Origin of the sequence: Pseudomonas sp. MEJ108, from assembly GCF_030208985.1 — a bacterium.
In the GTDB taxonomy this organism is placed as follows: Bacteria; Pseudomonadota; Gammaproteobacteria; order Pseudomonadales; family Pseudomonadaceae; genus Aquipseudomonas; species Aquipseudomonas fragariae.
On sequence record NZ_JARVSW010000029.1, the window covers coordinates 173,015 to 229,894 of the forward strand.

Here is a 56,880-nt window from a genome sequence, read left to right on the forward strand (position 1 = left end):
GGGCAACTGTCAATTAATTAGTCAGGATTAATGGTTATGCGCCGCACGCCCCGTGCCCGGGACAGGACGCGGAGCGTCCAGAACGGCGTGCCCACGCTGGAGCATGGGCACGATAGTGTTCCTGCGGACACGATCCTGCAGACACCTATCGTTCCTCATGCCCCAGCCCAGACACTTATCGTTCCTCACGCTCCGCGTGGGAATGCCCTTCGTGACGCTCTGCGTCACAAATCTGCGCTGCGCTGCAGTACCGAGGACAGGACGCGGAGCGTCCAGAACGGCGTGCCCACGCTTGAGCATGGGCACGATGGTGTTCCTGCGGACGCGATCCTGCAGACACCTATCGTTCCTCACGCTCCAGCGTGGGAATGCCTTTCGTGACGCTCTGCGTCACCCATTTGCGGATTACGGGTACTTGCGTTTGTCCGGTGCGGGCGGGAAGTACTGATAGAGCCAGGTCTCGCTCAGCGTACGGTCGCCAGTGCGGATGAACATGCGCATTTCGACCGGCTCGACCGAGTCGCTGTCCGGTACCCAGTCGAAGGTGACGCGGTAGCCCTTGATGTCCGGCAGCACGAGGATGTTGAAGTCCTGCACCTTGCCATGGGTGACCGTGACGATGGGTTCGATCCCGGTGCCTTCCGGCAAGCGATCCAGACCGCCGCCGTTGAAGTCCACCGCAAAGCGGCGTGCCCAGGTTGTCGGGTAATGCTCGCCCGGTGCCCAGCCTTCGAGGAAACCGCCCATGCCTGAACGCGTCGCGTGGACCTGTGCCAGCGGCGTGCTCACTGGCGGCAGCGGGCTCCAGAACAGCTTGTAGCCGTAGTTCATCGAATCCCCGGCCTTGACCGGCGTCTTCGGTGTCCAGAACACCACGATGTTGTCCATCGTCTCGCCGGTGGTCGGCAGTTCCAGCAGGCTGACCTCGCCTTCGCCCCACGCGGTGATCGGCTCGACCCACAGGCTTGGACGACGGCTGTACCAGACGACCGTGTCCTGATAGCTGGAGAATTCGTGATCGCTCTGTACCAGCCCGAAGCCTTTCGGATCGGTGTCGGAGAACGCGCTGAATTGCGGTTTGGCCGGGTTATTCAGCGGACGGCAGATCCACTCACCGTTGCCACGCCACATCGACAGGCGATCCGAGTCGTGGATTTGCGGGTGGATGGTGTCGCACATACGGCGTTCGTGAGTGCCGCAACTGAACATGCTGGTCATCGGCGAAATGCCCAACTGCTGGATGTCGGTACGCGCATTGACGTGCGCGTCGATTTCCATGACCACCTGGCCGGCCTGACAGTCGATGTCGAAGCGATAGGCACCGGTTGCACTCGGCGAGTCGAGCAGTGCATAGACCACGAAGCGTGTCGCGTTCTTGTCCGGTGTTTCAAACCAGAACTTGGTGAAGTCCGGAAATTCTTCCTGACGCTTGGCGTAACTGTCGATGGCCAGGCCGCGGGCCGAGAGGCCGTATTGCTTGTTGCTGTCCACCGCGCGGAAGTAGCTGGCGCCGAGGAACGAAACGACGTCATTGATGGCGATTTCAGGCGCCTTGAACAGTTTGAAACCGGCAAAGCCCAGGTCGCCCTTGACCAGGTTCTTGTCGATGCCGCTGTTCTCGTAGTTGAACAGGTCATGGCGGAAATGCACTTCGCGCGCCTGCTTGCTCTGCGGATCGACGCTGTACATGCGCACGGGCGTCTTGAAACCCATGCCGACGTGGAAGAAATGCACGTCGAGCTGGCCGTGGACGTCTTTCCACAGCGAGTGATTCGGGTCGTAGCGGATGGCATTGAATTGCTGCGGCGTCATGTTCGCAAGTACCGGTGGCAGCACCTGCTTGTTGCTCACATACCCTTTGCTCGCAAGCTTCTTGGCATGCGCCTGCAACTCTGCAAAATCGAAGTGTTCGATCTCGCCATCGGCTGCGGCGGCCAGTGCCCGCGCAGCAAAAAGCCCTGAGGCCGATACGCTGCCGTAGGCGGCCAACGCCATGGACGCTTTCAGGAGATTTCTGCGATTCATAAAGGTGAAGCCTCTGAGTAATTCTGTGCGTCCTGCACAAAAAATGGCGCGCCAACGACTCCTTGCCGAACGCAAACTACCCACAACAGATAACAAAGACGAGATACGGTTCGGAAATCGGCCAAAAAAAAACGCCGATCACGGGTAATGAATCCGGCGTATTGACGGCTATAACGCGGATTTTTGCAGCGCTTTAGACTAATCGATTAAGCGCATCGCCGCGTGGCGCAAGGCTTCCAGCCGATCGGGGCAAGAAGCGCCGATCAACTCGGTGCCTTCGGACGACGCTAAAAACTTTTTTGCCAGGCAATATTCAGCAAACATTTTTCGGGCGTGCGGGCTCATCATCTGTACGACTTCAGGTCGAATCGACCGCTGGGCAGCACCGCTATCGCACATTCGTTCAGCTAATAGTCCTGACGAAAGTTTCATTCCGCGTGTTATATCGTAACGCTATGATTCACTGGCATTCAGATGCCAATGCAGGGCTCTCCAGAGGGCGATAAATAAGCGGGTGCCGGGGTAGTGATGCGGGTTGATTTGGATGAGCACGAAGGCCTTGAAGGCCTGCCGCGTTTTCAAATGGCGGTGCAACAGGTTCGGCGTCTGGGACGATTGATGTATGTGACCGGTGGGGCAGGGGCGTTCGGGCTGCTGCTGGCGTTGTCCATCGATCTGTTTTCCCCCGGCTCTTTGTGGATGGCTGTGCTGTGCAACGCCTCGGCGGCGTTGTTTCTGCTCACGGCGGGCTTGCAATCGGCGCGGCATGTCGCGCTGTGGCGGGCTCGCGCGCTTCGTTCGCCGGATGCAGACACCTTCGACGAAAGCCTGTCTGCTGCCGACGAGAGCGGCTGGTACGAGCGCCTGCTTGAACGGCTGAGTGACTCCGGCAAATCGCTGGTCAGGCATGTGGGCAGTTCGACCCTGTGGCTTGCCGCTTGGGCGGTGCTGGCGTTGATCGTCATTCGCGCCTTCTGGAACCTGACGCTGTCCGGCGCCGACCTCTCCACGGCTGGTAGCCTGGCCGGCAGCGTCATGCTGCTGTTGGCGTTCGGCCTGCTGGTCATCGAGCGGCAATTGAGCAGCGAGTCCGACAGTCAGTCGCCGGAGGCCGGAGCGCTGGCGCAACTGGTGCGCATGACGCTGATCGTCCTGCTGATCGGCGCGCTGTGCCTGTTTTTCTCCAGTGCAGAGCGTGTCTGGCCTGCGCGGCTGGCGGTATTGATCGGCCTGCTGCCGCTTGGCGTGGCGCTGGAGTTCCTGCTGCGTGCTGTGCTGTCGGTATTCAGCCCGCGCAACCCACGTGTGGAACCGCGCCTGCTGGCCGCCAGCTTCATCGCTGACCTGTTGCGCTGGCCACCGCGCCCGCTGCTCGCCCTGCAGCACGAGCTACACAACCGTTTCGGCATCGATCTGCGCCAGATCTGGGCCTTTACCTACATGCGTCGCGCCTTTTTGCCGGTGCTGGCGGTGGTCGCAGCGCTGGGCTGGGTGCTGAGCGGCGTGCATGAAATTCCCATGCAGGGGCGGGGCATTTATGAGCGCTTCGGCAAGCCGGTCGACGTATTCGGACCCGGTCTGCATGTGGGTTTGCCGTGGCCGTTCGGGCGCGTGCTGGCGGTTGAAAACGGCGTGGTTCATGAACTGGCGACCAGCGTTTCGGCCGCCGACACTTTCGAGCAGACGCTGGACCCTGCCGAAGGCCCGCCGCCTGGCAGCGCCAACCGTTTGTGGGATGCCAGCCATATCAACGAAAAATCCCAGGTCATTGCCAGCAGTGCAGGCGACAAGCAGAGCTTTCAGATCGTCAACATGGACGTGCGGTTCGTCTACCGCATCGGCCTGACAGATGCCGCAGCCATGGCGTCGACCTATAACAGCGCTGACATTCCGGCCTTGATTCGCAGCACGGCCAGCCGCGTGCTGGTGCACGACTTTGCCTCGCGCACGCTGGATGAGCTGCTCGGCGAACAGCGCAGCGGCCTGGCCGATGACATCGGCAAGGCCGTGCAGGCCGACTTGCAGCGTCTGGACAGCGGCGTCGAATTGCTCGCCACGGTGGTCGAAGCCATCCACCCGCCCGCCGGTGCTGCCAATGCCTATCATGCTGTGCAGGCTGCGCAGATTGGTGCACAGGCGCTGATCTCCCGCGAGCGCGGCGCTGCCAGCGACAAGGCCAATCAGGCGCAGCTCAACGCCAGCGTGGCGCGTGATCAGGCCAGTGCCGCCGCCCGCGAGATTCTGGCCGGCGCACAGGGTGCGGACCTGCGCTTCAGTGCTGAACGTCAGGCCTATGCCAAGGCAGGCCAGGCGTTTTTGCTGGAGCAATACCTGGCCCAACTGACCGAGGGCCTGGGCAATGCGAAATTGCTGATACTTGATCATCGTCTGGGCGGCGACAGTGCGCCGACCATCGACCTGCGTACCTTCACCCCACCGGCAGACCCAACGGCGCCGCGTAAAGCCGTTCAGTAAGGAGTCGTCCCTTGAGTCTGTTCCATCATCATCACGATCACGCCGACCACGATAGCCATGACAGTCACGGCCATGGAGGCCATGGTCATCACCACCACCATCATGGCGCGAGCGGCCCCGCCGCGTTCCCCTGGCGACGGGCAAGCCTGGCTGCGCTGCTGATCGCGTTTGCGATTGCGGCAGCGAGCCTGGTGCAGGTGCGTTCGGGCGAGGCGACTGTCGTCACGCGCTTCGGCAACCCGTCCCGCGTCCTGCTGGAGCCGGGCCTCAACTGGCGCTGGCCGGCACCGTTCGAGGCGACCATCCCGGTGGATCTGCGCCTGCGTACCACCTCCAGCGGTCTGCAGGACGTCGGTACCCGCGATGGCTTGCGCATCATCGTGCAGGCCTATGTGGCGTGGCAGGTGCAGGGCGATGCCGACAACGTGCAGCGTTTTATGCGCGCGGTACAGAACCAGCCAGATGAAGCGGCGCGGCAGATCCGCACCTTTGTCGGCTCGGCGCTGGAAACCACGGCGAGCAGTTTCGACCTCTCCAGCCTGGTGAATACCGACGCCAGCAAGGTGAATATCACCGCCTTCGAAAATCAGCTGCGCCAGCAGATCGATCAGCAACTGCTGGCGACTTACGGGGTGCGTGTCCTGCAGGTTGGCGTTGAACGGCTGACCCTGCCGTCGGTGACGCTCAACGCTACGGTGGACCGCATGCGCGCCGAGCGCGAGACCATCGCCACCGAGCGTACCGCCGTGGGCAAGCGTGAGGCGGCGCAGATTCGTTCCGCCGCCGAGCGCGACGCACGGATTGTCGAAGCCGATGCCACGGTCAAGGCGGCCGATATCGAAGCACAGTCGCGGGTTGAAGCCGCGCAGATCTATGGGCGTGCCTATGCGGGCTCGCCGCAGCTCTACAACCTGCTGCGCTCGCTGGACACGCTGGGCACCATCGTGACGCCGGGCACGCGTCTGATACTGCGTACCGACGCCGCGCCGTTCCGCGTACTGGTGGACGGCCCGCCGACGCTGGATGGCAAGAGCGGAACGCAGCCATGAGCCAGCCGCTCGACGAAGCTGTGGCGCAGCGCCCGCCGGTAAACAGCCCTTGGTTGCAGGCGAGTCGTCTGGCGTTTCTGGGGCTGTATGGCGTGACACTGCTCGCCGCGCTGGCTTGGGCGACGTCCAACATACGCCAGATCGATCCACAGAATCGCGCGGTGGTCGTGCACTTCGGCGCGATCGAACGGGTTCAGAATGCAGGATTGCTGGTCGCCTGGCCGCAGCCATTCGAACAGGTGGTGCTGCTGCCTTCGGCTGATCGGGTGATAGAGCGGCGCGTGGAAACCCTGCTGCGTTCGCCTGCCGCGTTGAAGGCCGATGAAGTCGCGACCCTGTCGGCACCCATGAGCGATGCACTGGCAGGCTCAGGTTTTCTGCTGACTGGCGATGCCGGTGTGGTGCAACTGGACGTCACGGTGTTTTACAAAGTGACTGACCCCACTGCCTTCGTATTGCAGGGCGAGCATGTATTGCCCGCGCTGGACCGGCTGGTCAATCGCAGCGCTGTGGCGCTGACTGCAGCGCGGGATCTGGACACCATTCTGGTTGCCCGTCCCGAGCTGATCGGTGCTGACAGCCAGGCCGCCGAGCGCCGTGAGCGGCTGCGTGGCGACCTGGTGCGCGGCATCAATCAGCGTCTGGCCGAGCTCAAGGCGACCGGCATGGGCATCGGCGTCGAGGTCGCTCGGGTGGATGTGCAGTCGAGCCTGCCGACCTCGGCAGTCAACGCGTTCAATGCCGTGCTGACGGCCAGTCAGCAGGCCGATCAGGCCGTGGCCAACGCGCGCACGGATGCCGAAAAGCTGACCCAGACCGCCAATCAACAGGCCGACCGAACCCTGCAAGTGGCGCACGCACAGGCGTCCGAGCGTCTGGCCAAGGCGCAGGCGGCCACCGCAACGGTCGTCAGCCTGACGCAATCCGCCGAAACCCGCAGCGACCCCGGTCTGCTGCAACGCCTCTACCGTGAACGCGTACCGGCCATTCTGCATCAGGCGGGTTCGGTGACCACGATCGACCCCAAAGACGATTCCCGCCTGATCATTCAGGGAGCACCACAATGAGTGGCGAAGCCGTTCACACCCACGACGCCGAACAGCCGCAAGCGCCTGGCAGTCTGCTGAGCAGCGCCGAGCAGCGCAGTGCCGCCCGGCAACTGACCCTCGCGATGCTGGCCTTGGGCTTGCTGGGATTGGGACTGGTCTGGCGGTTTTTCGCCCCGGAGCAGGAAGGTGTCAGCCAGTTGCTGTTGGGCGCTGCATCACTGTTGGTAGCGATACCGGTGATCAGCGCCGGCTGGCACAGCCTGCGGCATCCGAGCCTGCACGGCATCACCGATCAGTTGATTGCGCTGGCGATGCTCGGTGCCTGGGCCACCGGTGACCTGATGACCGCCGCCTTGCTGCCGATCATCATGATCTTCGGGCATGTGCTGGAAGAGCGCAGCGTGATCGGCTCGCAGGAGGCCATCGAAGCGCTGGGACGCCTGACCCGCAGCCAGGCGCGTTTGCTGGGCGCCGACGGCAGCGTGCGCGAGGTCGACAACGCGACGCTCAAAGCCGGCGATCAGGTGGAAGTGCGGGCGGGCGACCGGGTTCCGGCGGACGGTCGGGTACTGTCCGGGCAAGCCAGTCTGGATACGTCGTCGATCACCGGCGAGTCGGTCCCTCTGGAAGCCATCGTCGGGGTCGAGGTGTTCGGTGGCGCCATCAATCTGGACGGCCTGCTACGCATCGAAGTGACCCGTATCGGCGATCAGTCCACGCTGGGCAAGGTCATCGCGCTGATGCAGAGCGCGGAGCGTTCCAAGCCGCCTATCACGCGTCTGCTGGAGCGTTACGCAGGCAGTTACATGGTGCTGGTCTTGTTGATCGCGGCGCTGACCTGGTTCATCACTCAGGATGCGCAGGCGATGCTGGCGGTGCTGGTCGCGGCCTGTCCCTGTGCGCTGGTGCTTTCGGCCCCGGCCACCGCCATCGCAGGTATTGCGGTCGCGGCGCGGCACGGCATTCTGATCCGCAGTTCGGCGTTTCTTGAAGAACTGGCGGACCTCAACTCACTGGTTGTGGACAAGACCGGTACCCTGACCTACGGCCGCCTGCGCCTGCAGTCCGTGCAGGCCGAGGGCCCACAGCATCCACAATTGCTGGAGCTGGCCGCGAGCCTCGGGTCGGCCAGCAGCCACCCGGTGAGTCGGGCTTTGGCCGGGCTGGTGGACAATGCCCGACTGTTGCCGCTGACCGACACCCGAGAGCGCCAGGGCCTGGGTGTAGTGGCCTCGACCGGGCAGGGCGATGCGGCATTGGGCCGCCCGGAGTTGTTCGCACAGATGGGCATCGTCACGCCTGCCGTCCCGGCACATGACGGCCCGCTGGCCGGGCTGTCGCTGGATGGGGTTTTTCTCGCCTGGCTGCTGCTCGCCGACAGCGTCAAACCCGAAGCGCAGGCGGCACTGTTCGAATTGCGCGGGCTGGGCCTGGGCCGACAATTGCTGTTGACCGGTGACCGGCAGAGCGTGGCCGACAGCCTGGCGCACGATATCGGCATCGCCGACGTTCAGGCGCAGGCGTTGCCCGAGGACAAGCTCAACCGCGTCATGGGCGAGATTGCCAATGGCTTCCGGCCGATGGTAGTGGGCGACGGGGTCAACGATTCGCTGGCCCTGAAGGCGGGCGTGGTCGGCGTGGCGATGGGCGCGGGCGGGGCGGATATCGCGCTGGCGTCTGCCGACATCGTGCTGATCGGCAGCGACCTGCGCCGCCTCGGCACCTGCGTGCGACTCAGCCGTCAGTGTCGTCAGACCCTGCAGGTCAACGTCATCATCGGACTGGGCTGGACGCTGGCCATCGTGGCACTCGCCGCCTTTGGTCTGCTTGGCGCTGCGGGCGCGATGGTCGCAGCTATCCTGCACAATCTAAGCACCCTGTTGGTATTGGGCAACGCCGGACGTTTGCTGCGCTTTCAGGAGCCATTGCTCAAGCTCGAGGACGCGGGCGTGCAGCATCAGGGCTCGCGTTTGCGCTGAGGGTCAGTGCGTCAAATGGCTTGAGCTTTGACAAAATCTGTTACAGATTAAGCGCTATGTTTCATTGCATGATCCAGATTCAGGCTGACTCTCGGCTCGAATCAGAGGGCACAGGGCTGTTCCCCCGCAGTTGATTCATAGCAGTTTTGCCGTCGCCAATGCCTTTTCGGGCCCTTTTGCAGGGTCCTTGCTGGATTACTCTTTTTTGAGTCTCTGGATAAGGGGGTGATTTTGAAATGCTTACACAACTTCCAACGACCTTGCAGAATCTTCATCTGCCGTTGCGGCTCCGGCTCTGGGACGGTCATCAGATGGACCTCGGGCCTTCGCCCAGCGTCACGATAGTCGTCAAGGATCCGCAACTGGTCTCCGACTTCAGCCACCCCAGTCTGGGCCTGCTTGGCAGCGCGTTCGTGGAGGGTAGGCTGGAGCTGGAGGGTTCAATCAGCGAAGTGGTCCGGGTCTGCGATGAACTGACTCACGCGCTGGTGGACGATGACGACAGCGCAGGCAATCCGGTCCGGGTCGAGCATGACAAGGACACTGACGCGGCGTCGATTGCCTACCACTACGATGTTTCCAACGACTTCTACCAGCTCTGGCTCGACAGGGAGATGGTCTACTCCTGCGCGTATTTCAAAACCGGCGACGAATCGCTGGAGCAGGCGCAGCAGGATAAATTCCACCACCTGTGCCGCAAGCTGCGGCTCAAGCGCGGTGAGTACCTGTTGGACGTCGGCTGCGGCTGGGGCGGGCTGGCGCGTTTTGCGGCTCGTGAATACGGCGCGAAGGTCTTTGGCATCACGCTGAGCCAGCAACAATTGGCGCTGGCCCGCGAACGCGTGCAAGCCGAAGGTCTGCAGGACAAGGTCGACCTGCAACTGCTCGACTACCGCGACCTGCCGCGGGATGCGCGCTTCGACAAGGTGGTCAGTGTCGGCATGTTCGAGCACGTCGGGCACGCCAACCTGCCGTTGTACGCGCAACGCCTGTTCGGTGCAGTGAAGGAGGGCGGCCTGGTGATGAATCACGGCATCACCGCACGGCACACCGACGGTCGTCCTGTCGGGCGTGGTGCCGGCGAGTTCATCGATCGCTATGTTTTCCCCAATGGCGAGCTGCCGCACATGGCCATGATCAGCGCCCAGATCAGCGAAGCCGGGCTTGAAGTGGTCGACGTAGAAAGCCTGCGCCCGCACTACGCGAAAACCCTGGAGCACTGGAGCGCACGACTGGAATCCCGGCTCGACGAAGCCGCGCGCATCGTGCCCGAACAGACCCTGCGCATCTGGCGGCTGTACCTCGCAGGCTGCGCCTATGGATTCACCAAAGGCTGGATCAACCTGCACCAGATACTCGCCGTAAAACCCTTCGCCGACGGCAAGACCGGACTGCCACTGACGCGTGAGGATATTTATGGGTGACGTCCCGTTTAGCCCCTCAAGGCAAGCAGCGTAGCGAGCACAGGTCTCACAGAATCGGTGAAATCAGCCGCGCCACGCGCATACCCAGTTGATGCAGACGCCGCGTTTCGTGGCTTTCCTGTACGGAGATTTCGCGGGCGAGGTTGAAGTCGGCGGTGAGCATGGATTCCACCTGGCTGGAAAAGTCGCTGTCGACGGTCAGCAGCATCAATTCGAAGTTGAGGCGGAACGAGCGGTTGTCGAGGTTGGCGCTGCCGATGGCGGTAATCTCGTTGTCGACCAGGACGACCTTCTGATGCAGGAAGCCCGGTTCGTAGCGGAACACCCGTACGCCGGCACGCACAGCATCGAAGGCGTACAGACTTGAAGCGGCGTACACCACGTAATGATCGGGGCGCGACGGCAGCAGCAGGCGCACGTCCACGCCGCGCAATACCGCCAGGGTCAGCGCAGCGCTGACGGCTTCGTCAGGTATGAAGTAGGGGCTGGTGATCCACACGCGCTCTTCGGCAGCATGGATGGCTTCAACGAAGAACAGCGAGCAGGTTTCCTGCGCATCAGCCGGGCCACTGGTCAGCAACTGGCAAAGCACACCGTCTTCGGGAAATTCATCAGGCAGGCTGAGCGGTGGCAGTTCGCGGGTGGCCCAGAACCAGTCCTCGGCGAACGACTCCTGCAAGCAGGCGACCACCGGGCCGATGACTTGCACATGAGTGTCGCGCCATGGGGCCAGCGGCGGCTTCAGCCCCATGTATTCATCACCCACGTTATGACCGCCTATATAGCCTTTCAGGCCATCGACGACAACGATTTTGCGGTGATTACGGAAGTTGATCTGAAAGCGATTGAGCCAGCCGCCGCGTGTGGCGAAGGCTTTTATCTGCACGCCACCGTCGCGCAGTTTATCGATATAGACGCCCGGCAAGGCGTGGCTGCCGATACGATCGTAAAGCACAAAGATCGCTACACCTTCGGCGGCTTTTTCCAGCAGCAGCGACTGCAGCTCGCGGCCGAGTTTGTCGTCATGGATGATGAAGAACTGAATCAGGATGGTCTTTTTCGCTTCACGGATGGCCTGAAAAATCGCCCCGAAGGTTTCTTCGCCGTTGATCAGCAGCCTGACCTTGTTGTTGGCCAGCGCCGGCATGTTGCCCAGCTTGGGCATTGCCCGCAGCGCCGCATAGGCATCCGATCGACGCGCAGCCACGGCCTCTTCCATCCATGGCCGCCAGTTGAGGCTGCCGATCGCGATCCGCATTTCCTGGTTGGCCTGGCGACGCGCCTTGATGTACGCATCGAATGAGCTTCGGCCGAACACCAGATAAGGCAGCAAGGTGAAATAGGGAATGAACAGCAGCGGCATCGCCCAGGCAATTGCGCCTTGGGAAGTCCGCACGGTCAGCAATGCATGGATGGCGGCACCTGTACCGAGTAAATGAATGAAACCCAGGACGTAACCGAAAAAGTACGGGTCGTGATAATCCATGTGGAACAATGCTCCTCGCCTTTGCTGCCTAACAGACCACAGCTGAACAGGAATGTCGCTATTTAATTCCGGGTGCAACTGGGCGACATGTGTGCCGTCTAAGGTTTATCTTTTGGCTGGATTATTCCAGTCTCGTTTTCATCCGTAATGCCCGATCAGGAATCTTGAAATGAACAAACGCATGTTGGCTTGGATGTTTTGTCTGGCGGCTCCTTTGGCTCAGGCGCAGATGCTGCAACCGGGTTTGTGGGAGCTGACGTCCAGCAATATGAAAGTGGACGGACAGCAGCTGCCGGACATGCAGTTGATGCTGGGGCAGTTGCAGAATCTGCCGCCCGAGCAGCGTGCGATGATGGAACAGATGATGAAGAAGCAGGGCGTCACCCTGGGCGGCAAAGGTGTGAGGGCCTGCCTGACTCAGGCTCAGGTGCAGTCGGACGACATTCCCCTGACTGACCCGGCATCCGGATGCACGCAAAAGATCACGGCGCGCAACGGCAAGACCTGGAACTTCCAGTTCAGCTGCCCGAAAGCCAAGGGCACCGGGCAGGCGCAGTTCCTGAGTGATCGCGAGTTCACCACCAACGTCGTCGGCACATTCAACGCCACCGGTCAGCAACAGAACGGCAGCATGGACACCCGCGCGGTGTGGCTGGGGCCGCAATGTGGCAACGTTGCCCCGCGTACCTGATCAAATTCAGAGAGTTATGTTCCACGTGGAACACGCCGCGCAGAGGTGATGAATTTTTGTCGCCTCTGACAGCGTTTCAGATGACTTAATCTTCATGAAGGGCCTCATCTTTCGCTCGTAACTGCATGTTATATTGTTACTAATGATGTGGATGAACCCTTCGTGAGCCGGGATGCTCAATTTGCTCTTTGAGACGTTCCATGCACCGACGCCAAGTGTTGCTCAACATGCTGCTGGCCAGTGCGGCCCTGACGTTGCCGTTGGGTGCCTACGCCACGCAGATTCGTAACGCCCGTCTTTGGCGTACCAACGACAAGCTGCGACTGGTCCTCGACCTGAGCGGCCCGGTGCAATACAAGACCTTCACTCTGACAGCTCCCGACCGCCTGATCATCGACGTCAGCGGTTCGCGGCTGACCGGCGACTTCAGCCAATTGGCGCTGGACCGTACCGTCATAAAATCGATTCGCTCCGGGCACTACGGCCAGGGTGACGACACGCGCATCGTGCTGGACCTCACCGCGCCGGTACAGCTCAACAGTTTCCTGCTTGGTCCGGAAGGCGGGCAGGGGCATCGGCTGGTGCTGGACATGAGTTCCACGGCTCATGCGCCTGTGCAGATGGCTGAGCTGCCGCCTCCAGTACCTGTGCCGATCCCGACCAGCAAGGCGCACACCGGACGCGACATCATGGTGGTGGTCGATGCCGGTCATGGCGGCAAGGATCCTGGCGCTGTTGGTTCGCGGGGTGAGCGTGAAAAAGATGTGGTGCTGTCCATTGCTCAGTTGCTGGCCAGACGCTTGAAGCGCGAGAAGGGCTTCGACGTACGTCTGGTGCGCAACGATGACTTTTTCGTACCGCTGCGCAAGCGCGTCGAGTTCGCGCACAAGTCCAACGCTGACATGTTCATCTCCGTGCATGCCGATGCTGCGCCTCGGCTGACGGCATCAGGTGCGTCGGTGTTTGCCCTTTCCGAAGGCGGAGCAACGTCAGCAACGGCGCGTTTCATGGCTCAGCGGGAAAACGGTGCGGACTTGCTGGGTGCCACGTCGCTGCTCAATCTGAAGGACAAGGACCCGATGCTCGCCGGGGTGATTCTCGACATGTCGATGAACGCCACCATTGCGGCCAGCCTGCAACTGGGTCACACCGTCCTGGGCAGCCTGGAAGGCATCACCACGCTGCATCAGAAGCGCGTTGAACAGGCCGGTTTCGCCGTTCTCAAATCTCCGGATGTGCCGTCGATTCTGGTCGAGACCGGCTTCATCTCCAACAGCCGCGACAGCCAGCGCCTGGTCACGGCGCGTCATCAACAGGCCGTTGCCGATGGTCTGTTCGATGGCCTGCAGCGCTATTTCCAGCGTAACCCGCCAGTCGACTCGCACATGGCCTGGCTGCAGGCGCAGAAGCAGGAACAGCCGGTCTGACCGGCTTAGCGGCAGCCATTCAAGCGGCTGCAGGTGATCTTGCTGCGCGTGCCGCTTGAGCTGGATACCCGGGTGATTGTCGTCCAGCCCACACGCTGCACAGTGCCTACCCAGGCTTCGCCATCAGAAGCCAGCCCGGTAAAAAACGTCAACTGGCCATAGCGACTGTTGGTCTGCGCCCAACGGCGCTTGTCGAGTACCTCGTAGCCCTTTAACCACGTCGTTGATCCGGAGGCTGCCACGCTGTAGCTATTGCCCTGCGCATCGTTGCACGCCAGCAGCGTCGCGCTGCGGGTACAGGTAGCGAGGTCGGCAGAGGGTCTTGGTGGTGCAGCCATCAAATGCGTGCTGATCAGCATCGCTATCAAACCTGTCGAAACCCGTCTCATGAAGATCCCTTCACCAAGGCCATAGCTATTTCGGATTGTTATACTATAACATCCTGATGTGATTAGAGTGGGCTGCCAGAGGGATTCGTCGCAGCCGACATGAACAAGGTTCAAGCCTTGCAGCTGCCTGGAGAATCCTGATGGCAAATCTTCTACCCGTTACCGTTCTGTCCGGTTTTCTCGGGGCCGGAAAAAGCACTTTACTCAATTACGTGCTGCGCAACCGTGAAAACCTGCGGGTTGCGGTGATCGTCAACGACATGAGCGAGATCAACATCGACGGCAGCGAAGTTCAGCGTGATGTCAGCCTAAACCGCGCCGAAGAAAAGCTGATCGAGATGAGCAATGGCTGCATCTGCTGCACCTTGCGCGAGGATCTGCTCGAAGAGGTCAGCCGCCTGGCACAGGACGGTCGTTTTGATTACTTATTGATCGAATCCACGGGAATCTCCGAGCCGCTGCCGGTGGCTGAAACCTTCACTTTCCGCGACGAGGCCGGCAAAAGCCTGATGGACCTGGCGCGCCTGGACACCATGGTCACCGTGGTCGATGGCGTGAACTTCCTGCTCGATTACGAGGCCGCAGACGGCTTGTCCACACGCGGTGAAACCATGGGTGAAGACGATGATCGCTCGATTACCGACCTGCTGATCGAGCAGATCGAGTTTGCCGACGTCATCCTGCTTAGCAAGATCGACCTGATCAGTTCCATTGAGCGTGAAGAGCTGATGGCGATCCTCAAGCGCCTCAACCCGGAGGCCGAGATTGTGCCGATGGTGATGGGTCAGGTGCCGTTGGCGACGATTCTCAACACCGGGCGCTTTGACTTCCAGCGTGCTTCCCAGGCACCGGGCTGGCTCAAGGAAATGCGCGGCGAACACATGCCGGAAACCGAAGAGTACGGCATTGCATCAACCGCCTATCGTGCTCGCCGGCCGCTCCATCCGGAGCGCTTTTTCGATTTCATCAATCGTCCCTGGAGCAACGGCAAGCTGCTGCGCTCCAAAGGCTTCTTCTGGCTGGCCAGCAAATACAAGGATGCGGGCAGCTGGTCGCAGGCAGGCGGTTTGATGCGCCATGGCTTTGCCGGGCGTTGGTGGCGTTTCGTAAACCGCGACAGCTGGCCCGAGGACAAGGAAAGCGTCAGTGCCATTCTGGAGAACTGGTCGACTGAGACTGGCGACTGTCGGCAGGAACTGGTGTTCATCGGCCAGAACATCGATTTTGTGCGGCTGGCCGCCGAGCTGGACAACTGCCTGCTCACTGATGCGGAGATGGAGGAGGGTGTCGAGCGTTGGCGTGCGCTGGCCGATCCGTTTGGCGATTGGCATGACGAGGTGGCTGCCTGATGCTGGCTTATCGTTTTAAACCTGAAACCGCAGTCCGACAGGCGCAAGGCGATACGCCCGACGTGTTGGGCGATATTCTGCAGGACGGCGTCAACCTTGCGCTCTGGCAGCGTCAGTTGCCTGCGCACATAGAAGACTTCGGTGCCTTGCTGCTGTCGATGGGTGAGCCTCTAGCCGAGTCCATGACCCTGGAAGTGCAGGGCGGCGAGGTCGAGCCTGACTTGAGCGCGCTGGCATCGGGGTATTCCGACCTGCTGGGCTATCAGGGATTCATTGCCGACGTTTCCTGGCTGGTCGGCGCCTATGCCTGTCTGCTGGGTGCCGAATGCGTTGGTCTGCGCCTGCGGGTGCTCGACAAGGCCATGTGCCCGCGCTTCCATGTCGACCACGTGCCGGTGCGTCTTATCACCACTTACGGCGGGGTGGGCAGTCAATGGCTGCATGAAGGGGTGATGGACCGCAAACAGCTGGGGCGTCTGGACGCCGAGCCGACGGATGCTGCCCGTATCCAGCAGATCAACAGCGGTGAAGTGGCGCTGCTCAAGGGCGAGCGCTGGCACGGCAATGAAGGTTTTGGTCTGATCCACCGCTCGCCGCAACTGCTGCGCAACGAGCGCAGGTTGATTCTGACGCTGGACTGGCTGGCCTGAGGTTCAGTCAGGCGTTATCCACTGCCCCTTGCTCTGGTCTTCGCAGAAGGGCTTTAGGTACAGCGCATCACCGGCGACGCCGTAATAGTGGATGTGCTCGCGATACGGCATATTGGCAACCTGCGCATTGCGGCAGACGCCGAACGCATCTGCCGGGCACTGTTGCGAGTAGGTGGTCTCGGTCTTCTGTCCGGCTAGCTGCGGCTGGCAGAAGCTGTCGTGAAACAGGTTTGCCGGGATGTTGATATTTTCCTGGCAGACCTTCACGTCGAGCCTTTCGGCCTGGCTGTGGACCAGGCACGCTTCGGCCCACGCTGAGCCGCAAGACACTGTCAGCAGCATCAACGCCAGGCGGGCAGACAGCCGCATTACTTGCATCGTTATCCTTCCTTGCTCTTCAATGAACCACGCATTCGCCAAAAGTGATCTCATGCTGCAAAACATACCGACGCATGTCATCGGTGGCCCGCTGGGCGCCGGCAAGACCAGCCTGATCAAGCGCCTGCTGGCGCAGAAACCTGCCCATGAGCGCTGGGCCATATTGATCAACGAGTTCGGGCAGATCGGCCTGGATGCTGCGCTGTTGACCACGGACGCCGATGGTATCGCACTTGGCGAAGTGGCTGGCGGCTGCCTGTGCTGCGTTAATGGCGTGCCCTTTCAGATCGGCCTGGGGCGTTTGTTGCGCAAGGCACGGCCGGACCGTCTGTTCATCGAGCCTTCGGGACTGGGCCATCCCGCGCAACTGATGACACAATTGCGCGAAGCGCCATGGCGCGGCGTCCTGGATGTCCAGCCCGGCGTGGTGGTGCTGGACGCGCAGGCAATGCTCGCCGGACAACCGTTGCCGAGTACTCAGCAGGAAGCCCTGGCGCATGCCGGGCTGGTGGTCATGAACAAGTCCGAGCAACTGGACGACTTGGCTCGCCAGGCATTGACCGAACAGTTGCTGCCGCACGCCTTGATCTGGACCCGACACGGCGAGCTGCCCCTGAGCCGTGTGCCGGGGTTCGCCAGTGGCACCGCTATTGATAAACAGGCTGTGGATAAGCTGATGCTGCCCAACGGCGTCGGCCACTTGCCCGCGCTATGGACCGACCCGAAGTTGCCGATCTGTCTGAGTCAGGTCAGTGCTGAAGGCTGGAGCATCGGCTGGCGCTGGCATCCCTCGCAGCGCTTCGATCTGCAGCGCATCCTGCACTGGCTGGAAAGCCTTGATTGGCGGCGGGCGAAGATGGTTATCCACAGCGAGGGCGGCTGGTATTCGGGCAACGTGGTAGATGGGGCTCCGCTGGCCTGGCAAATCAGTGAATGGCGTCAGGACTCACGCCTGGAATTGATTTTTTCCACCGCGCAGGATGTGGATAAGTTGCAGGCGCAGATGCTGGAGTGTCTGGCGTGACAGGTGTCAGTTGATAGCTGAGGGCAGGACGCGGAGCGTCCGGAACGGCATGCCAACGCGGAGCATTGGCACGATAGTCAGTCGGGTTCAGGCATGGACATGAGCGCTGAATCGCGGCGACGAGCGTCGTGCGCGGCTACTGCTTCCATTTCTGATGCGATTGACGCCATTCACTCATCTGAATAACTTCAGCGCTGGGCGGTGGTGTTTTGATTTCAAACGGGTAGGGTGCCAGTTCGATTTGCGCAGTGTGCGCGCCGAACAGGGTGATCGTGCCAGGGTGACGTTGCTCGCCGGTCACCGTGAACTCAAAGCTATACACGCGGGCCAGGCGTTTGCGGCCTTGAGCGTCGCGGGCGAAGGTCAGGCGGCGCAGGGCAACCGCGTCGTCCAGCAGTTGCAGTTCGAGGCGTGCGCAGTGTTGCTTGACGCGTGCCAGGGCCTTTTCGCGCAGACCATGGGCGTGCCACCACCAGGCCGCGGCGCTCGCGAACAGCATCAGCACGAAGATGTTTCCCAGGGTCAGCATGACGGAGTGCTCCAGCGTAGGAGTCGTCAGCTTAACTGTCCTGAGTGATTTACAGCCATACTGCGCGACTTATATTTCTCATTATTGCATTTGCATCGTGTTCAGGATTCCGCCCCCCATGAAACGTACGCCTCATTTGCTCGCTATCCAGTCCCATGTGGTATTCGGCCACGCCGGCAACAGCGCAGCGGTGTTCCCGATGCAGCGTATCGGGGTCAACGTCTGGCCGCTCAACACGGTCCAGTTCTCCAACCACACGCAATACAAGCAGTGGACCGGCGAAGTGCTGGCTCCGCAGCAGATTCCTGCGCTGATCGACGGGATTGCCGCCATCGGCGAGCTGGGCAACTGCGATGCGGTGCTGTCGGGGTATCTGGGCAGTGCGGCGCAGGGCAGGGCGATTCTCACGGGCGTGGCACGCATCAAGGCGGCCAATCCGAAAGCGCTGTACCTGTGCGACCCGGTGATGGGCCATCCTGAAAAAGGCTGCATCGTTGCGCCCGAAGTCAGTGATTTCCTGCTGCAGGAAGCGGCGGCCATGGCGGACTTCATGTGCCCCAATCAACTGGAGCTGGACAGCTTCTCGGGGCGTAAGCCCGAATCACTGCACGACTGCCTGGCGATGGCGCGTGCCTTGCTGGCGCGTGGCCCCAGGGCGATTGTGGTGAAACACCTCGATTACCCCGGCAAGGCCGCCGATGGCTTCGAAATGCTGCTGGTCACCGCCGAGGCCAGCTGGCACCTGCGCCGCCCTTTACTGGCGTTTCCGCGTCAGCCGGTCGGCGTGGGTGATCTGACCTCCGGTTTGTTTCTGTCGCGTGTGCTGCTGGGCGACGATCTGGTTGCCGCGTTCGAGTTCGCTGCGGCTGCCGTCCACGAAGTGCTGCTGGAAACCCAGGCCTGTGGCAGCTACGAGCTGGAACTGGTGCGTGCCCAGGATCGCATCGCGCATCCGCGGGTGAAGTTCGAAGCAGTGCCTCTGTAAATCCCGGCTGCTGCCGACGACTCGGGCATCCGTGCCCGAGTCTGCCTCTTACAACGCTTCTTCCTTGATGTCCTGATAGCGCTTTTCCAGTTCCTGACGAATCTGGCGGCGTTGCTGCGCCTGGATGAAACGCCGTTTGGCATCGGCCGATTCGGGCTCCAGGGGCGGGACGCTGGCGGGCTTTCGATTGTCGTCCACGGCAACCATGGTGAAGAAGCAGCTGTTGGAATGGCGTACCGAGCGCTCGCGGATATTTTCGGTGACCACCTTGATGCCCACCTCCATGGACGTGTTGCCGGTGTAATTGACCGAGGCGAGAAAGGTCACCAGTTCACCGACGTGCACCGGCTCACGGAAAATCACCTGGTCTACCGACAGCGTCACCACGTAGCGTCCGGCGTAGCGGCTGGCACATGCGTAGGCCACTTCGTCCAGGTACTTGAGCAGCGTGCCGCCGTGTACGTTGCCAGAGAAGTTGGCCATGTCCGGGGTCATCAATACAGTCATCGACAGCTGGGCGTTTCCGGGTTCCATAGCGTACTCACACGGTCAAGGTGTTCAAGGGGCGCCTATGCTGGCGCTCAAGGGGCTTGCGACAGTTATCGGGACGCTGGCCAGCAGGCGGCCGTCACGCGTCATAACTATCTGTTTCCATATATTGCACCGCCTTTATGTCGAAGGGGGCGGTGTTAACCTGCAAAAACCTGTGGATCGGGTTTTTTCCTGCGTCTTTATCGGATTTTAGTGACGAAAAGGATAGCTGTCGCCCTGTAGGGCACGGCGATATCGGCTTGCAACGTCATCATCACAAGGAGCTTCGCCATCATGCATGCCATCAATTTCATTCAGGACCTGGCAGTGATCATGCTGGTGGCCGGTGTGGTGACCATCCTGTTCCATCGCCTCCGGCAGCCGGTCGTGCTGGGCTATATCGTTGCCGGGTTCATCATCGGTCCGCACACCCCGCCATTCAGTCTGATCCACGACGAAGAAACCATCAAAATTCTGGCCGAGCTGGGGGTGATCTTCCTGATGTTCTGCCTGGGGCTGGAGTTCAGCCTGCGCAAGCTGTTCAAGGTCGGCGCCACGGCGTTCATCGCGGCCTTCCTGGAAATTGCCCTGATGATCTGGATCGGTTACGAGATCGGGCAGTTCTTTGGCTGGAAAACCATGGACTCGCTGTTTCTCGGCGCGATTCTGGCGATTTCTTCCACCACCATCATCGTCAAGGCGCTCAACGACCTGAAGATGAAGAACCAGCGCTTTGCCCAGTTGATCTTCGGTGTGTTGATCGTGGAAGACATTCTCGGTATCGGCATCATCGCGCTGTTGTCCGGCATCGCTGTCAGCGGTTCGGTCAGTTCCGGGGAAGTGTTCTCCACCGTCGGCAAGCTGTCGCTGTTCATGATTGTGGCGCTGGTGATCGGGATCCTTGTGGTGCCTCGACTGCTGTCCTATGTCGCCAGATTCGAAAGCAACGAGATGTTGCTGATCACCGTGCTGGGCCTGTGTTTCGGCTTTTGCCTGCTGGTGGTCAAGCTGGAATACAGCATGGTACTGGGCGCCTTCCTGATCGGCGCGATCATGGCCGAGTCGCGTGAGTTACTGAAGATCGAGCGCCTGATCGAGCCGGTTCGCGACATGTTCAGCGCGATCTTTTTCGTCGCCATCGGTTTGCTGATCGATCCGGGCATCCTGCTGCAATACGCTTGGCCGATCGCCGTCATTACCGTTGCCGTGGTGCTGGGCAAGATGCTGTCCTGCGGGCTGGGCGCTTTTATCGCTGGCAACGATGGCCGTACCTCGCTGCGCGTGGGCATGGGACTGTCGCAGATTGGCGAGTTCTCCTTCATCATCGCGGCGCTGGGCATGACCCTGCAGGTCACCAGCGACTTTCTGTACCCGGTGGCAGTCGCCGTATCCGCCATCACCACCCTGCTGACACCCTACCTGATTCGTGGCGCAGACCCGTTGTCGCTGAAGCTGGCGGCGATCATGCCCCGGCGCGTTGCGCGGGTGTTCGGCATGTACGGCGAGTGGCTGCGCAGCATTCAGCCGCAAGGCCAGAGTGCAGTGCTGGCCGGGATGATCAGGCGGATTCTCTTGCAGGTCGGCGTCAACCTGGCGCTGGTGATGGCGATCTTTTTCAGTGGTGGTTACTTCGCCGAGCGTCTGGGCGGCTACATGAGCGAATGGGTGGGCGATGTCAGCCATCAGAAAGCCTGGATATGCGGCGCCGCACTGCTGCTGTCACTGCCGTTTCTGATTGCCGCGTACCGCAAGCTCAAGGCGCTGTCGATGCTGCTGGCCGAGATGGGCGTGAAACCCGAGATGGCGGGCCGGCATACCGTGCGCGTGCGCAAGGTCGTGGCCGAGGTGATTCCGCTGTTATCGCTGGTGGTAATTTTCGTGATGCTGGCGGCGCTGTCGGCAAGCATTCTGCCCGCCAACGAACTGCTGCTGGTGGTCGCTCTGGTTGCTGCGCTGGTCGCTGCATTGCTGTGGCGCTGGCTGATCCGTGTGCATACACGGATGCAGATTGCGTTGCTTGAGACGCTGGGGAATCATCCGGAATCCCCCGGGCATTAGCGCCCGGAGATCCTTCAAACGCGTGGCGGGGTGTCTCAGCTTTCCAGCCAGACATCCCGGGCCCAGTGCCAGACCGACTCCCAGCTGTCTTCGGTGACCAGTTCTTCTTCGGCGGACCACAGCAATACAGTGCCGTCTTCCTCGACGCAGTAGTAGTCGTCACCGTCCTGACAGATCGGGATCAGCTCGCGTGGTACGCCCAGGTCCCAGGCCGTGGCGGCCACGTCTGGCAGGTAGGTGTGCGACTGCGGGTCGGTCACCGTGACGGGTTCAAGGCTGCCATACACCACATCGCTGACTGTCAGGAGAAATTCCTTGAAGACAAACGGAATGTTGATGAACAGCTGTTCCTCGATCTCGACCAGTTGGTCTTCGTCAGGCAGCTCAAGCGGAACCGGAACCGGTTCATTTGCTTCACGCAGTTGTTCAATGACTTCTTCCACGACACAGATCCTCTCACTTGATGGCGCGGGTTATACAGTAGCGTAAAGCCTTTCTCAAAATAACTATCCGAACGGATAAACAAAAACCCCGGACATGTCCGGGGTTCTGAACGCGAGAACGGGTTCTGGTTCAACCGTTCTGGCGAATTCCTGCCACCAGCCAAGGCTGGTTATCGCCTTGCGGGCGTTCCATGTTCCAGCTTTCGCTGAACACTTCGCCCTGATCGAAACGCGACGTCTTGGACACGCCCGAGAAGGTCAGGGTGGCAATGGTCTTGTCGGCACGATCATCCACACCGTCCAGCTGAACCTGAAGGTTTTCGATGAAGGTCGACTGGAAGCCGTCGCCCAGATCTGCACGTTCCTTTTTCAGGAATTGCAGCATTTGCGGGGTGACGAACTCGGCGATCTTGTCCATCTCGTTGGCGTCCCAGTGCTCCTGCAGCGACTGGAAGTGGCCGCGGGCAGCGTCCAGAAAGCGCTGTTCATTGAACCAGGCCGGTGCGTTGATCACTGGCGCAGCAGAGGCAGGCGACGAACTGCCGAAGATCGGGTTCTGTGCGGGCTGGCTGGTTTCGCGCTGGTACGGCGGCGCACCGGCAGCAGCCATTTTCGGCTGTTGCTGCTGACGACGACGCGCAATGAAGCGGAAGATCAGGAAGGCGATGAGGCCCATGATCAGAATGTCGAACAGTTGCAGGCCGTTGAAGCCGTCACCCATGAACATCGATGCCAGCAGGCCACCGGCAGCGATACCGGCCAATGGGCCCAGCCAGCGCGAAGCACCGCTTGCCGCAGCGGCAGGACGACCCGCAGCGTTAGGCGCTGCCGCAGGTGTGGAAGGCGCGGCCTGACGTGTCTGATGCGTAGGCGCCGAGCCCATGCTCTTGCCGCCACCAAAGCGCGCGGCGTTCACATCCAGGCTCATGGTGAGCCCAATGCACAGCGCCATCGCGATGCTTAGAAAACGTTGCATAAGGGTATTCCCGTTTTGTGATTGCACGCGCGCCATGTTGCACAGCGGATGGCGACATGACCAGCGCGTTAGTGTTTCGGACTTTTACATAAACAGCGTAGGACTTTTCTACGCGCTTCGTAAGATGTGTACGAGGATTATCGTTCCTCACGCTTAGCGCGGGAACGATAGTCAGTGGCAGTCAGGGGCGTATGGACGATGATTGACCGGCCTACAACGGCACCAGCTTCGCGTAGCCCATCATCAGCCACTTGCTGCCCTCGGAGAAGTTGACCTGCACCCGCGCCTGGGCGCCAGCGCCTTCGAAGTTGAGGATCACGCCTTCGCCGAACACCGCATGCTGGACGCGCTGGCCCATGGTGAACTCGGTTTCCGGAATGCCGGTGCCGTTGAACAGGCTGCTGCTGTTGAATTTCGGCGTGCCGCCGAACGGACGGTTGACGCTGTTGGACAGCCGGACTTCCTGAATCAGCGCCGGCGGGATCTCCCGTACGAAACGCGAGACCTTGTTGTAGGTTTCGCTGCCGTACAGACGACGCGTCTCGGCGTAGGTCATCACCAGCTGTTTCATGGCCCGGGTGATGCCGACATAGGCCAGACGCCGTTCCTCTTCAAGACGGCCCGGTTCTTCCAGGCTCATCTTGTGCGGGAACAGCCCTTCCTCCATGCCTACCAGGAACACATGCGGGAATTCCAGGCCCTTGGCGCTGTGCAGGGTCATCAGCTGAATGCTGTCTTCATGCTCCTGCGCCTGGGTGTCGCCCGCTTCCAGCGAGGCATGCCCCAGGAACGCTGCCAGCGGCGTCAGGTCTTCTTCGCTTTCGTGATTCTCGAAGGCACGCGCAGCGCTGACCAGTTCCTCAAGGTTTTCTACCCGCGCCTGACCTTTCTCGCCTTTTTCCTGCTCGTGATAGGTAATCAGCCCGGACTGTTCGATCACCGTCTGGGTCATCAGGTGCAGCGGCATTTCCATGACCTTGGCCGCGAGGTTCTCGATCAGCTCGATGAAACCGCCCAGGGCAGTGGCGGCGCGTCCGGTCAGGCCCTTGTTGGCCACCAGCAGGCGCATGGCTTCCCACATGGACACATCGGCATGACGCGCATGCTCGCGAATCGCTTCGACGGTCTTTTCGCCGATGCCGCGCGCCGGCACGTTGATCACCCGCTCCAGTGCCGCATCGTTGCCACGGCCTTCCAGCAAGCGCATGTAGGCCATGGCGTTCTTGATTTCGGCACGTTCGAAGAAGCGCTGTCCGCCGTAGATGCGGTACGGAATGCGCTCACGCAGCAGGGCTTCTTCAAGCACCCGCGACTGGGCGTTGGAGCGGTACAGAATGGCGATATCGTTGCGCGAAATACCGGTTTTCAGCGCGCTCTCGATGGTCTCGACCACGTAACGCGCTTCATCGTGCTCGTTGAACGCGGCGTACAGATTGATCAGCTCGCCATCGCCGACGTCGGTCCACAATTCCTTGCCCAGGCGACCACTGTTATTGATGATCAAGCCATTGGCGGCCTTGAGGATGCTCGCCGTGGAGCGGTAGTTCTGCTCCAGGCGGATGACTTCGGTATCCGGGAAGTCCGAGGAATACTGGTGGATGTTCTCGATCTTCGCGCCACGCCAGCCGTAAATGGACTGATCGTCGTCGCCGACCACCATCAGGCTGTCGCCCCCCTGGGCGAGCAGGCGCAGCCAGGCGTACTGCACGGCGTTGGTGTCCTGGAACTCGTCCACCAGGACGTGACGGAAGCGGCGCTGATAATGCGCCAGCAAGCCCGGGTTATCGCGCCACAGGTCGAGTGCGCGTAGCAGCAGTTCGGAGAAGTCGATGACGCCGGCTCGCTGGCAGGCGATCTCGTAGGCTTCGTAGACGCTTTTCATGGTGGTCAGGAACAGGTCGCCGCTGGCCTGAATATGTTTCGGGCGCAGGCCTTCGTCTTTCTGACCATTGATGAACCACTGGGCCTGACGTGCAGGCCAGCGTTGTTCGTCCAGGCCCAGCTCGCGCATCACGCGCTTTACCAGACGCTGCTGGTCGTCGCTGTCGAGAATCTGGAAGGTCTGTACCAGCCCGGCTTCCTGCCAGTGCGCACGCAACAGGCGGTGGGCCAGACCGTGGAAGGTGCCCACCCACATGCCAGCCGGGCTGATGCCCATCAGCTGCTCGATACGGTGGCGCATCTCGGCGGCGGCCTTGTTGGTGAACGTCACCGACAGGACCGAATGCGGGGAGGCTTGCTCGACCTGCATCAGCCAGGCGATGCGATGCACCAGCACACGGGTTTTGCCGGAGCCAGCACCAGCCAGGACCAACTGACGACCCAGAGAGGCAGCTACGGCCTGACGTTGGGCATCGTTGAGGGAATTCAGAAGAAGAGAGAGATCATCGCGCATCAGCGCATTCTAGGGTGCCGCGCGATGACGGGCAAACCATGCTTTGCGTCAGGCAATAAAAATGGCGGAGGCGCTGACGACCGGTCGTCGCCTGTCGCCGGGAGCGAATGCGTTGCGTCTACCGTTATTCGTGAACAGTCAGGGTCTGACAGGGAATCCGGCCTAATGTAGGATTATTCCCACAAATGCCGCTGATAAAGCCAGCACAGCCAGCCCGTGACAGCTTCGTTTAACTGGGCGGCTGGCAGGTCATGTAGTATAACTACAAGAAAGCTACAACCCAGCCCACTTCTCTTTTGCCGAGTCTGCCCCTTGAATCTGCTGCAACACATCGCCCAGTCACGTAATCTGCTGCGCAAATCGGAGCTCAAGGTAGCTGACCATGTGCTGCTCGACCCTGCGGCCGTGATGCACAGTTCCATGGCAGACCTGGCGCACAGCGTCGGTATCAGTGAGCCGACCATCGTACGTTTTTGCCGGGCCATTGGCTGCACCGGGTTTCAGGACCTCAAGCTCAAGCTGGCGCAGAGCCTCGCGGCGGGCGCAAGTTTTGGACAGTTCGCGATTCACGAAGACGATTCGGTTGCCGACTACAGCCTGAAGATTTTCGACACCACGCTGCACACGCTCATGGAAGTGCGCGAAAACCTCGACCCCCATGCGCTGCAACTGGCGGTCACGGCCATGGCCGGGGCCAATCGGGTCGAGTTCTACGGGTTTGGCGCGTCCGGCGCAGTAGCCGCCGATGCGCAGCACAAGTTCTTTCGTTTGCTGCTGACCGCTGCGGCTTATTCCGATCCGCACATGCAGGCAATGTCGGCCGTCACGCTAAAGCCGACGGATGTCGCGGTGTGCATTTCGCAGTCTGGCCGTTCGAAGGATTTGCTGATCACCGCCAATCTGGTCCGCGAGAGCGGCGCCACACTGATCACCCTGTGCCCCAGTCAGACGCCGCTGGCCGAGTTGTCCTCGGTCAATCTGGCCATCGATGTGCATGAAGACACCGAAATCTACACGCCGCTGACTTCTCGCATCGCGCACCTGGTGGTCATTGATGTGCTCGCGATGGGTGTCGCAATGGCCCGCGGCCCAGGTCTGGTCAACCACCTCAAGAGCGTCAAACGCAGCCTGCGCGGCTTGCGCTTGTCACCGAAGTCGATCAAGACCCACGAAGACTGAGGCCGTTTTCAATTTGAAAACGACGCCAAAACTCCCGCCAATGACCTGAGGTGATTGGCAGGAGCCCATGAATCAGATGCTATGTTGCGTTGATCAATGCGTCACTTCTACTGCATTGATGGACGCCAGCAGCTCGCCGTTGTAGTAAACGCTGACAGTCGTGATATCGGCACCACTTGGCTGGGTATAGACAACTTCTTTGTCGGTAAGCACCTGGGCGCCGATGTCTTGGGCTTCAAACGTCAGATCCAGACCCAGATGGCTGAAAGCGGCTGGTCTGGCGCTCTTGACCAGTACCGGAACCGAATTTGCCTGCGGGGCAGTCACGATGCCGCAAACTTTCAAGGTCTTAACGCCTGGCATCCTGTCATCACGTGCCTGCCAGTTTTTGTTTGCGATAGTCATTAGGTAGCTCCTTGCTATTAATTGATGTAATGAGTGAATTGCATCCTGCAGGGCCAGTTTCTATCGTTAGAGCGCCGGAATGCGGTAGATATATATTTTTCGCGGCTCTTTTCCGGCTACCACGTTTCAAAATTTAACCAAGCTGTCATGTGTCCGCCGCCTGACTGTCACTGTCACGCTCCATTCTGGTGCTCCCACAAAACGTATTGGGAGACAGGACATGGCTCGGCATTACGATGATTTACCTACCAGCACCGTGAAAACCCGCCGTCAGCAGGAAGATCAGCGTCGCATGGAGTTTCGTCGGGCAATTGAAAGCTACAGTGAGGCACGTCAGCTCAATCAGGAGTTGTGCGACTACATGGACGGCATGGACAACGCCGTCTGGCAGGCGATCAAGTTGCCCGCGGTCGACCGTCGAAACGCTCGACAAGCTGGCTGATCTGCGCACGTTCACTGCGGATGAACGCAAGAAACGCATGTGCCACGGGTGAAAGGCGTTTGTCCCCGGCCTGAGCCACACACCAGCTGCGATACAGCGGCAACTCCGCCACGGGCAGCTCCACCAGGGCGCCTGTGGCGAGTTCCTGGCATACCGCGTGTCGGGTCAGCATCGCCAGGCCCAGCCCGGCAACCACACATTCACGTTGTGCTTCGCTGGAGGACACTTCCAGCGTCTGCGTGAAATGCACGCGCTTCTCTTTGAAAAATTCCTCGCAGGCCCGACGCGTGCCTGATCCTGTTTCTCGGGTCAGCAACGGCCATGGCTCCAGATCTTTCAGGTTCAGCGTCGCGCGGCTGCTCAGCGGATGGTCAGGCGGCGCGACGGCGACAATCGGGTTATTCAGGAACGGCAGGAACTCCAGGCCCATGTCCAGTGGCACTGCCGACATCACCACAAGATCATCGCGGTTATCTGCCAGACGTCTGATGACTTGCGCGCGATTGACCACCATCAGGCTCAGGCTGACTTCCGGGTGCTGGCGTTTGAAGGCGGCGAACAGGTGAGGGATGAAATACTTGCAGCTCGACTCGACGGCCAGCTTCAACTGGCCCTGCAGCGAGCCCTGCATGTCGGAAAGCTGCATGTCCAGGCTTTCCAGGCGCCCGAAAATATCCCGACTGGCCTGTTGCAGCGCTTGCGCCGCTTCGGTCAGGTAGAGCTTTTTGCTGACGTATTCGAACAGCGGCTGGCCGATCAGCTCTTCAAGCTGGCGAATCTGCAGGCTGACAGCGGGCTGTGTCAGCGACATCTCTTCGGCCGCACGGCTGTAGGAGCGCAGATCGCACACTTCATTGAAAATGCGCAACTGACGCAATGTCATACGCATCAATGACTTACGCATTTATAAAAGCTTCCTGACGCTGCTGAAGCCTCAACTATAAGCTTTTACTTATGCACCTCCCAACTTTTACTCATTTTTGTTAATCCTCGATTCGGCATAGGGTGGCCCTGCGACATTCAGTCACATACACGGTTACAAGTGTGGGTCGAGGGAAACGTCAGTGATAACAAAAATTCTGATCGCCAACCGCGGGGAGATTGCCGTTCGCATCGTGCGTGCATGCGCCGAGATGGGCATTCGCTCGGTGGCGATCTTTTCCGAAGCGGACCGGCATGCCTTGCATGTCAAACGTGCCGACGAAGCCTACAGCATTGGTGCCGAACCTCTGGCGGGTTACCTGAACCCGCGCAAACTGGTGAATCTGGCAGTGGAGACCGGTTGCGATGCGTTGCATCCCGGTTATGGCTTTCTTTCCGAGAATGCCGAACTGGCCGATATCTGTGCCGAGCGAGGGATCAAATTCATCGGTCCCTCGGCAGAAGTGATTCGCCGCATGGGGGACAAGACCGAGGCCCGGCGCAGCATGATCAAGGCCGGCGTGCCGGTCACGCCCGGTACTGAAGGCAACGTGGCAGATATCGATGAGGCGCTGGCCGAAGGCGAGCGTATCGGTTACCCGGTGATGCTCAAGGCCACCTCCGGAGGCGGTGGACGTGGCATCCGCCGCTGCAACAGCCGCGAAGAACTCGAGCAGGCCTTCCCGCGAGTGATTTCCGAAGCGACCAAGGCCTTCGGCTCGGCAGAAGTCTTTCTCGAAAAGTGCATCGTCAATCCCAAGCACATTGAAGCGCAGATTCTGGGCGACAGCTTCGGCAATGTGGTGCACCTGTTCGAGCGCGACTGTTCGATTCAGCGACGCAACCAGAAGCTCATCGAAATCGCTCCCAGCCCGCAGTTGACCCCCGAGCAGCGCGCCTACATCGGCGATCTGTCGGTACGTGCGGCCAAGGCCGTCGGTTACGAGAACGCTGGCACCGTGGAGTTTCTGCTCGCCGAGGGCGAGGTGTACTTCATGGAAATGAACACCCGGGTGCAGGTCGAGCACACCATCACCGAAGAAATCACCGGCATTGATATCGTTCGCGAGCAGATCCGTATCGCCTCCGGTCTGCCGCTGTCGGTCAAGCAGGAAGACATTATCCATCGCGGTTTTGCCCTGCAGTTCCGGATCAACGCCGAGGACCCGAAGAACAACTTCCTGCCCAGCTTCGGCAAGATCACCCGTTATTACGCGCCCGGCGGCCCTGGCGTGCGCACCGACACGGCGATTTATACCGGCTACACCATCCCGCCGTTCTATGACTCGATGTGCCTGAAGCTGATTGTCTGGGCGTTGACCTGGGAAGAGGCCATGGACCGCGGCCTGCGTGCGCTCGATGACATGCGCCTGCAAGGGGTCAAGACCACGGCTGCCTACTACCAGGAAATCCTGCGCAACCCGGAGTTTCGCAGCGGTGAGTTCAACACCAGCTTTGTCGAGAGCCATCCCGAGCTGACCAATTATTCGATCAAACGCAAACCCGAAGAGCTGGCCCTGGCCATCGCCGCCGCCATTGCCGCCCATGCAGGCTTATGAATAAGCAGCTGCAAGTTTCAAGCTACCAGCCGCAAGTAAAAGCCGAGTCGCTCTTACTTGAAGCTTGCAGCTGACAACTTGCAGCTCGAAAGGACTACCCATGACCAAGAAGATCTTTGTAACCGACACCATCCTGCGTGACGCTCACCAATCGTTGCTGGCGACGCGCATGCGTACCGAAGACATGCTGCCGATCTGCGACAAGCTCGACCAGGTCGGCTACTGGTCGCTGGAAGTCTGGGGCGGCGCTACCTTCGATGCCTGCGTGCGTTTTCTCAAGGAAGACCCGTGGGAACGCCTGCGCCAGTTTCGTGCGGCCTTGCCCAATACCCGGTTGCAGATGCTCCTGCGTGGGCAGAACCTGCTGGGCTATCGGCACTACAGCGATGACGTGGTCAAGGCGTTCGTCGCCAAGGCGGCGGTCAACGGTATTGATGTGTTCCGTATTTTCGATGCCATGAACGACGTGCGTAACCTGCGGGTTGCCATCGAGGCGGTGAAAGCGGCGGGCAAACACGCACAGGGCACCATCGCTTACACCACCAGCCCGGTGCACACCATCGAGGCCTTCGTGGCGCAGGCCCGGCAGATGGAAGCCATGGGCTGTGATTCGGTGGCGATCAAGGACATGGCCGGCCTGTTGACGCCTTATGCCACGGGTGAGCTGGTCAAGGCGCTGAAGGCCGAGCAGTCGCTGCCGGTGTTCATCCACTCGCATGACACGGCCGGTCTGGCCGCCATGTGTCAGCTCAAGGCGATTGAAAACGGCGCAGACCATATCGACACGGCGATCTCCAGCTTTGCCTGGGGCACCAGCCATCCGGGCACCGAATCGATGGTGGCTGCGCTCAAGGGCAGCGAGTTCGACACCGGGCTGGACCTGGAGCTGCTGCAGGAAATCGGTCTGTACTTCTACGCGGTGCGTAAGAAATATCATCAGTACGAGAGCGAATTTACTGCAGTCGACACGCGGGTGCAGGTTAACCAGGTGCCTGGCGGGATGATTTCCAACCTGGCCAATCAGTTGAAAGAGCAGGGCGCACTCAACCGCATGAGCGAAGTGCTGGCTGAAATTCCGCGCGTACGTAAAGACCTCGGCTATCCGCCGCTGGTAACCCCGACCTCGCAGATCGTCGGTACTCAGGCGTTCTTCAATGTGTTGGCCGGGGAGCGTTACAAAACCATCACCAATGAAGTGAAGCTTTACCTGCAAGGCGGCTACGGCAAGGCGCCGGGTCAGGTGGATGAAAAACTGCGTCGTCAGGCGATCGGCAATGAAGAGCTGATCGATGTTCGTCCGGCCGACCTGCTCAAGCCGGAGATGACCAAGCTAAGGGCTGATATCGGCGCGCTGGCCAAGTCCGAAGAGGACGTGCTGACGTTTGCCATGTTCCCGGACATTGGCCGCAAGTTCCTTGAGGAACGTGCCGCCGGGACGCTGGCGCCGGAAGTGCTGCTGCCGATTCCCGAAGCCGGAAGCGTGGCCAGGGCCGGCGGTGAGGGCGTGCCGACCGAGTTCGTTATTGATGTGCACGGCGAAACCTATAGGGTCGACATCACCGGTGTGGGCGTCAAGGCCGAGGGCAAGCGCCACTTCTACCTGACCATAGACGGCATGCCGGAAGAGGTGGTGTTCGAGCCGCTCAACGAATTTGTCGGCGGCGGGGCCAGCAAACGCAAGCAGGCCCACGCACCGGGCGACGTCAGCACCACCATGCCCGGCAACATCGTCGATGTGCTGGTCAAGGAGGGCGATGTGGTCAAGGCCGGTCAGGCAGTGCTGATCACTGAAGCGATGAAGATGGAGACCGAGGTTCAGGCGTCGGTCGCCGGCAAGGTCGTCGCCATCCACGTCGCCAAGGGCGACCGCGTCAATCCGGGCGAAGTGCTGATCGAGATCGAAGGTTGAGCTGACACCCGCGCATCATCCAAAGGTTTACCTCAGGGAAGCACTCGTGGCTTCCCTTTTTTTATTCTGTGCAGGTGCGGCCAGTGGTCACGACTATCGTTCCGCACGCTCCAGCGTGGGAATGCCGTTCTTGACGCTCTGCGTCCTCAGGATTACCGAAACGCCTCAAGCCCCTTGATCTGTTGCCCGTTTTTGAAGTTATCCACAGCCAGCCAGCGCTCAAAGGCGTTCTGCCGCTCAGGCCATTCGCTGTCGAGGATTGAGTACCACGCGGTATCCCGGCTCTGGCCTTTGACCACCATGTGCTGGCGGAAGGTGCCTTCGTAGCTGAAGCCGAATCGCTCGGCAGCGCGTTTGGAGCGGGCGTTGTTGGCGTTGCACTTCCACTCCAGGCGGCGATAGCCCAGTGCGAAAATCTCTCTGGCCAGCAGGTAAATGGCTTCGGTGCCTTTGGGCGTGCGTTGCATGGCCGCGCCGAAGGTGACATGACCTATCTCGATACGCCCATGGGCAGCGACGATCGACATCAGGCTGATGACGCCTTCGGCCTTATTGGTCTGCTGATCGACCACGGTGTAAAACCACGGATCGGTGGCCGCCTGGTGCCCGACCAGCCACGCACCAAATGCGCCACGGTCACTGAACGGCCCGTACGGCAGATAATCCCACAGCTGCGGGTCCGCATTCGGACCCTCGAGTGCCGCCCACAGGTCATCGGCGTGACGCGCGGCATCGAGTTTTTCCAGACGAATGAAACGGCCTGTCAGTGTAAGGGCCGTGGGCAGTGCAGCGGCTTGCCAGTCCAGCAGGGTGTCGGACATCAGTCACTTACTGTTTCAGAGTGCTTTACGAAATTGTATGAGGCCGGGGCGTTCGGCGATTCGCTCGTACAACTGAATGGCCGTGGCGTTGGTTTCGTGGGTCAGCCAGTGCACCTTGTCGCAACCGTCTGCCTTGGAAGTGGCATAGACAAACTCGATCAGCTGCCTGCCGATGCCTGTCCCGCGTTGTTCGGGGGCGACGATCAGATCCTGCAGGTAACAGGCGTTGTTGATGCTCCAGTTGGAGCGATGGTAGATGAAGTTCACCATGCCCACCGCCTCGGCACCCCGCCAGGCGAGCGCCGAGTGAGTCGGCTCGTTCGGGTCCACAAGGCGTTGCCAGGTGTTCTCGCTGACGCCTTCGGCCAACTCGGTGTTGTAGAAGCGCAGGTAGGCCTGCCACAGAGGCAGCCACGCGTGATGATCGTCGACGGTAACGCGGCGAATCCGGATATCGGTCATGAGCTGCTCCCTTCGCTCATCAGGCGAGCGATGTGTTGGTCATTTGCATCCTGGCTTGCGGCAAGGCCGTCGCGCACACCGGCTATGTCCGCAGCGCTGCGATTCTGACTGAGTTTACGTTTGCCCTGCAGCCGCTGCACCGGAATGGAGAACCCGACAATCGCTCCGAGCATTTTTGCGATGTAGTCCGCCGGCGCATCATCAATGGACCAGGGTTGCGCCCGGCCGGATTCATGGCGATGGGTCAGGTCAGCCAGCAACTGATGCAATTGCGCAGCATCGGTAAAAACCTCGGCCTGCCCATAAGCATGCACGGCCACATAATTCCACGTGGGTACGACCTTGCCGTGCTCCCTCTTGCTCGGATAGAACGACGGGCTCACGTAGGCATCGCCGCCAGGAAAAATCACCAGTGCTTCGGCGCCGGCGCTCAATTGCTGCCACTGCGGATTGGCTTTGGCCAGATGCCCGTAAAGCGTGCCATACGAACCTTCATCGCGGCGCAACAGCAGCGGCAGGTGGGTCGCCTGCAATCCCTCTGCGCCGTCGGTGACCAGGATCGCCAGGCGCGTCTGCTCCATCTGCTGGTGCAGGCTCGGCGTGTCGTTATCGTTGAAAGCGGCAGGGATGTACATGGGGACTGTTCCTTGGCGAGTGACAGGATCGTAGGCAAGGCATTGGTCTGATGTAAGATCCATTTTTGATCATTTTAGCAGGGCCAATGCATGCCTGATCTCCCCGTTGCGTTTCCGTCCACCCTTACTGGTATCGCGCTGAACCCGAATCAGGGCCTGAGCAAGCAGCTTTATGGCCTGTTGCGCCAGCAGGTCCTTGATGGGCGTCTGAGCGGCGGCACGCGTCTGCCAGCCAGTCGCGATCTGGCGCATTCACTGGGCATCTCCCGTAACAGCGTGATCCGCGCCTATGACCAGCTGTATGCCGAGGGTTTCATCGAAGGACGCGTTGGCGACGGTACCTATGTTGCGCAGCTAGCGGAACCAGGCGCTGCGTCTCGGCGTGCGAGCCGTAAAAAACTATCCACCAACTTACCCACAGGTGTATCCACAGGGTTACGCACAGGTTTGTCCACAATCGCGGCTGAAATGCCGTCGGATGCCTGCTGTGAAGTTATCCACAGCCCGGCACTGGCGCTGCTCGAAAAACATCATCTGCATGAACCTCCGGCGGGTCAGCCACGAGCCTTTCGGGTAGGCGTTCCGGCGTTCGATCTTTTCCCCTTTGCCTTGTGGGGCAAGCTGTACGCCGCTTTTTGGCGCAAGCCGGACCTTGCCCAGCTCGGTTATGGGTCGGCAGCGGGAGACTCGCGGCTACGTGAACTGATTGCGGTCTACCTGCGCTCATCGCGTGGGCTGCAGTGCAGTGCTGAGCAAATTGTGATCACCAGCGGCGCACAGCATGCGATCAGCCTTTGTGCACAGTTGCTTCTTGCCCCGGGCGAGGGCGTTGCCGTGGAGAATCCGGGGTATCGGGCGGCCGGTCATGCGTTTGCACTGGCAGGTGCTCGATTGCACGGCGTGGCTGTGGATAACGAGGGCATGCGTTGCGCCGACCTTGAGCAGGCAGACTGTCGGCTGGCCTACGTGACGCCTTCACACCAATACCCGACCGGCGTGGTGATGAGCCTGGCGCGGCGCCTGGAATTGCTGGCCTGGGCCGAGAAGCACAAGGGCTGGATCGTCGAGGATGATTACGACGGTGAGTATCGCTACAGCGGTTCACCCTTGGCGCCCTTGGCTGCGCTCGACCGCAACGCACGTGTGCTGTACGTCGGGACGTTCGGCAAAATCGCCTTTCCGGCGCTGCGCCTCGGGTACCTGGTTTTGCCAGAGCCACTGGTGCCGGTGTTCAGCCAGCGCAAGGCCGTGGACATGCGTCATACCGAAATAGGGGTTCAGGCGGTCATGGCGCAATTCATTGCGTCGGGTCATTTTCAACGACACATACGTCGCATGCGGCGCGCGGCGCTCGGTCGTCGCAATGTGCTGCTGGATAACTGGCCTGCGGATATCCCGGGATGCTCGGCAATGCCCCGAGTGGTTGCCGGGCTGCATGTCATGGTCAAGGTCGACAGCGTGGCGCGCGAGCAGGCGCTGATTGCCAAGGCCAATGGCGTCGGTGTCGAAATGAATGCCCTGAGTGATTACTGGCTGCCTGACTCCACCGAGCCTGTGGATAACCGCGCCGGGCTGGTACTGGGCTTTGCCGCAGTACCCGAGGACGAAATGGTCGAGGCATTGAACAGGCTGCGCGAGGCCTGGTCCGAGTAGTCCCGTTGGCAGGCGTATAATCTGCGCTTTCTGTTACCTGTCCTTGAGATACCCATGAACAACTCTCTTACTGCAACACCCGGACGCAAGTTCGGCGCGCCGCTGGCTGCGCTGTTCCTGCTGCTGATGGGCGCCCAGTTCCTTCTGCTCAGTGTCGGCACCCGCCAAGTGATGCTGTGGATCGTCGGCGCGGCGTTGGGCGTAACGCTGTATCACGCGGCATTCGGTTTCACCTCGGCGTGGCGGGTGTTCATCCGCGAGCGGCGGGGTGCTGGCCTGCGCGCGCAAATGGTCATGCTGGCGGTCGCTGTGGTGCTGTTTTTCCCGGCACTCGGTGCGGGCACGCTGTTCGGCCAGCCAGTCACCGGCCTGGTTGCGCCTGCCGGGGTTTCGGTCGTCGTCGGCGCGTTCATTTTCGGCATCGGCATGCAGCTGGGCGGTGGCTGTGCGTCCGGCACACTGTTCACTGCCGGTGGTGGCAACGCGCGGATGCTGGTGACGCTGCTGTTTTTCATCCTCGGCTCACTGATTGCCACCCATCACGTCGACTGGTGGTTTGCCCTGCCTTCGTTCCCGGCGGTGTCGGTGGTCAAGACCTTCGGCGTGCTGCCTGCGCTGCTGGTCAATCTGGCGCTGTTCGGCTTGATCGCGCTGGTGACCGTCAAGCTCGAAAAGCGCCGTCACGGCCAGCTTGAAGTGCCGCCAGCCACGGACCATCGTGGCCTGAGTCGCGTGCTGCGCGGGCCGTGGATTCTGGTCTGGGGCGCTGTCGCGCTGGCACTGCTCAATTACGCAACGCTGGCGTTGGCCGGTCGCCCGTGGGGCATCACCTCGGCGTTCGCGCTGTGGGGCGCGAAAGCGGCCAGTGGTCTGGGCGTGGACGTCGGCAGTTGGGTATTCTGGCAAAGCGCTGCGAACGCCAAGGCGCTGGCTGCTCCGGTGTGGGAAGACATCACCAGTGTGATGGACATCGGCATCATGCTCGGTGCCTTGCTGGCGGCAGGCCTGGCGGGTCGTTTTGCGCCCAGCCTCGACATCCCCACGCGCTCTCTGGTGGCGGCAGTCATCGGTGGCTTGTTGCTCGGCTACGGCTCGCGCCTGGCCTACGGCTGCAACATCGGTGCGTACTTCAGCGGCATTGCCTCCGGCAGCCTGCACGGCTGGCTGTGGCTGGTGGCGGCCTACGCCGGTAACGTGATCGGTGTCCGCCTGCGGCCGGTTTTCTTCACCGGCGAGCGTCCGCAGGTGGCCCTGAGCGGCTGCTGAAAACGTCCGAAACCCCGAGATAAGCGGGCCGCTTGCGAACCAACTGCCGGTTTCGTATTCAAAGGCCATGCGGTAACTGTGCGTATGCGGTTCGCTTATTTTTCGATGGGGTGGTTCTTTTGCAGCAAACGATCATTTCGAAAATCCGTTTTCTCGGCAAGACCATCGGCTATGTAGGATGGTCGCTTTTCTGGCTGTTGATCTGGGACGTGATTGTCACGGTCGACTTCATGCTCTACCTGGAACGCAAGATCACCTTGCCGTCCATGCCGTTGACCCTGCTGGGCTCGGCGCTGGTGGTGCTGACCAGCTTTCGCAATTCAAGTGCCTATAACCGCTGGTGGGAAGCCAGGACGCTGTGGGGTGCGCTGGTCAACAGTTCACGCAGCTTCGCTCGGCAAGTGCTGACGCTGGTCGAGGATGACGACGGGATCAACCCGGTCAAGGCCACGCTGTTGCGTCGTCACGTCGCCTATGTGAAGTGCCTGTCTGCGCACCTGAAGGGCGCCAAGTGTGGTGACGAGGTGCAGATGCTGATCCCTCGCGAGGAATTCGAACGTCGTCACGACACCAACAATTTTCCTAACGACCTGCTCAATACGTCGGCGGCGCTGTTGGCCAAGGAGTATCAGGCCGGGCGGCTCGACAGCATTCGTCTGGCGCGTCTGGAGTCGACCATGGTGGATATCTCCAATTGTCAGGGCGGCATGGAGCGTATTGCCAATACACCGTTGCCTTATCCGTACGTGGCCTTTCCGCGCCTGTTCATCACGCTGTTCTGTCTGATCGTACCGATTGGCCTGGTGGAGACCCTTGGCTGGTTCACGCCACTGGCGTCGACGGTGGTGGGTTTCATGCTGTTGGCGATCGAGAAGATCGGCACCGACCTGCAGAGCCCGTTCCGTGCCAGTGAACATGAGATTCAGATGACGGCGTTGTGCGAAAACATCGAGCGCAATCTGGATTCGATGCTCAGGGGCGCGCAGGAAGAATGCAAGGCTTCATGAAGGGGTGAGGCGTCGCGCGAGTGCGTGACGCCTCGGGTAAAGCAGAGGCAGCCGCTTAACGCAGCTCGCCGCACAGGTCCAGTTCGACCAGGCGGCGGACCTCTTCGGTCGTCAGGCCGGCGCCCAGCAGCGCATGCAGTTTGCCGAGCGCTGCTTCACGGGTCATGCCACCACCGGAGAGCACGCCTGCACTGCGCAGACGGCTGCCCGCTTCGTAGACATCAAGTTCGACACCGCCCTCATGGCACTGGGTAATCGCTACCACACAGATACCCAGCGCTCGTGCGTTCTCCAGACTGGCCAGAAATTGCGGATCGTCACTGGGGCCGGTGCCGCTGCCGAAGCATTCGAGCACCAGACCGCGGATACCACTGTTGATCAGACCGTCCAGCTGGGCAGCACCGACACCGGGAAACAGCGGCAATACCGCCACCTCTGTAAGTGTCTTGGTCTGGCGATAGTTCAATGCGTCAGGGAGCGAAATCACCGCATGGCCACCCCGCGAGCGTTGCAGCGGTGCGAAGGGTTGACGACCGAAGCTGCGAATTTTCGCGCAGCGTACGGGTGTCATCAGTTGCCCGTGGAAATACAGCTGAACGCCTGACACCAGACCCGAACCCAGCGCCAGCAGAGCGCCGTTGACGTTTTCCCAGGCATCGCTGTCCTGCACGCCGGCAGGCAGCATCGAACCGGTGAACAGCACCGGCGCGCTGAACCCCAACAACTGGAAGCACATCGCCGCTGCGCTGTACGCCAGGGTGTCGGTGCCATGCAGGACCAGCACCGCATCGCAGCCGTCGACCTCAACCGCCTCGATCACCGCCGCGCGCAGGCGCAGCCAGTAGGAAGGCGTCATGTTGGCGCTGTCGATCAGCGGCGACATCTCGCGAAAGCGCCACTGCGGCACCACCAGTTCCGGGTGCTCGGCCAGTTGCCCGGCCATTCGCGCTTCGAAACCTGAGGCCGGTGCCAGGCCGTTGGCGCTGGCCTGCATGCCGATGGTGCCGCCGGTGTAAAGAACCATCACGCGTTGGGCGGGTTGTTGTGCGTCATCAGGCATGGCTCTTCTCCGGCGTAGTGTCGCGGTGGTTATCGTGCTTCGGGCGCAGGCTTGGCTGCCGCTTCGGCATCCTGCGTCGACTGACGGGTCGGATTGGCTGGCCATGCGTTGCGGTCCAGGTCCAGATCAGGGAACTGACTGGAATCGAACACCGGCGTCTTGACCCCGGCCCGACGTTGCGCATCGTAGTCATTCAAAATGCGCTTGACGACTTTGAACAGCATGGCGAGGGCGATCAGGTTGACGAACGCCAGCATGGTCATGGTGATGTCGGCGAATGCCAGTACATCTTTCAGGTCGACGACGGCACCCCACATGATCAATACCAGTACCGCGATGCGGTAGATGATGATGGTCTGCATCTTCTCGCCAAACAGGAACCGCAGGCTGTTTTCGCCCAAGTAGTAGTTGTAGAGAATCGAGGTGAAGACGAACAGTGCCAGCGCTACGCTGATAAACACCCGGCCCCAGTCTCCGACCACGGCTGCCAGCGAGTTCTGTGCCAGAACGATGCCGTTGCCGTCGTAGCCGATGTCGTAGATACCGGACAGAAGAATCAGCAAGGCGGTGCAGGTGCAGATCACGAAGGTGTCGAGGAACACGCTGAACGCCTGAACCACGCCCTGTGCCACCGGGTGCTCGACCTGTGCCACGGCAGCCACGTTGGGCGCACTGCCCAGACCGGCTTCGTTGGCGAAGACGCCACGTTTGACGCCCATCACGATCGCGCTGCCGATCAGGCCGCCGAAGACCGGATCAAGGCCGAAGGCGCTTCTGACGATCGTCATAAGCATGCCGGGAACGTGGTCGATCTGCAGGACGATGACGTAGATGGTGACCGCGATGTAGATCAGGGTCTTGACCGGAACCAGCAGGTCGGAAATCGCCGCGATACGCTTGATGCCGCCGACGAACGCCAGGCCCAGCAGCACGACCAGGCAGATGCCGGTGGTTCGGGTGTCGACGTTGAACGCGCTTTTCAGCGAGTCGGTCACAGCGTGCGATTGCAGGCCGTTGAAAGCAAAACCGAAGGTCACCAGCAGCAGTACGGCCATGACCATGCCCAGCCAGCGCTTGCCCAGACCGTGCTGGATGTAGAACGCCGGACCGCCACGGAACTGGCCTTCGGAATCCTTGCGCTTGTAGAGCTGAGCGAGTGAACACTCGATGAAGCTGCTGGCCATGCCGACCAGTGCGGTCACCCACATCCAGAACACGGCACCCGGCCCGCCGAGCGTCACGGCAATGCCGACGCCTGCGATGTTACCGGCACCGACGCGGCCCGCCAGGCTGAGCATCAGGGCCTGAAACGAACTCAACTGACCCGCGCTGCTGCGCAGACTGTCGCGAAAAACCGAGAACATGTGGAAAAAGTGTCGAAACTGAACGAAACGCGAGCGGATCGTGAAGTAACTACCCAGGCCTACGATAAGGACGATCAGTACCTTACCGGAGAGAAAGTCGTTAATCATTTCCAGCATTTTTGTTATTCCTCGCTACTTTTGAGGGGGCGCACTATACCGGTGCAAAGTTTTTACGTCTGTAGTCGCTTTCTTGGACGGCTGATTCTTCATTCGCGACGATGAATGAATACTTCCACGGATGGCTCCGCAAAAGTAGGGTGCCGAAGGCTCTGGGTCCAGTGTCGGAGCCCTTTGCTGCAGGCAAAAAAAAGGGTCTGGAGAATCACTCCCAGACCCTCAAAAAATTGAGGGGTGTCTAGGCCCTCAATCTGGTGAGCAGGTTGCGCAGGTCATTCCTGTCAGGCCTTCAAGGGGGCCAGACGCGGAGCGATCATGTTTTCCGGGCGCAGGATGTCGTCGAGCATGGCGTCGTCGAGCAGACCTTCCTCACGCACCAGTTCCAGCACGCCGCGGCCGGTTTCCAGCGCGATGCGGGCGATACGGGTGGAGTTCTCGTAACCGATGTAAGGGTTCAGGGCGGTGACCAGACCGATCGAATGCTCGACCAGCTCGCGGCAGCGCTGTTCGTTGGCCGTGATGCCGACGATGCAGTGCTCGCGCAGCATGTCCATGGCACGTTGCAGCAGGCGGATCGAGTCGAAGATCTTGTAGGCGATCAGCGGCTCCATCACGTTGAGCTGCAATTGTCCGCCTTCGGCAGCCATGGTCAGCGACAGGTCGTTGCCGATGATTTCGAAAGCCACCTGATTGACCGCTTCCGGGATCACCGGGTTGACCTTGCCGGGCATGATCGAGCTGCCAGGCTGGCGTGCCGGCAGGTTGATTTCGTTGATGCCGGTACGCGGGCCGCTGGACAGCAGACGCAGGTCGTTGCAGATTTTCGACAGCTTGACCGCAGTACGCTTGAGCATGCCCGAGAACAGCACGAAGGCGCCCATGTCGGAGGTCGCTTCGATCAGGTCGGCGGCGGGCACCAGAGGCTGTCCGCTGATGAGCGCCAGACGATCGACCGCCAGCTTCTGATAGCCGGGGTCGGCGTTGATGCCGGTACCGATGGCGGTTCCGCCCAGGTTCACTTCGGTCAACAGCTCGGGGGCCAGGCTGCGCAGGCGGTTGAGGTCTTCGGTCAGGGTGGTGGCGAAGGCGCGGAATTCCTGACCCAGAGTCATCGGAACGGCGTCCTGCAACTGGGTGCGGCCCATCTTCAGCACGTGGTTGAATTCTTCGCCCTTGGCGGCGAACGCCTGAATCAGGCTGGACAGGCTGGCGAGCAGGGCGTCGTGACCCAGCAGCAGACCCAGACGGATCGCAGTGGGGTAGGCGTCGTTGGTCGACTGCGCCATGTTGACATCGTTGTTGGGGTGCAGGTGTTTGTATTCGCCTTTCTCGAAACCCATGGTTTCCAGAGCGATGTTGGCGATGACTTCGTTGGCATTCATGTTGGTGGACGTGCCAGCGCCGCCCTGGATCATGTCGACCACGAACTGATCATGGAAGTCGCCGCGGATCAGGCGCGCGCAGGCCTCGCTGATGGCCGCATGCTTGGCGGCATTGAGGTGTCCAAGCTGATGGTTTGCATCCGCCGCCGCCTGCTTGACCATGGCCAGCGCCACTACCAGTTTCGGGTAGTGCGAAAGTGGCACGCCGGAGAGGTGAAAGTTGTTCACCGCTCGCAGGGTCTGGATGCCGTAATAAGCGTTGGCAGGTACTTCGAGAACACCAAGCAGGTCTTTTTCGATGCGCGATGATGCAGGCGAGGACATGATAAAAAAAGTCTCAAAAAAGGCACGGACAATGCCGGAACGCCACGAATAGTGGGCTTGCCGTCCTCGGTTGACCAATGCTGTTAAACGCTGGCCTATGCAATAACGGCATAATCAGGGCGTGACCTGGATTCCGTTCAGTGCGTAAAGGGGGCAAAATGTCGCACCGGCACGTTTCTTCGGTCGTTCCTCCAGAGCCGTCCAGGCATGTATCCGCGGCGCTTCGCCGGTCGTCCCACTGGAGCGATTCAAACCGGGTGTTTGCAGGGCATGCGCAATGGCCTGTCGAGGCCGTCATCCATTGTCCGGGAGGACCTGATGAATCTGGAAAGCAAATGGCTGGAGGATTTCAGCGCCCTGGCCGCCACTCGCAGCTTTTCTCAGGCCGCCGAGCGTCGCTTCGTGACCCAGCCGGCATTCAGCCGGCGGATTCGCAGTCTGGAGTCGGCGCTGGGGCTGACGCTGGTCAATCGCTCGCGTACCCCCATCGAGCTGACCGCCGCCGGACAATTATTTCTGGTTACGGCCCGCACGGTGGTTGAGCAACTGGGCGAAGTCGTGCGCCATCTGCATCACTTGGAAGGTGGGCAGGGCGAGGTGATGCAGGTAGCTGCGGCGCATTCGCTGGCGCTGGGGTTCTTTCCGCGCTGGATCGCCCAGTTGCGCAACGAGGGGCTGAACATTGCGACCCGTCTGGTGGCGACCAACGTCGGTGATGCGGTGCATGCGTTACGTGAAGGTGGCTGTGACCTGATGCTGGCGTTCTACGATCCCGATGCCGCGCTGCAGATGGACGCGGAAATCTTCCCCTCGCTGCATCTGGGGCATACCGAGATGTTGCCGGTCTGTGCCGCCGATGCCGAGGGGCGACCGTTATTCGATATGGAAGGTGAGGGCAGTGTGCCGCTGCTTGCCTACAGCACCGGGGCCTTTCTCGGACGCTCGGTGAACCTGTTGCTGCGTCAGCGCAATCTGCGCTTCACCACGGTCTACGAAACGGCGATGGCTGACAGCCTGAAAAGCATGGCGCTTGAAGGTCTGGGCATCGCCTGGGTGCCGCAACTGAGTGTGCGCGCCGAACTGGCGCGCGGTGAGCTGGTGGTGTGTGGCGGACCGCAATGGCATGTGCCGCTGGAGATCCGCCTGTACCGTTGCGCATTGGTGCGCAAGGCCAATGTGCGTCTGCTTTGGCGCAAGCTTGAGAGTGCGGCTTCGTAGGACGAGGCAAGCGTGGCCTGGCGTGTGAGGCATAACGTCAGGCCGATTGCTCAGCGAACAGACAGGTTGTCGACGTATTTGCGGATCAGTTCCTTGTTGGCGTCGCTGAAGTAATAGCAGGGGATAATCGATGTAGTGGAGTTTTCCCACATTGTCGTCTGGCATGGAAAACCGGTTGCAGCCTCATGTTCAGCACCAAACAGGTGACCGACCTCATGTGGCAGCGTGTTGTAATCTTTAAGGGACGCCATTGCGACGTTATGGCTCGTTGCCGTGACGCCGTGTACTGTCCCGTTGATTTTATTGGAAGTGATCAGCACATATTTATGCCGCTCCGAAGGGCGCGGCAGGTTCTTTGCGTTTGCATATTCGATGCTCTCCCTGGACAACCGGTAGAGCACAGTGTCCAGCTTCTCCCCGCGATAGGCGAAGTTTGTCAGGCCCGGTTCGTTTTCGATGAACGTGACCGTTGTCCTGCGCCCGGTGATTTCCTCCAGCTGAGCGAGCAGGGGATTCAAGTAGCTGTCCGCCAGTTCAGCGCGTTCATGTTTTGTAAGTTGATCGTGCATGATCAGGAACAGTCCCAGATTGGGACCGCCGGCGCTGGCAAACGGCAGGTAAAAAAAGACGGCCAGTGACAGCCAGATTTTCAGTGTGTTCTTCATGGGTACGTTCTCATCCTTGAGCGTCAGGTTAAATAGCGACTTCAAATGTCGACGAGGCAGTTAAACAAATACTGTTTGTGTCTGACAGTCGCACTCTGCGCCTGACACGGTAGGGCATGGGCTGTCATGACGTAAGATGCACAGGCTCCCTTGGGGACTGCAGGCACTGTCTGCGTCGACGTCTTGCAGGGCTGCTGACAGAAGGTGATTGCAGGTGCTTTAAACGCCCCACTTTGCGGTATACTGCGCGGCCTTTGGCCGGTTAAATCGGTCATTATTCGTACAACAAGCCACGCCGGTTCCCCCGCGTGGCTTGTTGTTTTCAGACGCGCCTGCGGGCGCCCGATGAGAGGCACGACGATGAGCGCACTGGTTGGCGTGATCATGGGCTCCAAGTCCGATTGGTCCACCCTTAGCCACACCGCCGATATGCTGGAAAAGCTCGGCATCCCTTTTGAAGTCAAGGTGGTGTCAGCTCACCGCACACCGGATCTGCTGTTTCAGTACGCCGACGAAGCGGAAGGCCGTGGCATTGAAGTGATCATCGCCGGTGCCGGCGGTGCCGCTCACTTGCCGGGCATGTGCGCTGCCAAGACCCACCTGCCTGTGCTGGGTGTTCCGGTGCAGTCGTCGATGCTTTCGGGGGTCGATTCGCTGTTGTCGATCGTGCAGATGCCGGCCGGTATCCCGGTCGCGACCCTGGCCATCGGCAAGGCGGGTGCAATCAACGCAGCGCTGCTTTCAGCCAGCATCCTTGGCGCAAAGCACCCGCAATTCCACGCAGCGCTGAAGAAATTTCGCACTGAACAGACAGACAGCGTCCTGGATAATCCAGACCCACGCCACGCCTGAGGTTTTTCCATGAAGATCGGTGTAATCGGTGGCGGCCAGCTGGGCCGCATGTTGGCATTGGCAGGTACGCCGCTGGGCATGAACTTCGCCTTTCTCGATCCCGCGCCGGACGCCTGTGCTGCGGCACTTGGCGAGCATCTGCGTGCCGATTACGGCGATCTGGATCATCTGCGTCAGTTGGCGGATGAAGTCGATCTGGTGACCTTCGAGTTTGAAAGCGTTCCCGCCGAGACCGTGGCGTTTCTGTCACAGTTCGTACCGGTCTATCCGAGCGCCGAGGCGTTGCGCATTGCGCGTGATCGCTGGTTCGAAAAGAGCATGTTCAAGGACCTGGACATCCCGACGCCGGCATTCGCCGATATCCAGTCGCAGGCCGACCTGGATGCCGCGGTAGCCAGCATCGGTCTGCCTGCCGTGCTCAAGACCCGCACCCTGGGTTATGACGGCAAGGGCCAGAAGGTCCTGCGTTCGGCGGCCGATGTGGTCGACACATTCGCCGAGCTGGGCAGCGTGCCCTGCCTGCTGGAGGGTTTCGTGCCGTTCAGCGGTGAAGTGTCGTTGATTGCCGTGCGTGCGCGTGATGGCGAGACCCGGTTCTACCCGCTGGTGCACAACACGCATGACAGCGGCATCCTGCGTCTGTCCATCGCCAGCACCGATCATCCTTTGCAGTCACTGGCCGAGGACTACGCCGGCCGCGTTCTGAAGCAGCTGGATTACGTGGGTGTGCTGGCATTCGAATTCTTTGAAGTCGACGGTGGCCTGAAAGCCAACGAGATCGCGCCGCGCGTGCACAACTCCGGTCACTGGACCACCGAAGGCGCCGAGTGCAGCCAGTTCGAAAACCACCTGCGTGCGGTTGCCGGTCTGCCGCTGGGCTCTACGGCCAAGGTCGGTGAAAGCGCCATGCTCAACTTCATCGGTGAAGTGCCCGCAGTGGACAAGGTCATCGCGGTCGAAGACTGCCATCTGCATCACTACGGCAAGGCCTTCAAGGCTGGCCGCAAGGTAGGACACGCCACGGTCCGCAGCGTAGACCGCGCAACGCTGGATCGTCAGGTGAAGTTGGTAGAGTCGCTGATCAAGGGCTGATCCGGCCCACGGCTAGCGTGCCGATGCTCCGCGTTGGCATGCAGTTCTCGACACTCCGCGTCCTTTTGCGACGCGGAGCGTCGAGAACTGCATTCCCACGCAGAGCGTGCGGAACGAGCGTTTTGAACTGTCGTGCCTATGCTTCTGCGTTGCAGCGCCGTTCGAGACGCCTGGCCTCAGCTCAGGTCGGTTCAGCCCCGTCATTCATGAAGAATTCTCCACCTCGACTCAAACTCGCCATCGCGCCGGAACCATTCCCTGTCGCTGTTCTCAGATAGCAGTAGGTCGGGGCTGCTATTAGCCCGGGCATATTCACTTAATACAGAGGGAAATGGCATGGGTATCATTGGAACCATCTTTATCGGCCTGATCGTTGGTCTGTTGGCTCGCTTTCTGAAGCCGGGCGACGACAGCATGGGCTGGATCATGACCATCGTGCTGGGTATCGCCGGTTCGCTTGCAGCCACTTACGGTGGTCAGGCGCTGGGTATCTATCAGGCAGGCGAGGGTGCAGGTTTCCTCGGCGCGCTGGTAGGTGCAATCATCCTGCTGGTTATCTACGGCATGATCAGAAAGAAATAACGCTTATGCGTCAGCCCTCTGTTTTACAGTGCGCAGAGGGCTAGAATGCTCGGCAACTTTCCACCCCTTTGCCGAGCTTTATCATGCGTCGCTTCCTGTTGATGACTCTTCTGCTGTTATCCGCGCTCTCCGGTCCCGCACTCGCCCAGTTGCCGGAAACCGACTGGCTTGAGCTGATGCCCAAGTCCGATCAAAAAGCCCTCGAAGCCATGCCCGAGATTGACCACAATTCTCCGGAAGCCATGGGCACGTTCGACAGCAAGGGTGGGCTGAAGCAGAGCAAGGGTCTGCCAGCAGTCATGTATTCGACCAAAACCGTCCCGGCAATGAATGGCAAGACGATTCGTCTCGGCGGCTACCCTGTGCCTCTCGAAACCGATGCCAAGGGCCGCAGTACGCTGTTCTTCATCGTGCCTTACCCAGGCGCCTGCATCCACGTTCCGCCACCGCCGCCCAACCAGCTGGTGCTGGTGCGTTACCCCAAGGGTCTGAAACTGGATGATATCTACACACCACTGTGGGTAGAAGGCACCCTGAAAATCGAGAAGGTCAGTAATGACCTTGCCGATGCGGCGTATGCGATGGACGCGTCAAAGGTCCGTGTGGTGGTTGAGTCGGACCTTTGATGGGCTTGATCGATTACTGATCGATCAGAGCGCTTCGCTCCAGATACTCACACCCAGCACATGCATCTGGTCCGGTGCCAGCGTGACCACGTCGTCCAGCACGTTGGCGGTTTCGACGCAGACCATGCGCTGCCAGCCGTCTGCTGCCATGTCGGTGAACTTGCCGGTCTTTTCGATCCACGGGTTCCACAGGATGGCTGAGTTCGAGCCCGTGCTGCGGATGTGGATGCGTCGCTGCCACTCGGGGTCAACGATGCTGAGCACGCCCGGCGTGTCCTTGTAGATGCGGTCGGTTTCGCCTGTGAAGGTCAGGTCGCCGCTCTGCTCGCGTTCTTCCCAGTTTGCCAGGGTTTCGATGTAACGCAGGCCGTCGAGCCCTTCGACACTGACCTGACGTACGTCGCTAACGGCGAAATAGGTGTGCAGTGCCTGGCTGATCACTACTGGCTCAGTGCCGCAGTTGTAGCTGACCAGACTGACATTCAGTGCGTGGTCCAGACGAATGCTCAGTTTCAGGGCGACGTTGTGCGGCCAGCCAGGCAAGTGGCCTTCGGCTTCGGGAAGCACGAACTCCACCAGCAGTGCGTCGCCATCTGCGCCAATACCCAGCAACTGCCAGTCCAGCGCCCGCACTTCGCCATGCGCCTTGGCAGGTTCGCTGCTGTCGCGCATTGCCTGCACGCTTTGCGGGTTGCGCTCCAGGTTACCGAACCACGGCCAGCAGATCGGCATGCCGGCACGAATGGGTTTGCCGCGTTTGAAAACCGCCTCTTCGTTCAGCCACACCAGCGGCGGCTGCCCGGCCACTTGATAGCTGAGGATGTGTGCGCCTTGTTGCGCAACCAGCAGCTCTGCTTCGCCGTGGCAAATACGCCAGCAGTTCAGCTCATCGTAAAGGATGGATTCAACGGTGGGTTCAACCGGGGATGTTGGCATGCAAAGTTCTCACTCAATGACCGTGACGAAAATAGACCGCTTCACGCTCGGTGAGTTTACCCGTGCAGCCAATCCATGACCGAACGACAATTTACCGTCGCGCAGGAACCGAGCGCGTCCGGCCGCTGGCATCTATGGCCACGAACACGAACGCAGCCTCGGTGACCTTGCGCCATTCGCTGGTGAGCGGGTCGTCGCTCCACACTTCGACCATCATCTTGATCGAGGTGCGTCCGACTTCGAGGGTGCGGGTGTAGAAGGAAAGCTGTTCGCCGACTGCGACCGGGACAAGAAACGCCATGCGATCGATGGCGACGGTCGCCACACGGCCACCCGCGACTTTGCTGGCCATCGCTGTGCCTGCCAGGTCCATCTGGGACACCAGCCAGCCGCCAAAAATGTCGCCAAAGCCATTGGTTTCGCGGGGAAGGGCGGTGATTTGCAGTGCAAGGTCGCCTTGCGGGGTTGGGTCTTCTTGTTCGAGCTCGATCATGCCTAGGGTGCCTCTGACCCATGACTCTCATTATTGTATGTCGCGGTTAACAGGTGCCATTCAAAACCATGAGCATGAACATTATGTGTTCAGCGCCGGTGTGGCCCAAAGGGAAACTCTGCGAAACCCGCTGATTCAGACGTTTTCGCACAGCTTCCCAAGGCTGTTGACGACTTGCGAGTATATCGGGCGTTGCGTCATAGAACGACCGTGGGTCTTCATTTTGTGTCAGTGGCAGTTCTGCCATGTGTTTTTTGTAGCAATTTGCTATCTTGCTGGACCTCTACAGGTGACAAGACTGCCTGTACACGCAATTTTGGTGCCTATCTGCACCGTTGCTCCCGACAATCGCTTCTGCACGGCACCCCGCAGCAGCCAGCGTTGCTGTCGCTCGCCCCTTTTCAAAGAACACGTAAAGAGAAGCCTTGTCATGTCATCTGTTCCTCCAAGTTCCACGCAGCCTGCGCGGCCTCTGACTCGCAGCGATTACAAAACCCTGTCGCTGTCGGCTCTGGGTGGTGCGCTGGAGTTCTACGACTTCATCATTTTCGTGTTTTTCGCGGCGGTGGTCGGCAAACTGTTTTTCCCGGTGGATATGCCCGACTGGCTGCGCATGATGCAGACGTTCGGCATTTTCGCCGCCGGTTATCTGGCGAGGCCTCTGGGCGGCATTATCATGGCGCACTTCGGCGATCTGCTGGGGCGCAAGAAAATGTTCACGCTGAGCATTTTCATGATGGCGGTGCCGACCCTGATCATGGGTCTGCTACCGACCTACGCACAGATCGGCATGTGGGCGCCGATTCTGCTGCTGTTGATGCGCGTCATTCAAGGTGCCGCCATTGGCGGTGAAGTGCCGGGCGCCTGGGTGTTCGTGTCCGAGCATGTGCCTGCACGTCGTGTCGGCTATGCCTGCGGCACCCTGACCGCCGGCCTGACAGCGGGCATCCTGCTGGGCTCGCTGGTCGCCACGGCGATCAACAGCATCTACACCCCGGTCGAGGTATCGGATTACGCATGGCGTATCCCTTTCCTGCTGGGTGGCGTGTTCGGTCTGATGTCGGTGTATCTGCGCCGCCTGCTGCATGAAACGCCGGTCTTCGCCGAGCTGCAACTGCGCAAGGCACTGGCCGAGGAAGTGCCGCTCAAGGCGGTGCTGCGCGATCATCGTGGCGCCGTTGCGCTGTCGATGCTGATGACCTGGTTGCTGTCTGCCGGGATCATCGTGGTGATCCTGATGACGCCGACCATTCTGCAGACCATTTATGGCTTTCCGGCTGCTACGGCGCTGAAAGCCAACAGCTTGGCCATTGTCTTCCTGAGCGTGGGCTGTATCGCCGCGGGCGCACTGGCGGATCGCTTCGGCGCAGGCTGGGTGTTTCTGCTGGGCAGCGCAGGTCTGCTGATCAGTTCCTGGACGTTCTATCACATCCTCGGCAGCCATCCGGAAGTGCTGTTCCCGCTGTATGCGGTGACTGGCCTGTTCGTCGGTACGATCGGCGCAGTTCCCTACGTCATGGTCAAGGCGTTCCCGCCTGTGGTGCGCTTCTCGGGGCTGTCGTTCTCCTACAACCTGGCGTATGCGATCTTCGGCGGTCTGACGCCGATGGTCGTGACCTTCATGCTCAAGAGCAGTCCGATGGGGCCGGCGTGGTACGTCGCGATCCTCTGCGGCCTGGGCATGGCCATCGGTGCGTTCTTGCTGAGCCGAAAGCGTTGATCATCGCCCACTGTTGAATCGCTCTGGCACCGCTACAGCCAAAGGCTATCTACCTGCACAGGTCGATAGCCTTTTCATCTTATTGTCATAATCAATTCATAGAGTAGTCACAAGACTGGCCAAAAAAGGCTCGTGGACACCGACACACCCTGCCAGGAGCGCAAGGATGACACTCAAGCGTTTGATGACTGCACTGATCCTGGTTGCCGCCGGAGTGACGGCAGCCAATACGCTGGCTGCGGTCGACCCTGCCATCAAGGCCTATACCAAGACCTCCGGTGTGTCGGGCAATCTCTCCAGTGTCGGCTCCGATACCCTGGCAAATCTGATGACATTGTGGGCCGAGGCCTACAAGAAAGAATACCCGAGCGTGAACATCCAGATCCAGGCGGCCGGCTCCTCCACGGCGCCACCCGCGCTGACCGAGGGCACGGCCAATCTGGGCCCGATGAGCCGCAAGATGAAAGACGGCGAGTTGTCGGCTTTCGAGCAGAAACATGGCTACAAGCCGACCGCGATTCCGGTCGCGGTGGACGCCCTGGCGGTTTTCGTGCACAAGGACAACCCGATCAAGGGCCTGACCCTGCAGCAAGTGGACGCGATCTTTTCCGCGACCCGCCTGTGCGGTGCCAGGGCAGATGCGAAAACCTGGGGTGATGTCGGTGTGACCGGCGATCTGGCAGGCAAACCGATCCAGTTGTTCGGTCGTAACTCGGTGTCGGGCACTTACGGTTACTTCAAGGAAGAAGCCCTGTGCAAAGGCGACTTCAAGGCCAACGTCAACGAGCAGCCCGGCTCTGCTTCGGTAGTCAGCGCGATCAGCAATTCGCGTAACGGCATCGGTTACTCGGGGATCGGTTACAAGACATCCAACGTCAGGGCTGTTGCGCTGGCGAAGAAGGAAGGGGGCGAGTTTGTCGAAGACAGCGAAGCCAATACCCTGAACGGCAGTTATCCACTGTCGCGCTTTCTTTATGTGTATGTGAACAAGGCGCCGAACCAGCCCTTGGCGCCGCTGGAAGCCGAGTTCGTGAAACTGGTGCTGTCGAGACAGGGCCAGGAAGTAGTGATGAAGGACGGTTACATCCCGCTGCCTGCGCGTGTCGTGGAAAAGACGCTGGCCGATCTTGGCCTGCAGGGCGCGAGCGGCGTGGCGTTAAAGTAATCGCGTACGCGTTGGGGCGAGGCTCGATGGACTGGCCTGCACACAAAATTGAACAGTCCGCCGCCGGTTGCGCAGGCAGCGGGCTTTCTTGCGTCACCTTTCTGTAATGTTTCTGTCATACAAGGCGTCTACGGTGTGTGCGCATGAATGAGCTGTTCAAATCGACGATGGACCAGAATTCGCCTCCGGCGCGTATTGATTTCAATACGCCCGCGATGGTGCGAAAGCGTCGTGTCCGTGCGTTGAAGGATCGTCTCACTCATTGGTACGTCGCCATTGGTGGCCTTGCCGTGCTGGCGGCCATCACGCTGATCTTCTTCTACCTTGCCTATGTCGTTGCGCCGCTTTTCAAAGGCGCCAGCCTGACCGCCGAGCCTGCGCTGAATGCCGCCTGGCTGCAGGACGCTGGTGCGCCGCTGATGATCACCATCGAAGAGCAGAACCAGATCGGCATGCGCATTTCCGACAAGGGCGAAGTGGTCTTTTTCAACCTCGAGGACGGCGCAGAGCTGCAGCGCATTGCCTTGCCGCTTCCCGCGGGCGTGTCCGTCGCGTCCATCGGCAAGGACCAGCCCGGCGCGCCATTGATAGCCCTGGGCTTGTCCAACGGTCAGGTGCTGGTGTTCAGGCACTCGTACCTGACGACCTACCCGAACGATCAGAAAACCATCACCCCGAGCGTGGCCTGGCCCTACGGCGAAGCGCCCCTGGTACTGGATGAGGCCGGGCGTGCGGTCGAGCATGTCACCGTCAGCTCCGATGGCGACAGCCTGAAGCTGGCAGGGGCGACCGGCACTCAGTTGCATGTCGTCTCGCTCGAACAGAAAGAAAACATGATGACCGGCGAGATGACCCGCGAGCAGACGCGCATCGAATTGCCGCAGATGTCTGCTGTAGTCAAGGCGATCTACATCGACCCGCGCCAGCAATGGTTGTATGTCATCAACGGGCGCGCGCAGGCGGATGTGTTCAGCCTGCGCGATCGCAGCCTCAATGGCCGCTATAAATTGCTGGAAGACGGCAACGCCGAGATCACGGCGAGCGCTCAACTGGTCGGCGGCATTTCGCTGATCATCGGCAACTCCAAGGGCAGCCTGTCCCAGTGGTTCATGGCCCGTGGCACCGACGGTGAGCAGCGCCTGATGCGCATCCGCGATTTCGGCCTGGGCAGCGCACCTATCGCGCAGATCAAGGCCGAGCAGCGCCGCAAGGGCTTCATCGCTCTGGATACTTCCGGCAAGCTGGGCGTATTCCACAGCACTGCGCACCGCACCCTGTTGATCGACCAGGTTGCCGAGGGGCCCGGCATTCTGGCGTTGTCGCCACGCGCCAACCGGATTCTGATCGAGAGCGCTGGCAAGCTGCTGCCGCTGACGCTGGACAACCCACACCCGGAAGTCTCCTGGAGTTCGCTGTGGGGCAAGGTCTGGTACGAGAATTACGATGAGCCCAAGTACATCTGGCAGTCCACGGCCTCCAACTCCGACTTCGAGCCCAAGCTGAGCCTGGCACCGTTGACCTACGGCACGCTGAAAGCGGCGTTCTACGCCATGTTGCTGGCCGCGCCGCTGGCCGTGGCTGCGGCGATCTATACCGCCTACTTCATGGCCCCGGGCATGCGCCGCAAGGTCAAGCCGGTGATCGAATTGATGGAAGCGATGCCGACGGTGATTCTCGGCTTTTTTGCCGGATTGTTTCTGGCCCCGTATCTGGAAGGGCATCTGCCCGGCATTTTCAGTGTGCTGCTGCTCACGCCGATCGGCATTTTGCTGGCGGGCTTTTTCTGGACCCGCGTGCCTGATTCGCTTCGCCTGCGTATTCCCGATGGCTGGGAAAGCGCGATCCTGATTCCTGTCGTGCTGTTGGTGGGCTGGTTCTCGTTGAGCATGAGCCCGCACCTGGAGAGCTGGTTCTTCGCCGGGGACATGAGCACCTGGATTCGCGACCACCTGGGTATCACCTACGATCAGCGCAATGCGCTGGTGGTCGGTATCGCCATGGGGTTCGCAGTGATCCCCAACATTTATTCGATTGCCGAAGATGCGGTGTTCAGCGTGCCGCGCAGCCTGACGCTGGGTTCGCTGGCACTGGGCGCAACGCCGTGGCAGACCCTGACGCGGGTGGTGATCCTGACCGCCAGCCCTGGCATCTTTTCCGCCTTGATGATCGGCATGGGCCGGGCCGTGGGGGAAACCATGATTGTGCTGATGGCGACCGGCAATACGCCGATCATGGACATGAACCTGTTTGAAGGCATGCGTACGCTGGCGGCGAATGTCGCGGTGGAGATGCCGGAGTCGGAAGTGGGCGGCAGCCATTATCGGGTGCTGTTTCTGGCGGCGTTGGTGCTGTTGATGTTCACCTTCGTGATGAACACCCTCGCAGAGCTGATTCGTCAGCGTCTGCGCAAGCAATACTCGTCGCTGTAAGGAAGGTAGGCGTTGGTGAAGCGGAACTCCCTCAGGAACTGGTTCAAAAGTGGCGCCCCCGGCGTCTGGATGAGTGCGGGTGCCGTATCCATCGCTGTGATCATGACCATCGGCCTGTTGGCGGTGATCGCCGTGCGCGGCCTTGGGCATTTCTGGCCCGCCGATCTGGTGAGCGCGCAGTACGCGGTACCCAATCAGGAATCGAGTGTTCTGGTCGGTGAACGGGTCGAGCAGGAGCAGGTACCTCGTGCGCGCCTGAAAAGCGCGGGCCTGCCGGTGCCTGATCAGGGGCCGGAGTTCATGACCCGTGAGCTGTACAAGGTCGGCAATCGGGATATCAACCCCAGTGACTTCAACTGGGTGGTAGGCGAATGGCTGACCGGGCAGAGCCGGCCTGCAGACCTGATGACGCTGGAGCGTCGCGAGTGGGGCAATTTCTACGGCTATCTGGTCAACGTCAAGGAGGGCGGACGCATCGTGGCCGAAGGCGAGGCGGCCTGGCCGGTCCTGCAAGAGCGCATCAAACGCGTCGAAAAGCTGGCTGACGAACTCTATACCCTGGAAAAGAAAGACATTGGTGCCATCAATCACAGCATCGAGCGCCTGCGTCTGCAGGCCCGCAAGCTGGAGCTCGATGGCCGGCTGGATGCCGCCGCGCAAGCGGACATGGCCGCCGAGCGTGCCGAGCTGGATGCGCGTTACAAGGTGATCGAGGCGCGTCTTGACGGGCTGCACCAGGCCTTTGATCGCGACAGCCTGACCGCGCGTGATGGCAGCGGCAAAGAGATCGAACTCAGCCTGGGCAAAGTGGTGCGTGCCTATCAGCCCAATGCGATGGGCACGGTGACCAAGCTCGGCTTCTACTTCGAGAAGCTGTGGGAGTTTCTCAGTGCCGATCCACGCGAAGCCAACACCGAAGGCGGTATCTTCCCGGCGATCTTCGGCACGGTGATGATGACCCTGATCATGGCCGTGATCGTCACGCCGTTCGGTGTGCTGGCGGCGGTCTACCTGCGTGAGTACGCGCGTCAGGGGCCGGTGACCCGGTTGATTCGCATCGCGGTGAACAACCTCGCCGGTGTGCCTGCGATTGTCTACGGCGTGTTCGGCCTGGGCTTTTTCGTCTATGTACTTGGCGGTTCGGTGGATCGGCTGTTCTTTCCTGAAGCGCTGCCGGCTCCGACGTTCGGCACGCCTGGCCTGTTATGGGCCTCGCTGACCCTGGCACTGCTCGCCGTGCCGGTGGTGATTGTGGCAACCGAAGAAGGGCTGGCGCGCATTCCGCTGACCCTGCGTGAAGGTTCGCTGGCACTGGGTGCAACCAAGGCCGAGACGCTGTGGAAGATTGTGTTGCCGATGGCTAGCCCGGCAATGATGACCGGGCTGATTCTCGCGGTGGCGCGTGCCGCCGGGGAAGTTGCGCCCTTGATGCTGGTGGGCGTCGTCAAGCTGGCGCCGTCACTGCCGCTGGACGGCAACTATCCTTATCTGCACCTCGATCAGAAGATCATGCACCTGGGTTTCCACATTTACGATGTCGGCTTCCAGAGCCCCAACGTCGAGGCAGCCCGCCCGCTGGTCTATGCCACCGCACTGCTGCTGGTACTGGTCATCGCCTTGCTCAATCTGTCGGCGGTGAGCATCCGTAACCATTTGCGGGAAAAGTACAAGGCGCTCGACAATTGATTCCGAATTCGCCCTTTGGCAAACGCGGCCGTTCGATGACGCGAACCGTTCGCACAGGAGCAATCCATGCAGCATGAAAGCCCGACGAGTGGCATGAACATGTCGGCCCTGAGGCGGCACAAGCAACGCCTGGATCTGGCCGACGAGAGCGTGGCCATCGAAGTGCCAGGCCTGAATCTGTTCTATGGCGACAAGCAGGCGCTGTTCGATATTGCCCTGAATATCCCGAAGCAGAAGGTAACCTCGTTCATCGGCCCGTCCGGGTGCGGCAAGTCGACGTTGTTGCGCTGCTTCAACCGCATGAACGACCTGGTCGATGGTTGCCGGGTCGAGGGCGCGATCAACCTGTACGGGCATAACATCTACACCAAGGGCGAGGAAGTCGCCGAGTTGCGTCGACGCGTCGGCATGGTGTTTCAGAAGCCCAATCCGTTCCCCAAGACGATTTATGAAAACGTGGTCTACGGGCTGCGCATTCAGGGGATCAACAAGAAGCGCGTGCTCGATGAAGCTGTCGAGTGGGCGCTGAAAGCCGCTGCGCTCTGGGATGAAGTCAAGGATCGACTGCATGAGTCGGCATTGGGTTTGTCCGGGGGGCAGCAGCAGCGTCTGGTCATTGCCCGAACGATCGCCGTGGAGCCGGAAGTCCTGCTGCTCGACGAACCCTGTTCGGCACTTGATCCGATTTCGACTCTCAAGGTCGAAGAACTGATCTACGAACTGAAATCGAAATACACCATTGTGATCGTTACCCACAACATGCAGCAGGCGGCTCGGGTGTCGGATTACACCGCGTTTATGTACATGGGCAAGCTTGTCGAGTTCGGTGATACGGATACCTTGTTCACCAACCCGGCAAAAAAACAGACAGAAGACTACATCACCGGTCGTTACGGGTAGTACGTGCTTCGTCAGCCCTGAACCACCGCTGCGTTTTCGCAATTAACCGGACGTTCCAAGGACACCCAGCATGATCCACAAAGACAGCCATACGCATCACATTTCCCAACAGTTCAACGCTGAACTCGAAGATGTTCGCAGCCATTTGCTCGAAATGGGTGGCCTGGTCGAGAAGCAGGTGAACGATTCGGTCACGGCGTTGATCGAGGCCGACTCCGGTCTTGCCCAGCGTGTTCGCGAGGTCGACGACCGGATCAATCAGATGGAACGCAGCATCGACGAAGAGTGCCTGCGCATTCTGGCTCGTCGCCAGCCTGCGGCGTCCGACCTGCGCCTGATCATCAGCATTTCCAAGTCGGTGATCGACCTGGAGCGCATTGGTGATGAAGCCACCAAGATCGCACGCCGTGCCATCAAGCTTTGCGAAGAGGGCGAGGCGCCGCGTGGTTACGTCGAGGTGCGTCACATCGGCGATCAGGTGCGCAACATGGTGCGCGATGCGCTGGACTCGTTCGCCCGCTTCGACGCCGAGCTGGCCCTGTCGGTTGCGCAGTACGACAAGACCATCGACCGCGAGTACAAGACGGCTCTGCGCGAGCTGGCGACCTACATGATGGAAGATCCACGCTCGATCTCCCGGGTACTGGACATCATCTGGGTGCTGCGCTCTCTGGAGCGAATTGGCGACCATGCACGCA

51 protein-coding genes (1 of these 51 running past the window's edge) are annotated in these 56,880 nt (G+C 60.5%); 30 read left to right on the forward strand and 21 right to left on the reverse strand.

Going from position 1 to position 56,880, the window contains the following annotated elements:
- Positions 1-405: 405 nt before the first annotated feature.
- Together QRN50_RS15490 and QRN50_RS15495 are read right to left on the reverse strand one after the other, a co-directional pair.
- Entirely contained in the window at positions 406-2,025 is a 1,620-nt protein-coding gene (locus QRN50_RS15490) for a glucan biosynthesis protein D (RefSeq protein ID WP_003401346.1), read from the reverse strand.
- A gap of 198 nt (positions 2,026-2,223) precedes the next feature.
- Positions 2,224-2,373, reverse strand: a complete 150-nt coding sequence (locus QRN50_RS15495; RefSeq protein WP_285427570.1) for a hypothetical protein — start codon at positions 2,371-2,373, stop codon at positions 2,224-2,226.
- A gap of 180 nt (positions 2,374-2,553) precedes the next feature.
- On the opposite strand from QRN50_RS15495, the gene hflK (QRN50_RS15500) reads away from it, so the two are divergent.
- The 5 genes from hflK (QRN50_RS15500) to cfaB all read left to right on the forward strand — a co-directional run bounded on the left by hflK (QRN50_RS15500) (position 2,554) and on the right by cfaB (position 10,001).
- Complete coding sequence (gene hflK / locus QRN50_RS15500; protein ID WP_024638981.1) at positions 2,554-4,500, forward strand: protease modulator HflK; 1,947 nt, start codon at positions 2,554-2,556, stop codon at positions 4,498-4,500.
- An 11-nt stretch (positions 4,501-4,511) separates the two neighbouring features.
- A complete protein-coding gene (gene hflC, locus QRN50_RS15505) occupies positions 4,512-5,549 on the forward strand; it encodes a protease modulator HflC (RefSeq protein WP_011269416.1) in 1,038 nt (345 codons plus the stop codon).
- On the forward strand, positions 5,546-6,616 hold the full coding sequence (hflK, locus tag QRN50_RS15510) for a protease modulator HflK (protein ID WP_024641004.1): 1,071 nt from the start codon (positions 5,546-5,548) through the stop codon (positions 6,614-6,616). The genes hflC and hflK (QRN50_RS15510) overlap by 4 nt, the downstream gene beginning before the upstream one ends.
- The gene (locus tag QRN50_RS15515) at positions 6,613-8,577 is read left to right on the forward strand and encodes a heavy metal translocating P-type ATPase (RefSeq protein ID WP_054092563.1); all 1,965 of its coding nucleotides are present in this window, start codon (positions 6,613-6,615) and stop codon (positions 8,575-8,577) included. Before hflK (QRN50_RS15510) ends, QRN50_RS15515 begins: the two co-directional genes overlap by 4 nt.
- A gap of 236 nt (positions 8,578-8,813) precedes the next feature.
- Positions 8,814-10,001 carry a C17 cyclopropane fatty acid synthase CfaB gene (gene cfaB, locus QRN50_RS15520; RefSeq protein WP_024641006.1) on the forward strand — a complete coding sequence of 396 codons (1,188 nt, stop codon included), beginning with the start codon at positions 8,814-8,816 and terminating at the stop codon, positions 9,999-10,001.
- Positions 10,002-10,047: 46 nt separating this feature from the next.
- Here the strand turns inward: cfaB and cls are convergent, their stop codons facing one another.
- The gene (gene cls / locus QRN50_RS15525; RefSeq protein ID WP_024641007.1) at positions 10,048-11,487 is read right to left on the reverse strand and encodes a cardiolipin synthase; all 1,440 of its coding nucleotides are present in this window, start codon (positions 11,485-11,487) and stop codon (positions 10,048-10,050) included.
- 169 nt (positions 11,488-11,656) lie between these two features.
- Between cls and QRN50_RS15530 the strand changes: the two genes are divergently transcribed.
- Positions 11,657-12,178 (forward strand): DUF3617 domain-containing protein, encoded by a 522-nt coding sequence (locus QRN50_RS15530; protein WP_003316040.1) that lies wholly within the window; start codon positions 11,657-11,659, stop codon positions 12,176-12,178.
- 200 nt (positions 12,179-12,378) lie between these two features.
- Positions 12,379-13,605 carry an N-acetylmuramoyl-L-alanine amidase gene (locus tag QRN50_RS15535; protein WP_024638986.1) on the forward strand — a complete coding sequence of 409 codons (1,227 nt, stop codon included), beginning with the start codon at positions 12,379-12,381 and terminating at the stop codon, positions 13,603-13,605.
- A 5-nt stretch (positions 13,606-13,610) separates the two neighbouring features.
- On the opposite strand, the gene QRN50_RS15540 is transcribed toward QRN50_RS15535, so the two are convergent.
- Positions 13,611-13,994: a glutamine synthetase gene (locus tag QRN50_RS15540; RefSeq protein ID WP_096126711.1), complete on the reverse strand. Its 384-nt coding sequence runs from the start codon at positions 13,992-13,994 to the stop codon at positions 13,611-13,613.
- A gap of 140 nt (positions 13,995-14,134) precedes the next feature.
- On the opposite strand from QRN50_RS15540, the gene zigA reads away from it, so the two are divergent.
- The gene (gene zigA, locus QRN50_RS15545; RefSeq protein ID WP_096126710.1) at positions 14,135-15,343 is read left to right on the forward strand and encodes a zinc metallochaperone GTPase ZigA; all 1,209 of its coding nucleotides are present in this window, start codon (positions 14,135-14,137) and stop codon (positions 15,341-15,343) included.
- Complete coding sequence (locus QRN50_RS15550; protein WP_096126709.1) at positions 15,343-15,993, forward strand: DUF1826 domain-containing protein; 651 nt, start codon at positions 15,343-15,345, stop codon at positions 15,991-15,993. Before zigA ends, QRN50_RS15550 begins: the two co-directional genes overlap by 1 nt.
- Positions 15,994-15,996: 3 nt before the next feature.
- On the opposite strand, the gene QRN50_RS15555 is transcribed toward QRN50_RS15550, so the two are convergent.
- Entirely contained in the window at positions 15,997-16,371 is a 375-nt protein-coding gene (locus QRN50_RS15555; RefSeq protein WP_096126708.1) for an NADH:ubiquinone oxidoreductase, read from the reverse strand.
- A 52-nt stretch (positions 16,372-16,423) separates the two neighbouring features.
- Between QRN50_RS15555 and QRN50_RS15560 the strand changes: the two genes are divergently transcribed.
- A complete protein-coding gene (locus tag QRN50_RS15560; protein WP_058822579.1) occupies positions 16,424-17,395 on the forward strand; it encodes a CobW family GTP-binding protein in 972 nt (323 codons plus the stop codon).
- Between the two features lie 136 nt (positions 17,396-17,531).
- Here the strand turns inward: QRN50_RS15560 and QRN50_RS15565 are convergent, their stop codons facing one another.
- Complete coding sequence (locus QRN50_RS15565) at positions 17,532-17,924, reverse strand: DUF3301 domain-containing protein (RefSeq protein ID WP_096126707.1); 393 nt, start codon at positions 17,922-17,924, stop codon at positions 17,532-17,534.
- 118 nt (positions 17,925-18,042) lie between these two features.
- Between QRN50_RS15565 and pdxY the strand changes: the two genes are divergently transcribed.
- Entirely contained in the window at positions 18,043-18,909 is an 867-nt protein-coding gene (gene pdxY / locus QRN50_RS15570; RefSeq protein ID WP_003401308.1) for a pyridoxal kinase PdxY, read from the forward strand.
- 48 nt (positions 18,910-18,957) lie between these two features.
- Here the strand turns inward: pdxY and QRN50_RS15575 are convergent, their stop codons facing one another.
- Complete coding sequence (locus QRN50_RS15575; protein WP_003316052.1) at positions 18,958-19,443, reverse strand: acyl-CoA thioesterase; 486 nt, start codon at positions 19,441-19,443, stop codon at positions 18,958-18,960.
- A 291-nt stretch (positions 19,444-19,734) separates the two neighbouring features.
- Between QRN50_RS15575 and QRN50_RS15580 the strand changes: the two genes are divergently transcribed.
- Positions 19,735-21,498: a cation:proton antiporter gene (locus QRN50_RS15580; RefSeq protein WP_024660271.1), complete on the forward strand. Its 1,764-nt coding sequence runs from the start codon at positions 19,735-19,737 to the stop codon at positions 21,496-21,498.
- Positions 21,499-21,533: 35 nt separating this feature from the next.
- Here the strand turns inward: QRN50_RS15580 and QRN50_RS15585 are convergent, their stop codons facing one another.
- The 3 genes from QRN50_RS15585 to uvrD all read right to left on the reverse strand — a co-directional run bounded on the left by QRN50_RS15585 (position 21,534) and on the right by uvrD (position 25,312).
- The gene (locus QRN50_RS15585; protein ID WP_003316056.1) at positions 21,534-21,941 is read right to left on the reverse strand and encodes an SMI1/KNR4 family protein; all 408 of its coding nucleotides are present in this window, start codon (positions 21,939-21,941) and stop codon (positions 21,534-21,536) included.
- Positions 21,942-22,071: 130 nt separating this feature from the next.
- Positions 22,072-22,917: a Tim44 domain-containing protein gene (locus tag QRN50_RS15590; protein ID WP_011269406.1), complete on the reverse strand. Its 846-nt coding sequence runs from the start codon at positions 22,915-22,917 to the stop codon at positions 22,072-22,074.
- A gap of 211 nt (positions 22,918-23,128) precedes the next feature.
- On the reverse strand, positions 23,129-25,312 hold the full coding sequence (gene uvrD / locus QRN50_RS15595; protein WP_011269405.1) for a DNA helicase II: 2,184 nt from the start codon (positions 25,310-25,312) through the stop codon (positions 23,129-23,131).
- Between the two features lie 312 nt (positions 25,313-25,624).
- Between uvrD and hexR the strand changes: the two genes are divergently transcribed.
- Entirely contained in the window at positions 25,625-26,491 is an 867-nt protein-coding gene (gene hexR / locus QRN50_RS15600; protein ID WP_003401299.1) for a transcriptional regulator HexR, read from the forward strand.
- Between the two features lie 93 nt (positions 26,492-26,584).
- Here the strand turns inward: hexR and QRN50_RS15605 are convergent, their stop codons facing one another.
- Positions 26,585-26,896 (reverse strand): hypothetical protein, encoded by a 312-nt coding sequence (locus tag QRN50_RS15605; RefSeq protein ID WP_024660273.1) that lies wholly within the window; start codon positions 26,894-26,896, stop codon positions 26,585-26,587.
- Between the two features lie 256 nt (positions 26,897-27,152).
- Here QRN50_RS15605 and QRN50_RS15610 point away from each other — a divergent pair, with 256 nt between their 5' ends.
- Positions 27,153-27,338 carry a PA3496 family putative envelope integrity protein gene (locus QRN50_RS15610; RefSeq protein ID WP_003401296.1) on the forward strand — a complete coding sequence of 62 codons (186 nt, stop codon included), beginning with the start codon at positions 27,153-27,155 and terminating at the stop codon, positions 27,336-27,338.
- Here the strand turns inward: QRN50_RS15610 and QRN50_RS15615 are convergent.
- The gene (locus QRN50_RS15615; RefSeq protein WP_011269403.1) at positions 27,292-28,242 is read right to left on the reverse strand and encodes a LysR family transcriptional regulator; all 951 of its coding nucleotides are present in this window, start codon (positions 28,240-28,242) and stop codon (positions 27,292-27,294) included. The two genes, QRN50_RS15610 and QRN50_RS15615, sit on opposite strands and share 47 nt — an antisense overlap.
- 160 nt (positions 28,243-28,402) lie before the next feature.
- Here QRN50_RS15615 and QRN50_RS15620 point away from each other — a divergent pair, with 160 nt between their 5' ends.
- Entirely contained in the window at positions 28,403-29,818 is a 1,416-nt protein-coding gene (locus QRN50_RS15620; protein WP_003401293.1) for an acetyl-CoA carboxylase biotin carboxylase subunit, read from the forward strand.
- 100 nt (positions 29,819-29,918) lie between these two features.
- Positions 29,919-31,727 carry a sodium-extruding oxaloacetate decarboxylase subunit alpha gene (gene oadA, locus QRN50_RS15625; RefSeq protein WP_096126706.1) on the forward strand — a complete coding sequence of 603 codons (1,809 nt, stop codon included), beginning with the start codon at positions 29,919-29,921 and terminating at the stop codon, positions 31,725-31,727.
- 152 nt (positions 31,728-31,879) lie between these two features.
- On the opposite strand, the gene QRN50_RS15630 is transcribed toward oadA, so the two are convergent.
- From QRN50_RS15630 to QRN50_RS15640, 3 genes are read right to left on the reverse strand one after another with little or no spacing between them, the layout of a single operon-like run.
- Positions 31,880-32,548, reverse strand: a complete 669-nt coding sequence (locus tag QRN50_RS15630; RefSeq protein WP_057458179.1) for a GNAT family N-acetyltransferase — start codon at positions 32,546-32,548, stop codon at positions 31,880-31,882.
- 15 nt (positions 32,549-32,563) lie between these two features.
- Complete coding sequence (locus tag QRN50_RS15635) at positions 32,564-33,010, reverse strand: GNAT family N-acetyltransferase (RefSeq protein ID WP_003401290.1); 447 nt, start codon at positions 33,008-33,010, stop codon at positions 32,564-32,566.
- Positions 33,007-33,645: an FMN-binding negative transcriptional regulator gene (locus QRN50_RS15640; RefSeq protein ID WP_058399167.1), complete on the reverse strand. Its 639-nt coding sequence runs from the start codon at positions 33,643-33,645 to the stop codon at positions 33,007-33,009. The genes QRN50_RS15635 and QRN50_RS15640 overlap by 4 nt, the downstream gene beginning before the upstream one ends.
- A gap of 90 nt (positions 33,646-33,735) precedes the next feature.
- On the opposite strand from QRN50_RS15640, the gene pdxR reads away from it, so the two are divergent.
- The 3 genes from pdxR (at position 33,736) to QRN50_RS15655 (ending at position 37,571) form a co-directional block, all read left to right on the forward strand.
- Positions 33,736-35,298, forward strand: coding sequence for a MocR-like pyridoxine biosynthesis transcription factor PdxR (pdxR, locus tag QRN50_RS15645; RefSeq protein WP_096126705.1), 1,563 nt, complete (start codon positions 33,736-33,738; stop codon positions 35,296-35,298).
- A 54-nt stretch (positions 35,299-35,352) separates the two neighbouring features.
- Positions 35,353-36,564: a YeeE/YedE family protein gene (locus QRN50_RS15650; RefSeq protein ID WP_003401285.1), complete on the forward strand. Its 1,212-nt coding sequence runs from the start codon at positions 35,353-35,355 to the stop codon at positions 36,562-36,564.
- Between the two features lie 119 nt (positions 36,565-36,683).
- Positions 36,684-37,571 (forward strand): bestrophin family protein, encoded by an 888-nt coding sequence (locus tag QRN50_RS15655; protein ID WP_003316074.1) that lies wholly within the window; start codon positions 36,684-36,686, stop codon positions 37,569-37,571.
- Positions 37,572-37,626: 55 nt separating this feature from the next.
- Here QRN50_RS15655 and QRN50_RS15660 read toward each other — a convergent pair whose 3' ends face one another.
- From QRN50_RS15660 to aspA, 3 genes are all read right to left on the reverse strand, one after another.
- Entirely contained in the window at positions 37,627-38,631 is a 1,005-nt protein-coding gene (locus QRN50_RS15660) for an asparaginase (RefSeq protein ID WP_096126704.1), read from the reverse strand.
- 29 nt (positions 38,632-38,660) lie between these two features.
- A complete protein-coding gene (locus QRN50_RS15665) occupies positions 38,661-40,112 on the reverse strand; it encodes an alanine/glycine:cation symporter family protein (protein ID WP_032654703.1) in 1,452 nt (483 codons plus the stop codon).
- A 281-nt stretch (positions 40,113-40,393) separates the two neighbouring features.
- Positions 40,394-41,818 (reverse strand): aspartate ammonia-lyase, encoded by a 1,425-nt coding sequence (aspA, locus tag QRN50_RS15670; RefSeq protein WP_024651546.1) that lies wholly within the window; start codon positions 41,816-41,818, stop codon positions 40,394-40,396.
- Positions 41,819-42,136: 318 nt separating this feature from the next.
- Here aspA and QRN50_RS15675 point away from each other — a divergent pair, with 318 nt between their 5' ends.
- Positions 42,137-43,036, forward strand: a complete 900-nt coding sequence (locus QRN50_RS15675; RefSeq protein WP_003401277.1) for a LysR substrate-binding domain-containing protein — start codon at positions 42,137-42,139, stop codon at positions 43,034-43,036.
- 50 nt (positions 43,037-43,086) lie between these two features.
- On the opposite strand, the gene QRN50_RS15680 is transcribed toward QRN50_RS15675, so the two are convergent.
- On the reverse strand, positions 43,087-43,701 hold the full coding sequence (locus QRN50_RS15680; protein ID WP_003401274.1) for a zinc metalloprotease: 615 nt from the start codon (positions 43,699-43,701) through the stop codon (positions 43,087-43,089).
- 360 nt (positions 43,702-44,061) lie between these two features.
- Here QRN50_RS15680 and purE point away from each other — a divergent pair, with 360 nt between their 5' ends.
- The 4 genes from purE to QRN50_RS15700 all read left to right on the forward strand — a co-directional run bounded on the left by purE (position 44,062) and on the right by QRN50_RS15700 (position 46,853).
- Positions 44,062-44,553: a 5-(carboxyamino)imidazole ribonucleotide mutase gene (purE, locus tag QRN50_RS15685; protein WP_003340324.1), complete on the forward strand. Its 492-nt coding sequence runs from the start codon at positions 44,062-44,064 to the stop codon at positions 44,551-44,553.
- A gap of 9 nt (positions 44,554-44,562) precedes the next feature.
- On the forward strand, positions 44,563-45,645 hold the full coding sequence (locus QRN50_RS15690) for a 5-(carboxyamino)imidazole ribonucleotide synthase (protein WP_003401272.1): 1,083 nt from the start codon (positions 44,563-44,565) through the stop codon (positions 45,643-45,645).
- A 336-nt stretch (positions 45,646-45,981) separates the two neighbouring features.
- Entirely contained in the window at positions 45,982-46,227 is a 246-nt protein-coding gene (locus tag QRN50_RS15695) for a GlsB/YeaQ/YmgE family stress response membrane protein (protein WP_003401269.1), read from the forward strand.
- 83 nt (positions 46,228-46,310) lie between these two features.
- On the forward strand, positions 46,311-46,853 hold the full coding sequence (locus QRN50_RS15700; RefSeq protein WP_003401267.1) for a DUF3299 domain-containing protein: 543 nt from the start codon (positions 46,311-46,313) through the stop codon (positions 46,851-46,853).
- Between the two features lie 24 nt (positions 46,854-46,877).
- On the opposite strand, the gene QRN50_RS15705 is transcribed toward QRN50_RS15700, so the two are convergent.
- Positions 46,878-47,789, reverse strand: a complete 912-nt coding sequence (locus QRN50_RS15705; protein WP_003401266.1) for a D-hexose-6-phosphate mutarotase — start codon at positions 47,787-47,789, stop codon at positions 46,878-46,880.
- 91 nt (positions 47,790-47,880) lie between these two features.
- On the reverse strand, positions 47,881-48,282 hold the full coding sequence (locus tag QRN50_RS15710) for an acyl-CoA thioesterase (RefSeq protein ID WP_003316086.1): 402 nt from the start codon (positions 48,280-48,282) through the stop codon (positions 47,881-47,883).
- Positions 48,283-48,712: 430 nt separating this feature from the next.
- Here QRN50_RS15710 and QRN50_RS15715 point away from each other — a divergent pair, with 430 nt between their 5' ends.
- The 6 genes from QRN50_RS15715 to phoU form a co-directional block, all read left to right on the forward strand.
- The gene (locus QRN50_RS15715; protein ID WP_011269391.1) at positions 48,713-50,002 is read left to right on the forward strand and encodes an MFS transporter; all 1,290 of its coding nucleotides are present in this window, start codon (positions 48,713-48,715) and stop codon (positions 50,000-50,002) included.
- Between the two features lie 166 nt (positions 50,003-50,168).
- Positions 50,169-51,167: a phosphate ABC transporter substrate-binding protein PstS gene (locus tag QRN50_RS15720; RefSeq protein WP_011269390.1), complete on the forward strand. Its 999-nt coding sequence runs from the start codon at positions 50,169-50,171 to the stop codon at positions 51,165-51,167.
- Between the two features lie 143 nt (positions 51,168-51,310).
- Positions 51,311-53,596: an ABC transporter permease subunit gene (locus QRN50_RS15725; protein ID WP_024661017.1), complete on the forward strand. Its 2,286-nt coding sequence runs from the start codon at positions 51,311-51,313 to the stop codon at positions 53,594-53,596.
- A gap of 69 nt (positions 53,597-53,665) precedes the next feature.
- The gene (gene pstA, locus QRN50_RS15730) at positions 53,666-55,282 is read left to right on the forward strand and encodes a phosphate ABC transporter permease PstA (RefSeq protein WP_173645876.1); all 1,617 of its coding nucleotides are present in this window, start codon (positions 53,666-53,668) and stop codon (positions 55,280-55,282) included.
- Positions 55,283-55,348: 66 nt separating this feature from the next.
- Positions 55,349-56,182 (forward strand): phosphate ABC transporter ATP-binding protein PstB, encoded by an 834-nt coding sequence (gene pstB, locus QRN50_RS15735; protein ID WP_003401255.1) that lies wholly within the window; start codon positions 55,349-55,351, stop codon positions 56,180-56,182.
- A gap of 70 nt (positions 56,183-56,252) precedes the next feature.
- A protein-coding gene (gene phoU / locus QRN50_RS15740; RefSeq protein WP_003401254.1) for a phosphate signaling complex protein PhoU crosses the window boundary here: on the forward strand, positions 56,253-56,880 show its 5' portion. It continues 134 nt past the right edge of the window; the window shows 628 of its 762 coding nt (coding positions 1-628); its start codon is at positions 56,253-56,255; its stop codon lies beyond the right edge, outside the window.

Excerpts from the sequence above, each read along its gene's own strand:
- QRN50_RS15530 (WP_003316040.1), top strand. The coding sequence starts at position 11,657 with ATGAACAAACGCATGTTGGCTTGGATGTTTTGTCTGGCGGCTCCTTTG.
- QRN50_RS15630 (WP_057458179.1), bottom strand. The coding sequence starts at position 32,548 with ATGTCCGACACCCTGCTGGACTGGCAAGCCGCTGCACTGCCCACGGCC.
- QRN50_RS15565 (WP_096126707.1), bottom strand. The coding sequence starts at position 17,924 with ATGCTGACCCTGGGAAACATCTTCGTGCTGATGCTGTTCGCGAGCGCC.
- QRN50_RS15695 (WP_003401269.1), top strand. The coding sequence starts at position 45,982 with ATGGGTATCATTGGAACCATCTTTATCGGCCTGATCGTTGGTCTGTTG.
- QRN50_RS15690 (WP_003401272.1), top strand. The coding sequence starts at position 44,563 with ATGAAGATCGGTGTAATCGGTGGCGGCCAGCTGGGCCGCATGTTGGCA.
- QRN50_RS15700 (WP_003401267.1), top strand. The coding sequence starts at position 46,311 with ATGCGTCGCTTCCTGTTGATGACTCTTCTGCTGTTATCCGCGCTCTCC.
- pdxR (WP_096126705.1), top strand. The coding sequence starts at position 33,736 with ATGCCTGATCTCCCCGTTGCGTTTCCGTCCACCCTTACTGGTATCGCG.
- QRN50_RS15710 (WP_003316086.1), bottom strand. The coding sequence starts at position 48,282 with ATGATCGAGCTCGAACAAGAAGACCCAACCCCGCAAGGCGACCTTGCA.
- pstA (WP_173645876.1), top strand. The coding sequence starts at position 53,666 with ATGAGTGCGGGTGCCGTATCCATCGCTGTGATCATGACCATCGGCCTG.
- QRN50_RS15495 (WP_285427570.1), bottom strand. The coding sequence starts at position 2,373 with ATGATGAGCCCGCACGCCCGAAAAATGTTTGCTGAATATTGCCTGGCA.
- QRN50_RS15590 (WP_011269406.1), bottom strand. The coding sequence starts at position 22,917 with ATGCAACGTTTTCTAAGCATCGCGATGGCGCTGTGCATTGGGCTCACC.
- QRN50_RS15650 (WP_003401285.1), top strand. The coding sequence starts at position 35,353 with ATGAACAACTCTCTTACTGCAACACCCGGACGCAAGTTCGGCGCGCCG.
- QRN50_RS15720 (WP_011269390.1), top strand. The coding sequence starts at position 50,169 with ATGACACTCAAGCGTTTGATGACTGCACTGATCCTGGTTGCCGCCGGA.
- QRN50_RS15640 (WP_058399167.1), bottom strand. The coding sequence starts at position 33,645 with ATGTACATCCCTGCCGCTTTCAACGATAACGACACGCCGAGCCTGCAC.
- uvrD (WP_011269405.1), bottom strand. The coding sequence starts at position 25,312 with ATGCGCGATGATCTCTCTCTTCTTCTGAATTCCCTCAACGATGCCCAA.
- QRN50_RS15725 (WP_024661017.1), top strand. The coding sequence starts at position 51,311 with ATGAATGAGCTGTTCAAATCGACGATGGACCAGAATTCGCCTCCGGCG.
- pstB (WP_003401255.1), top strand. The coding sequence starts at position 55,349 with ATGCAGCATGAAAGCCCGACGAGTGGCATGAACATGTCGGCCCTGAGG.
- QRN50_RS15705 (WP_003401266.1), bottom strand. The coding sequence starts at position 47,789 with ATGCCAACATCCCCGGTTGAACCCACCGTTGAATCCATCCTTTACGAT.
- QRN50_RS15680 (WP_003401274.1), bottom strand. The coding sequence starts at position 43,701 with ATGAAGAACACACTGAAAATCTGGCTGTCACTGGCCGTCTTTTTTTAC.
- QRN50_RS15540 (WP_096126711.1), bottom strand. The coding sequence starts at position 13,994 with ATGAGACGGGTTTCGACAGGTTTGATAGCGATGCTGATCAGCACGCAT.
- QRN50_RS15535 (WP_024638986.1), top strand. The coding sequence starts at position 12,379 with ATGCACCGACGCCAAGTGTTGCTCAACATGCTGCTGGCCAGTGCGGCC.
- purE (WP_003340324.1), top strand. The coding sequence starts at position 44,062 with ATGAGCGCACTGGTTGGCGTGATCATGGGCTCCAAGTCCGATTGGTCC.
- QRN50_RS15490 (WP_003401346.1), bottom strand. The coding sequence starts at position 2,025 with ATGAATCGCAGAAATCTCCTGAAAGCGTCCATGGCGTTGGCCGCCTAC.
- QRN50_RS15715 (WP_011269391.1), top strand. The coding sequence starts at position 48,713 with ATGTCATCTGTTCCTCCAAGTTCCACGCAGCCTGCGCGGCCTCTGACT.
- QRN50_RS15635 (WP_003401290.1), bottom strand. The coding sequence starts at position 33,010 with ATGACCGATATCCGGATTCGCCGCGTTACCGTCGACGATCATCACGCG.
- QRN50_RS15665 (WP_032654703.1), bottom strand. The coding sequence starts at position 40,112 with ATGCTGGAAATGATTAACGACTTTCTCTCCGGTAAGGTACTGATCGTC.
- QRN50_RS15575 (WP_003316052.1), bottom strand. The coding sequence starts at position 19,443 with ATGGAACCCGGAAACGCCCAGCTGTCGATGACTGTATTGATGACCCCG.
- QRN50_RS15615 (WP_011269403.1), bottom strand. The coding sequence starts at position 28,242 with ATGCGTAAGTCATTGATGCGTATGACATTGCGTCAGTTGCGCATTTTC.
- QRN50_RS15580 (WP_024660271.1), top strand. The coding sequence starts at position 19,735 with ATGCATGCCATCAATTTCATTCAGGACCTGGCAGTGATCATGCTGGTG.
- QRN50_RS15555 (WP_096126708.1), bottom strand. The coding sequence starts at position 16,371 with ATGCAAGTAATGCGGCTGTCTGCCCGCCTGGCGTTGATGCTGCTGACA.
- QRN50_RS15515 (WP_054092563.1), top strand. The coding sequence starts at position 6,613 with ATGAGTGGCGAAGCCGTTCACACCCACGACGCCGAACAGCCGCAAGCG.
- hflK (WP_024641004.1), top strand. The coding sequence starts at position 5,546 with ATGAGCCAGCCGCTCGACGAAGCTGTGGCGCAGCGCCCGCCGGTAAAC.
- hflK (WP_024638981.1), top strand. The coding sequence starts at position 2,554 with ATGCGGGTTGATTTGGATGAGCACGAAGGCCTTGAAGGCCTGCCGCGT.
- cfaB (WP_024641006.1), top strand. The coding sequence starts at position 8,814 with ATGCTTACACAACTTCCAACGACCTTGCAGAATCTTCATCTGCCGTTG.
- QRN50_RS15560 (WP_058822579.1), top strand. The coding sequence starts at position 16,424 with ATGCTGCAAAACATACCGACGCATGTCATCGGTGGCCCGCTGGGCGCC.
- QRN50_RS15605 (WP_024660273.1), bottom strand. The coding sequence starts at position 26,896 with ATGACTATCGCAAACAAAAACTGGCAGGCACGTGATGACAGGATGCCA.
- QRN50_RS15675 (WP_003401277.1), top strand. The coding sequence starts at position 42,137 with ATGAATCTGGAAAGCAAATGGCTGGAGGATTTCAGCGCCCTGGCCGCC.
- oadA (WP_096126706.1), top strand. The coding sequence starts at position 29,919 with ATGACCAAGAAGATCTTTGTAACCGACACCATCCTGCGTGACGCTCAC.
- pdxY (WP_003401308.1), top strand. The coding sequence starts at position 18,043 with ATGAAACGTACGCCTCATTTGCTCGCTATCCAGTCCCATGTGGTATTC.
- zigA (WP_096126710.1), top strand. The coding sequence starts at position 14,135 with ATGGCAAATCTTCTACCCGTTACCGTTCTGTCCGGTTTTCTCGGGGCC.
- QRN50_RS15660 (WP_096126704.1), bottom strand. The coding sequence starts at position 38,631 with ATGCCTGATGACGCACAACAACCCGCCCAACGCGTGATGGTTCTTTAC.
- cls (WP_024641007.1), bottom strand. The coding sequence starts at position 11,487 with ATGGATTATCACGACCCGTACTTTTTCGGTTACGTCCTGGGTTTCATT.
- QRN50_RS15550 (WP_096126709.1), top strand. The coding sequence starts at position 15,343 with ATGCTGGCTTATCGTTTTAAACCTGAAACCGCAGTCCGACAGGCGCAA.
- aspA (WP_024651546.1), bottom strand. The coding sequence starts at position 41,818 with ATGTCCTCGCCTGCATCATCGCGCATCGAAAAAGACCTGCTTGGTGTT.